Here is a 54,057-nt window from a genome sequence, read left to right as displayed (position 1 = left end):
GCCGTCGGCGCCGCACTGCAGGACCACGGCCTCGGGACCGTAGAGCTCGGCCAGCGGCAGCACCGCGGACTCCAGCAGGAAGGCCAGCTCGTCGTCGTTCAGGCCCGCCGGAACCGGCAGGTTGCGCGCCAGGCCGCCGGCCCTGTCGTCGACCCCGCCGGCGGCCCGCTCCCCGTCTCGTCCCTCTGCCGGTCCCGCTGCCCGCCCCGCCATGGGCCAGCGGCCGTCCTCGTGGATCGAAACGGTCAGCACGCGCCCGTCGTCGGCGAAGGCGTCCTGCACCCCGTCGCCGTGGTGGGCGTCGACGTCGAGATAGAAGACCCGCTCGAGGCCCCGGTCGAGCAGCCCCAGGATCGCCAGGACCGGGTCGTTCAGATAGCAGAAGCCGCTGGCCCGCCCGGCCCGCCCGTGGTGGGTCCCGCCGGCCGGGTGGTAGACCACGCCGGGATCGCGGAGGCGCTCGGCCGCCAGGATCGAGCCGCCCGAGGCCGTGGCCGGCCGGCTGAAGATCTCGGGGAATACGGGGTTGCCGTTGCAGCCGATGTTGAAGCGCCGCCGGACCTCGGGCCCGGCCCGCTGGCTCCGCTCGGCCTCTTGAAGCGCGGCCACGTAGGCCGGCTCGTGAAACCGCGCCAGCTGGGCCGGCGTCGCCATCGGGCTGTCGAGGTAGACCGCGTCGGGCAGCCAGCCGAGCGCCCGGCAGAGGTCGATGCAGGTCGAGACGCGCGGGATCGCCAGGGGGTGGCGCCGGCCGTAGCTCGACGACCGGTAGATCTCGCTGCCGATGAAGCGGGGGCGTTCGTCGGCCAGATTCGCGCTGTCGGTCTCGGGGGTCATGGCGATCGGCGATGGAACGTGGGCCGCTGGCGAGGTGCGTACCCTGCACCGTCACCCTTCGACAAGCGTGCGAAGCACGCGCGCTGCACGCGGGTGAGGGCGAAATGCTTCAAAAACATACCCTCATCCTGAGCGTGTCGAAGGATGAATTTGATCAAGTTCACCGGCCTTCTTTCGCGGACTGGAGATAGCAGACTTCGCCTCGCTTGTCGCTCCGGGAGGGCCTTGCCATAGTCGCCGCTCCCTGGCCGGCTCGGTTGGAGACACCGCTTGGCGGAGACGCGGCACATCCTAGACGACCCAGTCCCGGAGGCTCCCGAGGCGCCGCCCGAGGTACTGGTGCGCGGCGCCTCCCTGTCCTACGGCGCGGCGCTGCTGTTCGACCACCTGGACCTCGCCCTGCCTGCGGGTGAGATCACCTGCCTGCTGGGGCCCTCGGGCGTCGGCAAGACCAGCCTCCTGCGCCTGGTCGCCGGCCTGGCGGAGGGCGCCCGCGGCACGGTGACCGACCGGGAGGGCCGGCCGCTCGGCCGACGGGTCGCCTACATGGCCCAGCAGGACCTGCTGCTGCCCTGGTGCAGCGTGCTGGCCAACGTCCAGCTGGGGGCCCGGCTGCGCGGCGAAGCGGTTTCCGGCGAGGCCGCGGCGCGCGCCCGGACGCTGCTGGGGCAGGTCGGCCTGGCCGAGGCCGAGCACCTGCGGCCGGGCGCGCTCTCCGGCGGCATGCGCCAGCGCACCGCCCTGGTCCGGACCTTGATGGAGCGGCGCCCCGTGGTGCTGATGGACGAGCCCTTCTCGGCGCTGGACGCCATCACCCGCCTCGAGCTGCAGGGGCTGGCGGCCCGGCTGCTGGCCGGGCGTACGGTTCTCTTGATCACCCACGACCCGCTCGAGGCCCTGCGCCTCGCCCACCGGGTCCACGTCATGGCCGGCCGCCCGGCGCGGCTCGACGAGCCCCTGGTGCCGCCGGGCGCGCCGCCGCGCGACCCCGCCGATCCTGCCCTGATCGCCCTGCAGGCCGAGCTGCTGGCGCGCCTCGGCCGCGCCAAGGCGCCGGCGCTATGAAGGCCTGGCGCGTCGCGATCATCGGGCTCGGCCTGATCGCCGTCTGGCAGGCGGTGGTCTGGCTGACCGGCGCGCCCCACTACATCCTGCCCGATCCGCTGCGCGTGCTTTCGGCAGGGATCGAGCACTGGCCGACCCTGCTGAAGGACGCGCGGATCACCCTGATCGAGATCGTGGCCGGCCTGGCGCTCGGCACCTTGCTGGGCTGCGCCAGCGCCATCGCGATCGCCTGGTTCCGTCCGGTCCGGGCCTGGCTAATGCCGGTCCTCGTGATGAGCCAGGCAATCCCGGTCTTCGCGCTGGCGCCGATCCTGGTGCTCTGGCTCGGCTACGGCATGGCGTCAAAGGTCGCCATGGCGACCTTGATCATCTACTTCCCGGTGACCAGCGCCTTTTTCGACGGCCTCAGGCGCACCGAGCCCGGCTGGCTCGACCTGGCCCAGACCATGGGCGCGTCGCGCTTCAGCGTCCTCGTGCACATTCGCATCCCGGCCGCCCTGCCGGCGCTCATGTCGGGGCTGCGTGTCGCCACTGCGGTGGCGCCGATCGGCGCCGTGGTCGGCGAGTGGGTCGGCAGCGCCGGGGGCCTCGGCCGCCTCATGCTGCACACCTCCGGCCGCATGCAGATCGACCTCATGTTCGCCGCGCTCGCGGTGCTCGCCGTGATCGCGATCACGCTCTACCTCTTGGTCGACCGGGCGGCGCGCTGGGCGACCCCCTGGCAGGCCGACGACGCGGGGGCTGACCGTTAGCGGGCTTTTGGGGTCTTTACCGCGATTGCTCAGCCGCTATGATCCAGCCGATGCTCTGTGGGAGGGCTTCAAGCAGAGAACAGCCGGCATCCGAATAAGGAAGAAATACCGGCGCGTTTCGAGGGGGGGGATGCTTGGCTCACGCCGTCAGCCTTATGGTCGCTCTTGCCATCGTATGGCTGCTGCTGTCCGGCCATTACGATCCGCTGATCGTCGGTCTGGGCGCGGTTTCCTGCGTCCTCGTCACCTGGATCGCGCTGCGCATGGACGTGGTCGATCGCGAAGGCCACCCGATCCACCTCACCTGGCGCGCGCCGTTCTACTGGTCCTGGCTGCTCTGGCAGATCGTCAAGTCCAACTTCACGGTCGCGCGCATCATCGTCTCGCCCTCGCTGCCGATCTCGCCCGAGCTGGTGAAGGTCGACACGAGCCAAAGCGACGACCTGGGGCGCGTGATCTACGCCAACTCGATAACGCTGACGCCCGGTACGGTGTCGATCTACGTCTGGAGCAACAGCATCGAGGTGCACGCGCTGACCCGTGAGACCGCCGACGACCTGAGGACCGGCGAGATGGACCGGCGGGTCTGCGGCATGGTGGGCGAATAGTGTTCACCGCGGCGACCCTCGGCGTGCTCGCCGCCATGGCCATGGCGCTGGCCCGGGCGCTGCTCGGCCCGACGATCTATGACCGGATCCTCGCGGTGAACACCTTCGGCACAAAGACGGTCCTCCTGGTCGCGGTCTTCGGCTACCTGACGGACCGGCCGGAGTTCCTCGACATCTCGCTGCTCTACGCCCTGATCAACTTCGTCGGCACGATCGCGGTCCTGAAGTATTTCGAGTACCGCGACCTCGGCCACGAAGGCAGCGAAGAGCGCAATCCGCCGGCGACGGTGGCCGACGCGGAGAGCGAGCCGTGATCGACCTGGCGCTCGACATCCTGGGCTGGGCCCTGCTCGTTTCCGGCGGGCTGATGGCGGCCATCGCGGGCCTCGGCCTGCTGCGCATGCCGGATCTCTTCACCCGCATGCACGCCGCCGGCATCGGCGACACGCTGGCCGCCGGGCTGATCCTGGTCGGCCTGATGACCCAGTCGGGCTGGAGCCTGAACCTGGTGAAGCTGCTGCTGATCATCTTCTTCATCCTGTTCACCAGCTGCACCTCGACCCACGCGCTGGCCAAGGCCGCGCTGCACGGCCAGGTGCGACCGCTGCTCAAGCCGAAGAAGGACGGCGCGCCATCGAAAACCTGATCGACATCCTTCTGCTGTCTTTCCTGGTGGTCGTCGCCTTCGCCATCGTCCGGGTCCACGACCTCTTCGCCGTGGTCATGCTTTCCGGCATCTACAGCCTGCTCTCGGCCGGCCTCTTCGTCGACCTGGACGCGGTCGACGTCGCCTTCACCGAGGCGGCGGTGGGCGCCGGCATCCTGACGATCCTAATGCTCGCCGTGCTCTCCCTCACCTCCGATAAGGAGCGCAAGCCGGCTAAGCGCAGCCGGCTCCCGCTGGCGCTGGTCGTCGTGACCGGCGCCGCGCTGATCTACGGCACGCTCGACCTGCCGGAACTGGGCGATCCCAACGCCCCCGCGCAGCAGCACGTCGCCCCCCGCTATATCAAGGAATCGGGCCGCGAGGTCGGTGTGCCCAACATCGTTACCTCGGTGCTGGCCAGCTACCGGGGCTACGACACCCTGGGCGAGGTCGCCGTGATCTTCACCGCCGGCGTCAGCGTCATGATCCTGCTCGGCATCGGGCGGCGGCGGCGCGAGCAGACGGATGGCGGCGCGAAGAGCGGGACGGAGGACGGCGCGTGAAGCACCATCTCGTCCTGCGCATCATCGCCAAGCTGCTGATCCCCCCGATCCTGCTGTTCGGCCTCTACGTGCAGTTCCACGGCGACTTCGGCCCGGGCGGCGGGTTCCAGGCCGGCGTGATCTTCGCCGCCGGCATCGTGCTCTACGGCATCATCTTCGGCGTCGAGGCGGCCCGGAGAGTGATCCCGCCCCGCGTCGTCGAGTTCCTGGTCGGCGCCGGGCTGCTGCTCTACGCCGTCGTCGGCATCTTCGGGATCACCGGCGGCAGCACTTACCTGGACTACGACGTGCTCGCCGAGGATCCCGTGCACGGACAGCACCTGGGCATCCTGATCATAGAGTTCGGGGTCGGCGTGACCGTCGCCGCGGTCATGATCACGATCTTCTACGGCTTCGCCGGGCGCCGAAGCGGCCCGTCATGATCGAGCCGGGTCTCTACAACTACTGGATCGTCGTGGTCTTGATGATGACCGGGTTCTACGTCGTGGTCTCGCGCGGCAACCTGGTGAAGAAGATCGTCGGCCTCAGCATATTCCAAACCTCGGTCTTCATTTTCTACATCTCCCTCGGCAAGGTGGCCGGCGGCACGGCGCCGATCCTGAACGACCAGTACGAGACCTACTCCAATCCCCTGCCCCACGTGCTGATCCTGACCGCGATCGTGGTCGGCGTCGCGACCGCGGCGCTGGCGCTCGCCCTGATCGTACGGATCCGCGAGGCCTACGGCACGATCGAGGAGGACGAGATCCTCGAACAGGACGCCGAGCCGTGATCCCTGCCGTCATCGCGAGCAACCTGCCGGCGCTGCAGATCGTCATCCCCCTGATCGGCGCGCCGCTCTGCCTGCTGCTGGGCAACCGGCATGTTTGCTGGCTACTGGCCATGGTCATCAGCTGGGCCATCTTCGCCACCGCCGTGGCCCTGCTCGACCAGGTGATGAGCGGCGGCGTGATCAGCTATCACCTCGGCGGCTGGGAGCCGCCCTGGGGCATCGAGTATCGGATCGACGAAGCCAACGCCTTCATGCTGCTGATCATCGCGGCGATCAACCTGGTGATCCTGCCCTTCGCGCGGCGGAGCGTCGAAGCCGAAATCGAGCCCGAGCGAGGCCATCTCTTCTACGCCCTCTATCTGCTCTGCCAGACCGGGCTGATGGGCATCGCGATCACCGGCGACGCCTTCAACGCCTTCGTCTTCCTGGAGATCTCCTCGCTCTCGACCTACGCCCTGATCGCCCTTGGCCGCGACCGCCGGGCGCTGAGGGCCGCCTTCCAGTACCTGATCATGGGCACGATCGGCGCCACCTTCTACCTGATCGGCGTCGGCCTGCTCTACGCCATGACCGGCACGCTCAACATGGCCGATCTGGCCCAGCGCGTGCCCGGCGTCGCCGAGACGCGCACCGTCGAGATGGCCCTGGTCTTCCTGACCATCGGCATCGGGCTGAAGGCGGCGATCTTCCCGCTGCATCTCTGGCTGCCCAACGCCTACTGCTACGCGCCCTCCGTGGTGACCGCCTTCCTGGCGGCGACCGCCACCAAGGTCTCGGTCTACCTGCTGCTCCGTGTGTTCTTCACCATCTTCGGCTTCGACTTCGCGCTCGGCCAGGTGCCTCTGATCCCGCTCTTGAGCCCCTTCGCCCTGGCGGCGATCCTGATCGCCTCCACGGTCGCGATCTTCCAGACCGACGCCAAGCGCCTGCTCGCCTACTCCAGCGTCGCGCAGATCGGCTACATGGTGCTTGGGATCGCCCTGGTCAGCGCGACCGGCATCAGCGCCACCATCGTTCACCTGTTCAACCACGCGCTGATCAAGGGCGCTCTCTTCCTGGCGCTCGGCGCGGTCTTCCTGCGGCTCGGCTCGGTCAAGCTGGAGGACATGGCCGGGCTGGCCACCCGCATGCCCTGGACCATGGCGGCCATCGTGGCCGGCGGCATGAGCCTGATCGGCGTGCCGCTGACCACGGGCTTCGTCAGCAAGTGGGTGCTGGTCCAGGCGACGCTGGAGGACGGTCACTGGTACTTCGCGGTCCTGGTCCTGTTCGCCTCGCTGCTGGCCCTGATCTACGTCTGGCGGATCGCCGAGGCGGCCTACTTCCAGCCGCGACCCGACGGCGCCGCCGAAGTCAGCGAGGCGCCGCTCTCTATGCTGATCCCGACCTGGATCCTTGTTGCCGCCAACGTCTACTTCGGCCTCGACACCGAGCTCACCCTCGGAGTCGCCAGAAGCGCCGCCACGGCCTTGCTTGCAGGTCCGTCATGAGCCTGGAAACGGCGATCGCGCTTTCCATGCTGGTGCCTTTCGCGGCCAGCATCGGTATCGCCGTGGCCGGCAAGCACCCGAACCTGCGCGAGACCGTGACCCTGGTCTCTGCCGGCGCGCTGTTTCTCATCGTCTTGCAGATCATACCGGCGGTCGTGGCGGGCGAGCGCCCGGTGCTGAAACTGTTCGAGATCTTCCCAGGCTTGCCGATTGCTTTCGAGGTCGAACCGCTCGGCATGATCTTCGCCGCCGTGGCCTCATTTCTATGGATCGTAAATTCGATCTACTCGATCGGCTACATGCGCGGCCACAACGAGGAACATCAGACCCGGTTCTACATTTGCTTCGCGATCGCCATAAGCAGCACGATCGGCGTCGCCTTCGCCGGCAACATGCTGACCCTTTTCATCTTCTACGAGGTGCTGACGCTCTCGACCTATCCGCTCGTCACCCACAAGGGCGACAACAAATCGGCCATGGCCGGGCGCACCTACCTCGGCATCCTGCTCAGCACCTCGATCGGCCTCCAGCTGCTGGCCATCATCTGGACCTGGGTGGCGACCGGCACGCTCGACTTTACGTCCGGCGGAATCCTGGCCGGGAAGGTCGAGGGGCCGGCGGTCGGCCTGCTGCTGTTCCTCTACATCTACGGAATCGGCAAGGCGGCGCTGATGCCGGTGCACCGATGGCTACCGGCGGCCATGGTGGCGCCGACCCCGGTGAGCGCTCTCTTGCATGCCGTGGCCGTGGTCAAGGCCGGCGTCTTTTCGGTCATCAAGGTGATCGTCTATATCTTCGGCCTCGACCACCTGAACGCCTCGGAGAACACGAGCTGGCTGCTCTACGCAGCGGCCGCCACCATTCTGATCGCCTCCATCATCGCGTTGCGCCAGGACAACCTGAAGCGCCGTCTCGCCTATTCGACGGTGAGCCAACTCTCCTACATCGTGCTCGGCGCCATACTGGCGACGAGTTGGGGCATCGTCGGCAGCGGCCTGCATCTCGTGATGCACGCCTTCGGCAAGATCACCCTGTTCTTCTGCGCCGGCGCCATCATGGTGGCCAGTCACAAGACCGAGATCAGCCAAATGCGGGGCATCGGCCGCACCATGCCGCTGACCACTTTCGCCTTCCTGATCGGCAGCCTCAGTATTATCGGCCTGCCGCCCTTCGGCGGCATGTGGGGCAAGTGGTATCTGATGCTGGGATCATTCGATGCAGGTCACTTGGCAATGGTCGTGGTGCTGATTCTAAGCACCATTCTGAACATCATGTACCTGCTGCCCATCGCCTTCCACGGCTTCTTCAGCAAGCCTCCCGACGCGGAAGACGGGCAACAGGCCGAAGAGGGCATTCGCGAAGCACCGATTCCATGCCTCATCGCGATTTCGGTGACATCGCTTGGATGCCTCGCGCTCTTCTTCTTCTCGGAGCCGGCATACGAGCTGCTGCTCCAGATCGTAACGCCCTGAGGTGGCCGACATGGACGATAAAGAGAAAAAGTACATCTTCGACAACCCGCGCAACGTCAAGGCCTTGATCTACGCGCTATACGCTGTGTGCGCCCTGCTGGTGGTTCTCGACTTTTTCGTCAAGAGGTACGTCGATCATCCCTGGGAGGCCTTGTTCGGCTTCTACGGCATCTATGGCTTCGTGTGTTGCACCTTCCTGGTCTTGGCGGCCACGGTGATGCGGAAGGTGGTGCAGCGCAAAGAAGACTACTACGATGACTAGCGTCGCGCCCTTTCTCATCCTGTTTGTCGGCGGCGCGCTGGCGGCGGTGACGAGCGGCCGCCTGCGTCAGGCGGTGCTGCTGAGTACCCCAGTGATTGGCGCGATCAATCTCTACAACCTTCCCCTCGGCACATCCGGCGCGATTGAGCTGTTCGACTACACGCTGGTCCTGGTGCGGGTCGACAAGCTCAGTCTGGTTTTCGGCTACGTGTTTCATCTGGCGGCGTTGCTTGCCGCCATCTACGCCCTTCATGTGCGCGACAGGGTCCAGCACGTCGGCGGCACGCTATACGCCGGCAGCTCGATCGGCGCCCTGTTCGCCGGCGACCTCATCACACTGTTCATTTTCTGGGAACTGACCGCCATAACGTCGGTCTTCCTGATCCTGGCGCGGCGCACGGAGCGGGCCCAGGCGACCGCTATCCGCTATCTGGCCATTCAAGTCCTGTCTGGATTGTTCCTGGTCGCCGGCGTCCTGGTCTGGGCCTCCCACACCGGCAGCATCGCCTTCGACTACATCGGCCTCGATGCGCCGGGCGGGTGGCTCATTCTCATCGCTTTCGGGATGAAGAGCGCCTTCCCCTTGCTGCACAACTGGCTGACCGACGCCTATCCGGAGGCCACGCCGACCGGCACGATTTTCCTCAGCGCTTTCACGACCAAGCTGGCGGTCTACACGCTGGCGCGCGGGTACGCCGGGACGGAAATCCTTGTCTACATCGGCGCCACCATGACGATGTTCCCGATCTTCTACGCGGTCATCGAGAACGATCTGCGGCGCGTGCTGTCCTACAGCCTGATCAACCAGGTCGGTTTCATGGTGACCGGCGTCGGGATCGGCACCGAGATGGCGATCAACGGCGCCGCCGCCCATGCCTTCGTGCACATCGTCTATAAGGCACTGCTCTTCATGTCCATGGGCGCGGTCTTGGACCGGGTCGGCACTGTCGACGGCTCGAGGCTGGGAGGGCTGTACAAGTGCATGCCGTTCACGACGGTGTTCTGTATTATCGGAGCGGCCTCGATATCCGCCTTTCCACTTTTCTCCGGCTTTGTGGCCAAGTCCATGGTGCTGACCGCCGCGCTGCAGGAAGGCTATCCAATCGTTTGGCTATTCTTGCTCTTCGCCTCCGCGGGCGTGTTCCATCACTCCGGCATCAAGATTCCCTATTTCGCCTTCTTCGCCCATGATTCCGGGATCCGCGTCAAGGAAGCGCGACCCAACATGCTGGTGGCGATGTTCCTGGCCTCCTTTATCTGCATTTTTGTCGGCGTTTATCCCGACCCGCTCTACAGCATCCTGCCCTATCCCGTGGAGTATCAACCCTACACGGCCGCCCATGTGCTGGTGCAGTGTCAGCTGCTTTTCTTCTCGGCCCTTGCTTTCGTCTTCCTGCAGTTGACCAAACTCTATCCACCGGAGTTGCCCGGCATAAACATCGATTCGGAGTGGATTTACCGCTGGCTCCTGCCCCGAGCCGCGCGCTCCCTGCTCGATCAGGCGCACATCCTCGGCGTCAGGCTGGAGCGCGGCCTGCGCCACGGCCTCGACCTCTGGATCCAGCGGGTCTTCCACCTGCACGGCCCCCATTCCGTGCTTGCGCGCACTTGGCAGACCGGTAGTACGGTGATGATGGTCGCGGCGCTATTTGCCGTCGTCTTGTTGTTCAGCTACCTGTAAAATCGTGTCGTTCGGGAAGCGGCGCCAGCAGGGCGCTCAGGAGAACGAGGGCAGGTGGCGATAATGAGAATGCTCTGGGCGTTCATCACCTTTGGACTTGTTGCGGCCGGTCCGGCCTCGGCGGCCTCGGTCCACGTCACCATGCGGACGGTCGACCAGGTTGGCGTCGGCGCCGTCATCGGCACGATCGAGTTCCACGACTCGCCCAAGGGCCTCAAGATCATCCCCAACCTGCGCGGCCTGACGCCCGGTCAGCACGGCACCCACGTGCACGAGAACCCCGACTGCGGGCCGGCGCGGCGGGACGACGGCACCCTGGTGCCGGGCCTCGCGGCGGGCGGCCACTACGACCCGGAGGGCACGGGCCGCCACGCCGGCCCCCAGGGCGACGGCCATCTCGGCGACCTGCCGGTGCTCTACGTCGGCCAGGACGGCCGGGCGACCCGGGTCAGCTGGGCGCCGCGCCTCACGCTGGCCGACCTGACCGGCCGCTCGATCGTGATCCACGCCGGCGGCGACAACTACGCCGACGAGCCGGAAAAGCTGGGCGGCGGCGGCGCCCGCGTGGCCTGCGGGGTGGTCATACGGTAGCAGGATCGGGGGTGCCGCGAGCGCGCGTTGAGGGGCCGGCCCCGGCCCTTGAACCAGAAACCAATCCCTCTATGATCACGACTCAACGGGACGGCCCAGCAAGGGCCGCCGAAAAACCAGTTATGGTGAACAGGAGGTTTCAGCCAATGCGTCTACTTCGCATCACGGCGGTGTCGACCGTCGCGCTCTCGGGCCTTTCCCTGGCCGCGCTGCCGGCCTCGGCCAAGGTCGAGGGCGACACCATTGTACTCGGCTCGGCCATTTCCTTGACCGGCAAGTACTCGACCAACGGGATTCATGCCCAGAACGGCTACGACCTGGCGGTCCAGCGCATCAACGAGATGGGCGGCGTCAAGGTCGGCGGCAAGTCCTACAAGCTGAAGGTGGTCTACTACGACGACGAGTCGACCCCGGCGCGCGGGGCCCAGCTCGCCGAGCGCCTGATCAAGCAGGACGGCGTCCAGTTCATGCTCGGCCCGTACTCCTCGGGTCTGACCAAGGCGATCGCGCCGGTCACCGAGAAGTACAAGATCCCGATGGTCGAGGCCGAGGGCGCCTCTCGCTCGCTCTTCACCCAGGGCTACAAGTACCTCTTCGCCGTGCTCTCAACCTCGGAGCAGTACCTCGCCAGCTCGATCGACCTGGCGGCCGAGATCGCCAAGAAGAACGGCAAGGATCCGTCCGACGTGCGGATCGCCATGGCCTTCGAGAACGACCCCTTCTCGCTCGACGTGCGCGCCGGGGTGGTCGACGACGCCAAGAAATACGGCATGCAGATCGTGATCGACGACAAGCTGCCGCGCGACCTTTCCGACATGTCGGCGACGCTGACCAAGGTCAAGGCGCTGAAGCCCGACCTTCTGGTGGTCTCCGGCCACTCGAAGGGGGCCGCCACGGCCGCGCGCCAGATCAAGGAGATGAAGATCGACGTGCCGATGATCGCCATGACCCACTGCGAGGCGGCCAAGATCATCGAGCAGTTCGGCTCGGCGACCAACGACTTCCTCTGCCCGACCCAATGGGCCGAGACCCTGACCTACGAGGACGGCTACTTCGGCACGGCCGCCGAGTACGACGCGCTCTTCAAGAAGACCTTCGACGGCTACAAGAACGTGCCCTACCAGGCCGCCCAGGCCTCGGCCGCGGTCCTGGTCTGGAAGGACGCCTTCGAGCGGGCCAACACCTTCGACGTCGGCAAGGTGCGCGACGCCCTCTCGGCGACGAACATGAAGACCTTCTATGGCGGCATCAAGTTCTCGGAGGCGGGCAACAACATCGCCAAGCCGATGGTGCTGCGTCAGATCCAGGACGGTCAGTACAATGTGGTGGCGCCCTCCAAGTGGGCCTCCCACCCGGTCAACCACCCGCGCAAGGCCCAGTAGTCGACAGGGCCGGCGTCAGGGTGTGACATGACCAGGGGCCGCACCGCCTCCGCCGTCCGCGGCGGAAGGGGTGCGGCCTCGGTCTTTTTCATGGTCTCGTAAGGAGCTGCGCGGGCAACCGCGCGCCATTGCAGCAATGCTCGACAACATCAACCTGCTCGGCCTCGCGCCGGCGCTCAACGTGCAGCTTCTGCTCGATGGGCTGTTCATCGGCGCGATCTTCGCGCTCGCCGCCTACGGCCTCGCCCTGGTCTGGGGCGTCATGAACGTCAAGAACCTGGCCCAGGGCGACTTCGTCATCATGGGCGGCTACATCGCCGTTTCCATGGCGAACGCGGGGATCCATCCGATTCTGGCCCTGCCCGTCGCGATCGTGGTGATGTTCGTCTTCGGCTGGATCGTCTACCGCCTGGTGATCGCCCGGGTGATCGGCCGCGACCTCTTCACCTCGCTGCTCGCCACCTTCGGGCTCGCGATCGTGGTCCAGCAGGTGCTCAACCGCGTGTTCGGGCCGGAAGTGAAATCGGCGGAATCCGGCTTCGCGATCCATTCCATGCTGGACGGCCTCGTCACCGTGGCCAACATCAAGCTGATCTCCTTTATACTGGCGGCGCTGCTGGCGACCGCGCTCGTGCTCTTCATGAAGAACAGCCGCATGGGCCAGGCGATCCGCGCCACGGCGCAGGATGCCCGGGCCGCCAAGGTCATGGGCATCAACACGGACCGGGTCTACGCCTTCACCTATTCGCTGAACGCCGCGATCTGCGGCGCGGCCGGCGTGCTGATCTCGATGATCTGGGTGATCCAGCCCTACTTCGGCATCACCCACTCGATCCGCGCCTTCGTCATCGTGGTGGCGGCCGGTCTCGGCAACCTGCCGGGCGTCATCATCGCCGGCCTCGGCCTCGGCGTGGCCGAGCAGTACAGCGGCTTCGTGCTGGGGGCCGAGTTCCAGCAGGCGACCGTGGTCGGCCTCTTGATCGGCGTCCTCATGTGGCGGCAGGTGCAGCAGGGCCGCCAGCGGCAGGTGGTTCAATGAACGCCTTCGCGTCCCGGGAAGCGCTGCTGCAAGGCGCCGTGCTGGTCTTCGGGCTGGTCGCGCCCTTCGTGTTCCCCAACTACACCTTCCAGATCTCGGTCCTCTGGGTGATGGTGCTCTTCGCGCTGACCTGGGACACCATGGGCGGCCAGATGGGCTACAACTCGCTCGGCAACATCTTCTTCTTCGGCGCCGGGATGTACGTCTGCGCCGTGGTCCAGATCGGGCTGTTCTACGACGTCGGCGAGTACACCTCGGCCTTCGGCGCCGTGAAGGTGGACTTCACGCCGGCGCAGTACTTCACGGGGCTCGCCGTCGGCCTGGTCGCGGCGGCCGTCTTCTCGGCGCTCTTCGCCGTCGTGTTCGGCCGCATCGTCTTCGGCCTGCGCGGGCCCTATTTCGCGATCGGCACGCTCGGCGTCGCCATCGCGGCGGGCGAGCTGGTCGGCGCCTGGATCTGGCTCGGCGGCGGCGGCGGCATCTCCATGCCGACCTATCCCGGCGGCCCGGACGAGCGAGCCTGGCTGTTCTACTACCTCTGCCTGTTCAGCGCGCTGGCGACCTTCCTCTTCCTGCGCTGGCTCTACTCGACGCGCTTCGGCCTCGCGATCAACGCGATCCGCGACGACGAGGAGAAGGCCGAGGCCATGGGCATCCACACGAACCGCTACAAGACCGTGGCCTGGTCGATCTCGGCCTTCTTCCTCGGCATCTCGGGCGGCATCTTCGGCAACATGACCGGCTTCATCGAGCCGCTGGAGGTCGCCTTCCCCACGGTCACCTTCGGCATCTTCATGGTGCTCATGGCGCTGCTCGGCGGCAAGGGCACGCTCTGGGGCCCGGTCCTGGGCGCCACCCTGTTCCACGTCATCAAGGAGGTTACCTGGACCCACCTGCTCGGCTGGCAATGGGTCGCGCTCGGCCTCCTGATCATCATCAACGTCGTCTACTTCCAGCAGGGGATTCTGGGCTGGGCCCAGGAAAAGTGGCCGGAGTTCTTCGGCATCAAGGTCGAGGAGGCGGACCTCACCGAGGGCGAGCCGCGGCGGGAGGCGGCGGAATGAGCGCGATGATCGAGGTTAGCGGCGTCTCCAAGGCCTTCGGCGGCGTCCAGGCCAACAAGGACATCTCGATGAGCGTCGAGGAGGGCCGGATCACCGGCCTGATCGGCCCCAACGGCTCGGGCAAGACCACGCTGTTCAACTCGATCGTCGGCTACCACCCGATCGACGGCGGCTCGATCCAATTCGAGGGCCGGGAGATCTCCAAGCTGCGCGTGCCGCAGATCGCCCGCCTGGGCATGCTGCGCACGTTCCAGCAGACACGCATCTATTCCGCGATGAACTGCGTCGACAACATGCTGATCTCCGTGCCGCACCGCAATGCCGGCTGGGGCGACATGTTCGGCAAGTACCCCGCGGAGCTGACCGAAAAGGCCGAGAGGCTCCTGGAGTTCGTCGGGCTTTACCAGAAGCGCCGGCTGATCTCGGGCGACCTCTCCTTCGGCCAGCAGAAGCTGCTCGAGTTCGCCATGGCGCTGATGAACGAGCCCAAGGTGCTGCTCTTAGACGAGCCGACGGCGGGCATCAACCCGACCCTGATCAACGGCCTGATCGACCGCCTGCGCCGGGCCAACGAGGAGTTCGGCATCACCCTCTTCGTCATCGAGCACAACATGCGGGTCATCATGAACCTGGCCGAGAGCATCTACTGTCTCGCCCACGGCGAGATGCTGGCCGAAGGCACGCCGGACGAGATCCAGAAAGACCAGCGGGTCATCGACGCCTACCTGGGAGCGCACTGATGGCCGAGGGCGGCGACACCACTCCTTCCGCGCCCGGGCAATCGCGCGGCTATCACCAGGGCTCGGTCGACACGGTCATCTCGGTCGAGGACGTCAACCGGCAGGCGGCGGCGATCGCCGAGGCCGGCGTGCCCGAGGGCAAGATCGCCGAGCTGGTCAAAGGCGAGCCTTACGTCGAGATCAAGGACCTGCGCGCCGGCTACGGCAAAATGGAGATCCTTCACGACTTCAACCTGCAGGTCGGGCGGGGCCAGTCGCTCTGCCTGATCGGCCCCAACGGCGCCGGCAAGTCGACCATCCTGCACTCGATCTTCGGCTTCACCCGGATCTTCTCGGGGCAGATTTTGGTCGGCGAGAGCGAGCCCCGCCGCGACGTGACCGCGCTCTCCTCGAACCAGAAGCTGAAGGAAGCCGGCATCGCCTACATCCTGCAGGACAAGTCGGTCTTCCCGGGCATGACCGTGGAGGAGAACCTCTGGATGGGCGGCTACCTGAAGGACAAGCCGGCCGAGGCCAGGGAGGCGGCCGAAAGGGTCTTCGAGAAGTACCCGAGGCTTGCGGCGCGGCGGCGCCATGCGGCGCGGGTGCTCTCCGGCGGCGAGCGGCGCCTGCTCGAAATATCACGTGCTCTCGTGATGAATCCGGAGGTCCTGCTGGTCGACGAGCCCTCGATCGGCCTGGAGCCCCGCTTCATCGACATGGTCTTCGAGATCCTCGACGACCTGCAGAACACCGAGGGCAAGACCATCATCATGGTCGAGCAGAACGCAAAGAAAGGCCTGGAGTTCGCCAATATCGGCTACGTCCTGGTCTCGGGCCAGCTGGCCATGGCCGGCAGCGGCGATGAGCTGCTCGCCGATCCCCAGGTCGGCCGGCTCTTCCTCGGCGGATAGGACAAAGGAGCGGAGGCGATGGCGGGAAAGTCCGACCTAGAGCCGGTCGGCCCGGTCGAGGTCGACGACAGCGACGTGGGCGCCGGCGCGGGCGTCGGCACCTGGGTCGCGGGCATTTTCTCGGCGGTGCTGATCCTGCTGGCGGTCTACGGCCTGGGCTGAGCCGGTGCACCGGCCGCCGCGGAGACCGTCAGGCCGGCGTCCCTGAGCGGCGCCGGGGGGCCGCCCCTGGGATCGGCGCCGGCCAAGGAGGCGAAGAGTGTGAGCGCCAGGCCAACCGCGGCGAGCGAGGCTCCGAGACACTTGACCTGGCGATCGTTCATGGCCCTCGTCCTTCGTCTTACGGCACCTTTATCGCACGAAGCGCTCAGCGCCGGGCGGGGCAAGTTTGTGCCCTTCGATTCGACGAAAATTTTCGACAAATGCGGCGCTTGGCCGTTCCGGCCGAAACCGGAGGCTGAAGCGTTTGCCCTGGGCCGAAGACTGTATAAACTACCCACCAATGGGAGGGCAGGCCGGCCTGCGGTCGAGTGCTGCCGCTGCAAGTCGACAACGATCACCAGGGATGAGGCTCATGCAAAAGTCGCTGCATATCGATCCGGGTAAATGTACAGGCTGCCTTCAGTGCGAGATCGCCTGTTCCCTCGATAACGAGGGCTCCTTCAATCCGTCCAAGTCGCGGATCAAGGTCTTCAACTTCGAGGGCGAAGGGCGCTTCGTCCCCTATACCTGCACCCAATGCGCCGAGGCCTGGTGCATGGAGGCCTGCCCGACCGATGCGATCAGCGTCGATGCGGCGACCGGCGCCAAGGTGGTCTCGGATTCGCTCTGCGTCGGCTGCAAGGTCTGCACGATCGCCTGCCCCTTCGGCACGATCAACTACAACCACTCGACCGGCAAGGTCGTGAAGTGCGATCTCTGCGAGGGCGAGCCTGAGTGCGCCAAGGCCTGCCCGACCGACGCGATCACCTATATCGACGCCGACTGGACCGGTCTGGACAAGATGCGCACCTGGGCCGCGAAGACCGACAGCGGCAACCGCGCCGAAGCCTAGAGGGAGGGATACATCATGGCATGGGCCAAGAAGCTTCTGCGGGTGAACCTCACCAAGGGCACCTGCACGTCCGAGCCGCTCAACATGGAGTGGGCGCATAAGTACCTGGGCCAGCGCGGCCTGGCGACCAAGTATCTGGTCGAGGAGGTCGATCCCAAGGTCGATCCGCTGGCTCCCGAGAACAAGATGATCATGACGACAGGCCCGCTGACCGGCACCTGCGCGTCGACCGCGGGGCGCTACTCCGTGGTCACCAAGGGCGCCCTGACCGGCGCGATCGCCTGCTCCAACTCCGGCGGCTTCTTCGGCAACGAGATGAAGAACGCCGGCTGGGACATGATCATCTTCGAGGGCCGGGCCGCCAATCCGGTCTACCTCCTGCTGCAGGACGACGACGCCGAGCTCATCGATGCCAGCGACATGTGGGGCACGACGGTCTGGGACACCGAGGAGCACATCAAAAAGAAGCACGGCGATCCCATGATCCGGGTCGCCTCGATCGGCGTCTCCGGCGAGAAGGGCGTGAAGTTCGCCTGCGTGGTGAACGACATGCACCGGGCCGCCGGCCGTTCCGGCGTCGGCACGGTGATGGGCTCGAAGAACCTCAAGGCGGTCGCGATCCGCGGCACCAAAGGCGTCACCGTCGAGGACCCCAAGACCTTCCTCGACGCCACCAACAAGGGCAAGGCCGTCCTTGCCGAGAATGCGGTCACCGGCCAGGGCCTGCCGACCTACGGCACCCAGGTGCTGATGAACGTGATCAACGAGGTTGGCGCCCTGCCGACCCGCAACCACCGGGACGTCCAGTTCGAGGGCGCCAACAACATCTCGGCCGAGAAGATGGCCGAGAAGCGGGCCAGCGACGGCAAGGCCAACCTGATCCGCAACGCCGCCTGCTTCGGCTGCACCATCGCCTGCGGCCGGGTCTCGCAGATCGAGCGGACCCACTACACCGTAGTCGACCGGCCGCAGTACCAGATGGCCTCGGGCGGGCTCGAGTACGAGGCGGCCTGGGCCCTGGGCGCGGCGACCGGCGTCGAGGATCTCGACGCGCTGACCTTCGCCAACTTCATCTGCAACGAGCAAGGCATGGACCCCATCTCCTTCGGCGCCACGGTCGGCGCAGCGATGGAGCTCTACGAGATGGGCGTGATCAGCAAGGACCAGACCGGCGGCATCGACCTCAAGTTCGGCAACGAGCGCGCGCTCACCGAGATCGCCGAGCTGACCGGCCGCGGTGAGGGCTTCGGCGCCGAGATCGGCCTGGGCTCCAAGCTGCTGTGCGAGAAGTACGGCCACCCCGAGCTCTCCATGTCGGTCAAGGGCCAGGAGTTCCCGGCCTACGACTCCCGGGGCATCCAGGGCATGGGCCTGACCTACGCGACCTCCAACCGCGGCGCCTGCCACCTGCGCAGCTACACCGTGTCGTCGGAGATCCTGGGCATCCCCGAGAAGACCGATCCCTTGGAGACCGACGGCAAGGCCGGCCTGGTGAAGGCCTTCCAGGACGCCACGGCGGCGGTCGATTCCGCGGGCATCTGCGTCTTCACCACCTTCGCCTGGACCCTGGACGACATCGCGCCCCAGATCGATGCGGCCTGCGAGGGCAACTGGACTACCGACAGCCTGCTGGAAGTGGGCGAGCGGATCTGGAACCTGGAGCGCCAATTCAACCTGGCGGCCGGCTTCACCGGCAAGGACGACAACCTGCCGGCGCGCCTGGTCAAGGACGCGGCCAAGACCGGCCCCGCCGAGGGCAAGGTCAACGGCCTGGCCAAGATGCTGCCCGAGTACTACCAGGTCCGCGGCTGGACCACCGAGGGCGTGCCCTCCAACGAGACCTTGGAGCGGCTGAGCCTGTAAGTAGCGAGCGCCAACAAAGCCCCCTCACCCGGACGTGCGCCGTGTGAGGGGGTTTTGTCTTTGCCGAAACCAACCTGAGCCGCTGCGGCCAAAGGCGACCAAGGTGAAAATGCGGCCGCTGGCGACCCGGGCTTTAGCCGTCATCGACACAGCCGACCGAAACCAGGCGCTCTGACGCCCCGTCGCCCCTTTCACCAACCCTGTGACAACAGGCAGCTACGCCGCCGTGAGCAGTTCGCGGCAGAGGCGCTCCACCTCGGCTCGGTCGAAGTCACGGCAGGTGACCGCGAACATGGGGCGGTTCTCCGGCGTGTCGCAGGCCGCCGCCAGGCGCGCCGCGTCGCAGCCGCTCAGGCCGTCGCCGGCCAGGCTGATCTCTAAGCCAACCTCACGAAGGAAGGCGTCATAGGCCTCGGGCAGAGCCGCGGCCAGGGCGGCATCGCGGCGCCCCCGAGGCTCGAGACCGAAGGCTTCGGCCACCAGCGCATGACGCTCCGGCGTTGCCGCCACATTGCCGCCCAAGGCCACGCGCAACGATAGACCGACCGCGCGTCCGTGATGCACGTGACCCACTGTGCCCAAGGCATGACCCAGACCATGCGCCACCGCACATCCAGTGACCGCGATTGCCGCACCGGCAAGGCAGGCCGCGATCTGCACCTGGCCGCGTGCTTCGAGATCGCTACCGTCCGCCACCGCCCGCGGCAGCCAGCGCCGGATCAGGCCGATGGCCCGCATCGCCGGAGCATCGTTCAGGGTATGCGCCTTGCAGTTGGTCATCGACTCGATGGCATGGACCAGAGCGTCGACGCCGGTCGCCGCCGTCAAAGAGGCCGGCAGGCTGGTCGTGATCTCCGGATCGAGCAGCGCCAGCTTCGGAAAGAGCTCAGGTCCCGAGGCCCAGACCTTTGTGCCGTCGGCGAGCGAGAAGACCGAGACCGCGGTCATTTCCGACCCTGTACCCGAGGTGGTGGGGACTGCAATGACCGGCAGGCCATTGCCGGGGAATGGCTTGATTTCCAGGGCATAGTCGGCCGAGCCCTCCACCACGCCGACAAGAGCGGCAGCCAGCTTACCGACGTCCATGGCCGAACCGCCGCCAAGCGCCACGATGGCATTGGCACCGCAATCTCGCGCCATCTCGGCACAGGCATCGACGTGCCTCTCGCGCGGATCGCTGGCAAGATCGCTGAAGAGCGCCGTCGCATGTCCGGCCTCCTCCAAGCCCTCAATCACGCGTCCCGCCAAGCCGGAGCCGACGGCAAAGGGATCGGCGACCAGCAGCAAGCGCTGCTTGGGGCCGAGCCGCTCTGCGGCTAGCCTGCCAAGGTCATTCAGACGACCCTGACCGAAGGCGACGGGAACGGCTGCGGGCAGATCATAGGACTGCATGACACAAAGGACTCAACTCTTGTTGCGTGGTAAAAATGTAATGTTATAACGTTCTTTATTCTGACACAAAGCACAGCGACGTCCGAGAGCTGGGCTTGGCTAAAGGAGAGGAATTGAGGTGAAGGTAGGTTGGTCGGAAACCGGCCCAGCGGTTCTTTGCTCGGCAACCTTCGCTGGCGGCATCTGCCCGATCAAGCTGCGGCGGGAGCGGCTGTGCGGGAGCTGGTCGAATGGCCTCGCGATGCAGCAACGCATGACCAGACGAGGCATACACAAGCCGGGCATCCACAAACCTGGCATCCGCGAGCCGGATGTCGACGATCCGACCGAGTTCTAGCCCATTGCGCCCAGCCCGACCCCTCTTTGAGCCAGGAGACCCAGGCGTCCATGCCAGTGAGACTTCCGATGTCAGCGAGACTTCCCGTCACCGTCCTGTCCGGCTTTCTCGGCGCAGGCAAGACCACTCTCCTCAACAACGTGCTCAACAACCGCGAGGGTAAGCGCGTCGCGGTCATCATCAACGACATGAGCGAAGTGAACATCGACGCCGATCTCATCCGCGACGGTGGCGCCAATCTAAGCCGCACCGAGGAAACACTCGTCGAGATGACCAATGGCTGCATTTGCTGCACCTTGCGCGACGACCTTCTCAAGGAGGTTCGGCGCCTGGCGCAGGACGGCCGTTTCGACTACCTCCTGATCGAATCCACCGGCATTTCCGAGCCCCTGCCCGTGGCGGCAACCTTCAACTTTCGGACGGAAGACGGCGAGAGCCTCGAGGATGTCTCGCGCCTCGATACGATGGTAACCGTCGTCGACGCCGCGAACCTCCTGCGCGACTACGCCTCTACCGATTTTCTCAAGGACCGGGGCGAGTCGCTGGGCGAGGAAGACAACCGCACGCTGGTCAACCTGCTGGTCGATCAGATCGAGTTTGCCGACCTTGTCATCTTGAACAAGATCGATGCCGCGACGCCCGATCAGCTCGATGCCGCGCGCAAGATCATCCGATCGCTCAATCCCGACGCGGAGCTGATAGAGACCAGCATGTCGCGCGTGCCCCTGGGCAAGGTCCTGAACACCGGCCTGTTCGATCATGACAAGGCTCAGGAGCATCCTCTCTGGTTCAAGGAGCTCTATGGCTTCGCCGAACACAAGCCGGAGACGGAAGAGTATGGCGTGCGCAGCTTCGTGTATCGGGCCCGCTGCCCTTTTCATCCCGAGAAGTTCCACGCCTTTATCAACTCCTCTTGGCCGGGAGTCATCCGCGCCAAGGGGCACTTCTGGCTGGCCACCCGCCCAGACTGGGTCGGCGATTTGAGCCAGGCTGGCGCGCTTGTGCGCCACGAGGCCATGGGGTTCTGGTGGGCGAGCATTCCAAAGGAACGTTGGCCCGATCACCCGGAGTGGCGTCAGCACGTCGCCAGATCCTGGGACCCCGTCTACGGAGACCGCCGCCAGGAAATCGTCTTCATCGGCACCGACATGGACGAGGCCGCGATAAGACGCCGGCTCGATGCCTGCCTCGTCGGCGATGCCGACGCCATGACCATGGACGCGGTCGCCTGGAAGAATCTCAAGGATCCCTTCCCGGTCTGGAAGCGTGCCGAACGTTAGTGATCGCACCGCTTGAGCCTCCAGGGTCGAGCGTACGACAAAGCCCCTCTCCTCCCGGACCCGGGGGCGAGGGCTGCGGAGACTCGGCACGGCGTTCAGCCGGAACGCCTACCCAGATTGTGCAGAATCAGTTGGCCGCTTATGAGCGCTCTTCGTTCTCATCGCGGCGCACGAGAGCGGCTTCGAAGCTCTCGTAGCCAGGCAGGAAGAGAAGGATCGGCAGCAAGAGCCAGAACAACCACTGGTCTTCCGACCACCCCAGATCGAGTTGGCGCTCAACGAGGAAAAGAAGCGAGACCATCGTAAGGGCGGCCACCAGTGTTTGAAGGAAACCCAGCTCGCCGGTCCGTGACCCTCCGTGCCTCTTCAGGAGAGGTCCCATCGCTTTCAGCATCCAGGTCATGGCATAGAACATCGAAACGATGGTGACGCAGGAAAGCACCCATTGGGAGATCGAGTCCGTCTCTAAGGCGAACCACGCAGTCAAAGAGGACGCGACGAGACTGGACGCCAAGGCGACAAGCGCCAGAAAGCCACCAAAGACGAAACTGAGGGCCAGGGACCGCAGCGACGACAGGTCGAAGTTCATCATCGGGTTCATCGCACGGGGCCTCAAGCAATCTCATAGTCACGCTAGGGAGGGAAAGTTAACCGGCCCTTGCGGATGAGGCACTATTCCTCATACCGCAATCCAGCGGATTTGGCCGAAATGGGTTAGTTTCCGAGCGCCTTACACCACCGGCGCGCCGTAGCCGTAGCTGTAGGGGACGGCGCCGGAGAAGGCGACCACGTCGCCGTCCTCGATCACGTGGTAGCTCTTGACCGCGTCACCGAAAATACCCGGCGTAATATCGCGGCCGTTCACCAGGACCAGGAAGAGGTCCTCGCAGGGGATGCCGAGGCGGGCTGCCAGTTCGCCCACGGTCGTGCCCGCCGGCACCGAGAGACGCCACGCCGTGCCACCGCTGTTCGCGTAGCGGATCATGGAGTTGAACAGGCGGACTTCGACCTCGATCGAGGCGTCCTGGGAGTTGTGGCCAATGGTGGCATCCATGGGGCTTGCCCTTAGCCTGCCCCGTTCAGGCCCGCCTTGACCTTGGTCAAAGCGGGGCGGCGCCCTGGCCTTCCAGCGAGTCAGAGTAGCCCAGCTCGACGGCAACCTCCTCAACCTCGGCGGGACTGTAGGGTCCCGACTCGTGCCAACGCGGCAGACTGGAGAGGGGATGAGCAGCGAGGCGCGGGATCGGAAAGAGCGGCAAAAAGCCCAGGATTATCATGCGCCAGGCGAAGGGACGCGGCGGCGTGAGCGCGCGGTAGACGCGCTTTTCCTGACTCAACCTCGGCGCGAGCGCCTTCATGAAGCGGTCGATCCCAGGCGTATACTCCGGAACGACCCAGAGGCGGTCGGGGAAGACGGCAACGAAGAAGGGCTCATGTCCGTGATACAGCTGGTCTTCGTGGCGCACCACGAAGAGCTTCTCGATCGTGCAGCAGTCAACCTCTTCCCTGGCCCGCCCGCCGACGATCAGCCTGGCTCGGCCGCCGGATATCTCGAGCCGGTCGCGGGCCTGAACCTGCCCGCCGTTCATGCGACGCCTCCTGCTCGCAAGAGCCGACCCTATCCCCCACCGCGCTGGTAAGCCTTGTAGAACTGCGCCAGGAAGGCCTCCCGCTCGGCCGCCTCATAGCCGCGGAAGGTAATCGCGATCTCGCAGCGCGGCAGCGACAGGAGGCTGCTGAGGCGTCTGGGTTCGAGCTCTTGCAGCGTGATCGAGAGGCCGCGCTCGGCGTCGCCGACCTCGACCTTGGTGCCCTCGACGCGGTAGTCCAAGCCAGGCAGGGCTCGTTCGAGATCCCGGAGGAAGTCCGCCGGGGTCAGCGCCATGTCCTTGACGACCTGCATGAACGGCGGCGCTCAGCCTCCGGCGACCGGCGGCCAGGCGGCGATGGTGTCGCCCTCCTCGATCGCGTAGCTCGCCCGCTGACCCGGCGGCACGAAGACGCCGTTGATCAGCACGAGGTGGCACTTCTCCGGCGGCACCTTGAACTTTGCGAGCGCCGCCATGACCGTCGCCTCGCCGGGCTCGAGCGTGATCTTGACCGCGTTTTTCTTGGCCGACGGCGGCAGGTAGTCGCCAAGCGAGGCGTAGAGCTTGAGGGTCGCGTTGGTCATCCTCGAGGGTCCGATTGGTCGCGCCGAAGGCCGACAAACTAGCGGCAAATCGAGGGCCCAACAAGCGCGGCCGGACAGGTTGAAAGTAACGCGCCCCGCCCCTCGGTATCGCTTCGTGACGGCCGGCGGACTTGCTAAGCTCCGGCCCCATGAAGCGCCCTCTCGTTACCGGGTCCGCGCTTGCCCTCGGCCTTCTCGTCCTGGCGCTGGCGGCCCTGGTGGCCTACCGGACCAACGTCGCCCAGTGGTGGCTCAGCGACCAGCTGACCGAGCGCGGCTTCGCCTTCGCCAGCCTCGAGGTGACGGCGCTGGGGCTCGGCGAGGCGCGGATCAGCGGGATCACCGCGGGCCGCGACCGGGAACTCCAGGTCGAGGACGTGACGCTGACCTACCGCTGGCCGGAACTCTTCACCGGCCGTTTCGCCGGGGTCTCGGTCGACGGACTGACCCTGAGCCTCGACCTGACCGGCCGGGGTCCGCCGCTGGGCAGCCTGGACGAGGTCTTCGGCCCGCTCCTGACCGAGACCGGCGCCGAGGGTCCGCCGGGAGATCTGCCGGATATCGCGGTCCGCAACGCCAAGGTGGTCGCCCGCACACGGATCGGCCCCGTGGTCCTGACCGCCGACGGCCGGCTCGGCCCGGTCGGCGGGGCGGGCACGCCGGGCAGCTTCGACTTCTCCGTCGCCGGAGACCAGGGCCGGATCACCGGGCTGCTGGACTTCACGATCGACGCCGCGAGCCGCGTGGACGGCCGCTTCGTCCTGCGCCCCGGGTCCCTGACCTGGCCCGTCGTCGGACTCGAGCTCGCGGTCGCCGGCGGGTCGATCGATTTCCGTAGCAGTAGGGAAACCCTGGAGCGGTTCGAGGGTGATCTCGACCTCGAAGCGTTCAATCTGGGGGGCAAGGAATTCGGCGCCGGCTCGCTCGCGGTGCAATTGCGGGACGAGGCCTTCAGCCTGACCGGGTCCCACGGCGGCGACCCACGTTACGGCAGCGGCTTCGAACTCAATCTGGTCGTGGAGGATTGGATCCGGGCGCCTCGGTTGGACGCCGCCTTTCGCTTGGGCGCGGATGTCGGTGATCTGCCCTGGCAGCTCCTGCCCCTGCAGGCGGCCGGACTGGTCGAGCCGACCAATGGACGGACCGGGCTGGCTCTCTCCGTCGCGGGAAAGCTGGCGCCCCTGTCCGCCTTGCCCCAGGGCCTCGCCGACCCGAAGAGTCTGCTGCGCCAGCTGGAGCTGGAGGTCGGACTCGATATCCGCTTGTCCGACTGGGTCCTGCCCGATCAAGTCGAGGCCTTCGACGCGAACTTTCCCCTGGTGGCGCGCCTCAGCGGCGGCCGGATCGAAGCCAAATTGGACGGACGCGCAGCGCTACGCGACGCCGTCCCGGTCGAGGCGCTGATCGACAAGGCCCGCCTGCCCCGCCAGCTCCTCGGGCATGAGCTTGTCTTCAGGCTGGGCGGCGTCGACGACGAAGTCTTCGAACTGCGCGCCGACCTGACCCAGCCGAACCCAGCGCTGAACCTGCACGGCAGCTTGTCCATCGTGGCGCCCGGCCGCCTGAGCGCGCTGCTGAGCGGGGACGCGCGGCTCGACCAGGACGCCGGCGCCCTCGGTCTCTCGTTCGACAAACTCGCGGCGCGGATCCGCAGCGCCGACCTGCGCGGGTTGCCGCTGGGCGCCCTCGACGCGGCGGGCCGTCTGACCGGCCGGGTCGGCGCAACCGGCCAGCTGGTCACGCTGGCGCTGGACGCGCTGGAGCTCGAGGTCGAACGGGAAGCCGAAGAGCCCTTGCTCGTCACCGCCAGCTCGGGCACGGCGCGGTTCGACAGCGGATCGCAGACGCTCGCCTTCGAGGCATGGCGCCTCGCGCTGCCGGAGCCAGCCCTCGCGCTGTCGGGACTCTCGGCCACCATCCCCTTGGCGGCGGAGCCGGCCCGGCCGATCGCTTTCACGATCGATACGGTCGAGGACAGCGGCGCGGCGCCGCGCTTCGCCCCCGCCCGCCTGGAAGGCGAAGTTGCGCCGGACGGCGAGGTCTACCGCTTCTCCGCCGAGCTCGCCGGTCCGCCGGCCGCGGCCCCCCTGGTCCTTTCGGGTGTCCACGATCCGGCCAATCAGAGCGGCCGCCTGCGTCTGGCGCCGAAGACTCTGACCTTCGACCCCAATGGACTTCAGCCTGGCGACCTCTCGCCGCGGCTGGCCGTTCTGGAGAAGGCCGCCGGTCGGGCCGAGGTGGAGGGCGAACTCACCTGGGGACCGTCCGGCCCGCAGGGTGCGGTCTCGCTGACGCTCGAAGACCTCTCCTTCGAAGCGGAGGGCACGGCGGTCGCCGGGCTCGGCCTCGGCCTGACCCTGTCGCCCCTGCTCCCGGCGGTCGGCAGCCCGCCCGCTCAGCTTCTGGTCGCCGGGCGGATCGAGCAGGCGGTGCCCGTAACGGACCTCCGGGTCGCGTTTCGCGTTCTGCCCCAGGAGCCGGCCGCGGTCCTAATCGAACAGGCGGACTTCGCGGCGATGGGCGGCCGTTTCAGGGTCTCCGATACCCTCTGGGTGCTCGACCGCCCCGAGCAGGAGGCGGTGATCCAGGTTCTCGGCCTCGATCTCGAGACGCTGCTCGACCGGCTCAAGCTCGAAGGCCTCGAGGGCAACGGCGAGATCGTCGGGCAGATCCCGGTTCGGATCGAGGATGGCGCGGTCATCGTGGCAGACGCCGCGCTGCGGGCCCAACGGCCCGGCCGTCTTCGGTTCAAATCGGAGGCCGCGGCCGAGATGCTGCGGGCGGGCGGCGAGCCGGTCCAGCTCCTCCTGCAGGCCTTGGAGGACTTCCGTTACGACACGCTGACGCTCGCTGGAACCAAGGACGCGTCAAACGAGATCGAGATCGCGCTGAAGCTGCTCGGCAACAACCCGGCGGTGCTCGAGGGTCATCCCTTCGAGTTCAACATCAACCTGACCGGCAACATCGGCCCGATCCTGGAGGCACTGGCCCAAGGCTCGGAAGTTTCCGGAGAGGCGCTGCGCCGTTCGTGGAGACTTCGACGCTAGGACTCGTATAAGATAGCAACATGGACAGGACGACAGTGTGCGCCCGTGCGGCGGCGCCTTCGCTTATCTTGATCGCTCTTTGTCTCGCGGCCTGCCAGCCGACCGTGAAGGTCGAGGCGCCCAAGGAACCGATCACCATCAACCTGAACATCAAGCTCGATGCCGAGGTCAGGCTCAAGCTGGAAGAGCAGGCCAAGGAAGACATCGAGGAGAACCCCAAGATCTTCTGAATCACGAGAAGCGAACCCTCGCCATGGCGCCCTCGATACACTCCAGACGATACTTCCTGACCGCAGTGGCGGCGGCGAGCCTCCTGCCCGCCATGACGGTGCTCGCCGCCGACGATCTCAACGCGCTGCGGCGGGCCGGAGCCGTCGGCGAACGCTACGACGGTTTCCTCGTAGCCCGCGACGGCGGCGCCCGCGCGACGGTCGACTCGATCAACGCTCAGAGACGCAAGATTTACGAGAAGCGGGCGAAGGACGCCGGCGTCGCGCTGGAGCAGATCGGCCGGGTCTATGCCGAGCAGATCATGAAGGACGCGCCGAGGGGCACCTACTTTCTCCAGGAGAGCGGCCAGTGGGTTCAGAAGTAGCGCCGCTGGCTCCCTGTCAGGCCCGGGTCGTTTAGAGCGGATTCACCGGGTTTGATGGATCGCCTCCGGCGATTCAGTCAAACTCGGATCTGCTCTAGGAATCGCCCACTTCGACTACTTGCCCTTCTCGGGAGACGACGGGCAGGTCCCATCCTCCAGGCGGTCCTGCCGCACCGTGGCGTTGCAGGTCCAGTCCAAGGCCTGATTGGTGTAGCTGTCCTCGCCCTGGGAGATATTGTCGGCAACGATCGCCGCGAGGCCGACGCCGACAACGGCGCAGCCGGGCAGCCATAAGACAATCGCAATGACCGCCAGAAATCGCGCCAAGCCTGTCCCCCTCCAGCCTTACCGCCCCAGCATGACAGGCCGAGCGTCCGCCGATTGTGTCAAAATTCGGGCTGCGGGAGGGGCAAACGCGTTCGGTGACCCGCGGCTCAGCTCTTCTTGTCGGATTTTTCGTCGGAACCGTTCACGGTCGAGACCTGATAGTGGATCCGGCCGGCTTCCCGGTCGACCCCGCTCAGGCTGACGTCGTAGCCCCAGAGCCGGCGGATATGCTTCAGCACCTCGTCGCGGCCCTTCTGTTCGAGCGGCACGCCGTCGCGCAGGGTGTGCTGCAGGCGCAGCTTGCGGTCGCCGCGCAGGTCGACGTCGGCGACCTGGATGTCGGGCTCGCAGTAGGCGAGATCGTAGGAACGGGCCAGCGCCGCGCGGACATCGCGGAAACCGCGTTCATCATGGATGTCGGAAACGGTGTAATGGGTGTCCTTGGCATCGTCGACCAGCACGAAGAGCCGCATCTTCCGCATCAGGTGCGGGCTTAGGTACTGCTTGATGAAGGACTCGTCGCGGTAGTTCGCCCAGGCGTCCTTGAGCGTGCCGCGCCAATCGCCGCAGCCGGCGATCTCCGGGAACCAGTCGCGGTCCTCGTCGCTCGGCTCGAGGCAGATGCGCTTGATGTCCTCCATCATGGCGTAGCCCAGGGCATAGGGATTGATGCCGGAGAAGCGGCGGTCGTCGAAGCCCGGCTGAAAGACCACGTTGGAATGGGTGTGGAGGATCTCCAGCATGGCGCCTTCGGGTATGCGGCCCATCTCATAGAGACGGTTGACGATGTAGTGGTGGACGAAGGTGGCGCAACCCTCGTTCATCACCTTGGTCTGGCGCTGGGGATAGAAGTATTGCGCGATGTGGCGCACGATGCGCAGCACTTCGCGCTCCCAAGGCTCCAGCACCGGGCTGTTCTTCTCCAGGAAATAGAGCAGGTTCTCCTCGGGCAGCTTGAGCTTCTTCTTGCGCTCCTCGAGCGCCAGCTCTTCGGCGTTGGCCGCGTCCTGGCCGGGCTTCTGCGGCACGGTGCGCCAGAGGTCGTTGAAGGTTTTCTGTTCGTAGTCGCGCCTTTCCTGCTCGCGCCGCGCCTGCTCTTTTAGGTTCGGCTTGGGCCGGCGGCGATAGCGGAAGACACCCTGGTCCATCAGCGCGTGGGCGGCATCGAGGATCTCCTCGACCGCCGCGGAGCCGTGGTTCTCCTCGCACTTGGTGATATAGCGCTTGGCGAACTCGAGATAGTCGAGAATACCCTCGGCGTCGGTCCACTGCTTGAAGAGATAGTTGTTCTTGAAGAAGTGGTTATGGCCGAAGGCCGCGTGCGCCATCACCAGCGCCTGCACCGCCATGGTGCTGTCTTCCATGTTGTAGCTGATGCAGGGGTTGGAGTTGATGACGATCTCGTAGGCCAGGCCCTGGTAGCCCTTCTGATAAAGCTGCTCTTCGCGCACGAAGCGCTTGCCGAAGGACCAGTGCTGGTACATCAGCGGCATGCCGATTGAGCTGTAGGCGTCGAGCATCTGCTCGGAAGAGATCACCTCGACCTGGTTCGGGTAGACGTCGAGGCCGAGATCCTCGAGCGCCACCTCCTCGATCGCCTCGTAGGTCCGCGCCATGGTCTCGAAGGTCCAGGACGAGCCCTCGAAGAGATAGGCGTTCTTCGGCTTCTTCGTTCTCGCCGCGGCAGCAGCCATTCCTCGTCCTCCCTCTAGGCGGCGTGGCCGCTCAGGCCTCGACCTTGGTGCGGGCGAAGAGCTCGCGGAACACCGGATAGATGTCGCCCGGCCCGGCGATACGCTTCATGGCGAAGTTGTCCCAGGCCTGGCCGACGCTGCGGTAGGCCTGCCACAGGGCCGTTCCCTTGTCGGGATCGCGGAACAGCTCCATCTCCCGCTCGTCGAGGATCTCGACGTAGGCGTAGTACTGGCTGACCGGCATGATCTCGTTTTGCAGCAGGTCTATGCAGCGCTCGGCGTCGCCGGAGAAGTTGTCCCCGTCGGAAGCCTGGGCCGTGTAGATGTTCCATTCACCGGCGAGGTAGCGCTCGCTCTGCACCCGCAGCATCTCGCGCAGAGCCGAACTGACCACGGTGCCGCCAGTCTCGCGACTGTAGAAGAAGGTCTCCTCGTCGACCTCCTGGGCTTCGTGGGTATGGCGCACGAACACCAGGTCGATCCGCTCGTAGCGCCGCTTCAGGAACATGTGCAGCAGGATGAAGAAGCGCTTGGCGAGGTCCTTTTCCCGTTCGCCCATGGAGCCAGAGACGTCCATCAGACAGAACATCACCGCGTTGGTGTTGGGCTCCGGCGTAACGTCGAAGCGGTTGTAGCGGATGTCGAAGGGGTCGACGAAGGGAATCGCCCGGCGCCGCTGGTCGAGCTCCTCGAGCTGCTTGTGCAGCGCCGTGATCCACTGGCGCTCCTCCGGGGTCAGGTCCGACTTCGCCTCGAGATCGAAGATCCGTTTCTCCAGCGCGCGCCGCTGCTCGTCCGAGGGGCGCCCGAGCGCGAGCCGCCGGCCGAAGCTGTTGCGCATGGTCTTCAGCACGTTGATGTTCGTCGGCGACCCCAGGGTAGAGTAGCCGGCGCGGTGCGGCCGCAGGTTGCAGATCTCCTTGAGGTTGGTCTTGACCAGGTCGGGCAGCTCCAGGTCCTCGAAGAAGAGGTCCATGAACTCCTCGCGCGACAGGACGAAACGGAACTCGTCCTCGCCGTCGCCGGAATCGGTCGCCTTCTTGCCGCCTTCGCCCTCGCCGCCCTGGGGCGGCTTGGGGATGCGCTCGCCGGCGTTGAACTCCTTGTTGCCGGGCAGAATGCGCTGGCGGTGACCGCCGATCGGCGAATGGTGCAGGCGCGGCTCGGCGATGCTCTTGGAGGGGATCGAGACGGTCTCGCCGCTGGAGATGTCGGTGACGTGACGCTCCTTGACGGTCTTGTCGACCACCTCCTTGATCTGGGCGCGCGCCCGCTTCATGAAGCGCTGGCGGTTCCCCAGGCTCTTCTGCTTGGGGTTGAGCCGGCGGTCTATGAAGTGGGGAGCGCTCATCTCGGTCTCCGATCAGCCTGCCTTGTTGACCCGCATGTACCACTCGACCAGGCGCCGGACCTGGCGCTCGGTATAGCCACGGCTGACCATGCGGGACAGGAACTCCTTGTGCTGCTTATCGGTCGAGCTGTCCTTCTTGGTGCCGAAGCTGATCACTGGCAGCAGGTCCTCGACCTGGCTGAACATGCGCTTCTCGATCACCTCGCGCAGCTTCTCGTAGCTGGTCCACGAGGGATTCTGGCCCTCGTTGTTGGCCCGGGCGCGCAGCGCGAACTTGACCACCTCGTTGCGGAAGTCCTTGGGATTGGCGATTCCTGCGGGCTTCTCGATCTTGGACAGCTCGGCGTCCAGGATCTCGCGGTTGAAGATCTGCCCGGTATCGGGATCCTTGTAGTCCTGCTCCTCGATCCAGGCATCGGCGTAGGCGATGTAGCGGTCGAAGAGGTTCTGGCCGTACTCGGTGTAGGATTCCAGGTAGGCCTTCTGGATCTCGTGACCGATGAACTCGGCGTAGCGCGGCGCGAGCTCCGACTTGATGAAGTCGAGGTAGGACGATTCGACGTCGTCGGGGAACTGCTCGCGCTTGATCGAGCGCTCCAGCACGTACATCAGGTGCACCGGATCGGCGGCGATCTCATCGGTGTCGAAGTTGAAGGTCTCCGAGAGAACCTTGAAGGCGAACCGCGTGCTGACGCCGGTCATGCCTTCGTCGACGCCGGCCACCTCGTGGTACTCCTGCGCGGAGCGCGCCTTGGGATCGGTGTCCTTCAGGTTCTCGCCGTCATATACCCGCAGCTTGGAGAACAGCGCCGAGTTCTCATGTTCCAGCAGGCGCGTCAGGCAGCTGAAGCGGCTCAGCATGATCAGCGTCTCGGGCGCGCACTTGGCCTCCGAGAGCTCGCTATCGCGCAGCAGCTTGTCGTAGATCTGCGCTTCCTCGGTCACCCGCAGGCAGTAGGGCACCTTGACCACGCAGATCCGGTCGAGGAAGGCCTCGTTGTTCTTGTTGCCCTTGAACTGCTGCCACTCGGCCTCGTTCGAGTGGGCCAGCACGATGCCCTGGAACGGGAAGGCGCCAAAGTATTCGGTGCCCAGATAGTTGCCTTCCTGGGTCGCGGTCAGCAGCGGGTGCAACACCTTGATCGGCGCCTTGAACATCTCGACGAACTCGAGCAGGCCCTGGGTCGTGCGATTGAGCCCGCCGGAGAAGCTGTAGGCGTCCGGGTCGTTCTGGCTGTAGTGCTCGAGCTTGCGAATGTCGATCTTGCCGACCAGCGAGGAGATGTCCTGGTTGTTCTCGTCGCCGGGCTCGGTCTTGGCGATGCCGATCTGCCGCAGCTTCGACGGCATCATCCGCACCACGTTGAACTTTGAGATGTCGCCGCCGAGCTCGTCGAGGCGCTTGATCGCCCACGGCGACAAGAGGCCGGTCAAGCGGCGGCGCGCGATCCCGTACTTGTCATCCAGGAGGTCGCCCATGCGCGCCGGATCGAACAGGCCGAGCGGAGATTCGAAGATCGGGCTGACCTGGTCGCCGGCCTTCAGCACGAAGATCGGCTCCTTCTCCATCAGGTACTTCAGCCGTTCGGCCAGCGAGGACTTGCCGCCGCCGACCGGGCCCAGGAGGTAGAGGATCTGCTTGCGCTCCTCGAGGCCCTGCGCGGCGTACTGGAAGTACCCGACGATCCGCTCGATCGTGTCTTCCATGCCGTAAAAGCCGTCGAAGGCCTTGTAGCGCTTGAAGGTGCGGTTCATGAAGATCCGGCCCAGGCGCTCGTCGGTCGAGGAGTCGATCAGCTCGGGCTCGCCGATTGCCGATACCATGCGTTCGGCCGCGTTGGCGTACCACAGAGGGTTGTCGCGGCATCCGAGAAGATAGTCTTGCAGAGACATCTCCTCCTGCTTGGTCTCGTCGTAGATTTCGGCGTAGAGATCAAAGACATCCATGGTGCGGTCTTCCTCGGATCTTCAGCGAGATATGAATGAACGCTAAGCGAATAGGGTTAACGGGACGTTTAAAAACCAGGAGAAGCCAACACAAATGTACTATTGGAACGCGGAGTGCTTCCGGCTTCGCGCCCACTTCCCGCCCGCCATGCGTGTAGAGGTCTTGTCTTGACCTTCTTGCTCGACAAATTCAGAAATCAAATTGAGAAGAAATTGGAGCAAGAATCAGAATAGAAGAAAAATTGTCTTGCAATAACCGTAGTACACAATCGTAAAAAACAAACTAAATATTCCGGCTTTCAAACGTTTGACGCATAATTTCTTTTGGGGAATCTGAGAGGGCATCCGTGCCGTGCCTTCCCTCAACCCACCGCCCTAGGAGTTTCGTTGCGGGCGGCCGGCGTCGCCGCCTTGCGCGGTCCCGGCTCGATGGCCATGTCTTGACCGGCAGTCGCGGCGGCGCTGTCCTTGAAAGGCACCGTGAAACGCAAGGGAGTGGGGATGAGCGGTCCGGCGCGCGACGCAACAGAGGACATTCTCGCGACCGCCGCAGCGTGGCTCGACCAGGGCCGCCGGGTCGCCTTGGCGACCGTGGTCCAGACCTGGGGATCCTCGCCCCGTCCCGCCGGCAGCCAGCTGTTGATCGATTCCGACGGCGGCATGCTCGGATCGGTTTCCGGCGGCTGCATCGAAGGCGCGGTGCTCCACGAGGCGCGCGGCGTGATCGAGAGCGGCGAGCCCAGGCTCTTGGAGTACGGCGTCAGCGACGAAATGGCCTGGGAGGTCGGGCTGTCCTGCGGCGGCACCATAAAGGTCTACGTCGAGGCGCTCGCGTGAGGCGGCCTCTGCTCGACCGGCTCAACCAGGAACGCGCGGCGCGGCAGCCGGCCGCACTGATCACGCGTCTCTCCGACGGCGCCCAGGCGCTCGTCACAGCGGACCGGGCAACCGACGACGGACTGGCCGTCGATGCCGCCCTGATGGCGGCGGCCGAGGAAGCGTTGGCGACGGACCGAAGCGGCGTGCTGGACGAGGATCCCGATCTCTTCGTCCAGGCCTTTAATCCGCCTCTGCGGCTGATCGTGGTCGGCGCGGTGCACATCGCCCAGAGCCTGGTGCCCATGGCGCGCCTCGCGGGCTACGAGGTCGTTCTGATCGATCCCCGCCGCGCCTGGGCCACGCCGGAGCGCTTCCCCGAGGTCACCATGATCGGTGACTGGCCGGACCGGGCGATGGAGCGCCTGGCGCCCGACCGGCGTACGGCCGTGGTCGCCCTGAGCCACGATCCCAAGATCGACGACCCCGCGCTGACCGTCGCGCTGAAATCCGAAGCCTTCTACATCGGCGCCCTGGGCAGCCGCAGGTCCCACGCCAAGCGCCTCGAGCGCCTGCGCGAGGCCGGCATCGAGGATAAGGACAGTGCGCGCATTCACGGCCCTGTCGGCCTGGACCTCGGCGGGCGCAGCCCGGCGGAGATCTCCGTCGCTATCCTGGCGCAGATCACGCGGGAGCGTCACAGCCACCCGGCGCGACACGTGGCCGCCGTCGTGCTGGCGGCGGGCCGCTCGAGCCGCATGGGCGGGGCCAACAAGCTGCTCGAGGCGCTGGACGGCAAGCCGATCGTCAGGCGGGTGGTCGAGAGCGCTCTGGCCTCGCGCGCCCATCCGGTGATCGTCGTGACCGGCCACCAGGCCGGCGAGATCGAGACCGCCCTTGCCGGCTGCCCGGCGACCCTGGTCAACAACGAAGACTTTGCCGAAGGGCTCAGCGCTTCGCTGCGCCGCGGCCTCGCCGCCCTCCCCGCCGGCGTCCAGGGGGCCGTGGTCTGCCTGGGCGATATGCCGCGGGTCTCCTACCGGGTCATCAACCGCCTGATCGACGCTTTCGACCCCCGTTTCGGGCGCTCGATCGTCGTGCCGACCCACCGGGGGCGCAGGGGCAACCCTGTCCTGCTCGGACGGCAGCACTTTGCGGAGATCTCGGCCCTGACCGGAGACGTCGGCGCCAAGCCGCTGGTATCCCGCCGCTCGGATGAGACGGCGGAGGTCGCCGTGGCCGAGGAAGGTGTCCTGATCGATGTCGATACGCCGGAGGCTCTCGATACCGTCAAAGCGGGCGGTTAGGCCGTTCCGCCGGCCTGCTGGCGCACGAAGTCGATCACCCGGGCCGGGACTTCCGGGAAGTCGTAGAAGTCGGTATGGCCCGCCCCGGGCACGACCACGATATCCTTAGGGCCGGGCGCGGCCTCGAAGAGCCTGCGGCTGAACTTGGGCGGAACCGTCCGGTCCCGCTCTCCCACCAGGACCAGGAGAGGCGTCTCGACCCGCGCGATGCGGCGCAGGGAGTTCCACTTGTCGTGAATCAGCCAGTAGGCCGGCACGTACCAGTAATGGTGCTGGGCGATATCCGCGATCGAGCTGAAGGGCGCCTCGAGCACGAGGCCGGCGTAGTGCCCGTCGGCGGCCAGCTTGACCGCGACGCCGGTGCCGAGCGACTCGCCGTAGAGCACGATGCGCTCCGGACCGACACCCTGGGTCGCCAGATACTGCAGCACCACATCGGCGTCGGCCAGAAACGCCGCTTCCGAAGGCCGCCCCGGATTTCCGTTGTAGCCGCGGTACTCGACCATGAAGATCCCCAACCCGGCATCGTAGAACTGCCGGTACTTGGGCACGCGGTCGCCGATGTGCCCGGCGTTGCCGTGAAACATCAGCACGACCGGACCGTCGGGATCGGCCGGCGGCCGATACCAATGCTCGAGCACCAGGCCGTCGCGGGTCATCGTCGTGACCACTTCGAGATCGGCCCGCTCCGTCAGGGCGATCTCGGCGTGCGCGCCGGGCGGCATGTAGAGCAGCGAGCGCTGGAAGATGTACAGCCCCCCCAAGACCAGGCCGTAAACCCCGATCACGCCGCTAAAAAAACTGAACATTCGAAACCTTCACTTCGCCTCGGTCGTGGAGATAGTGCGCTTCGGCGTCAAGACAAGGTAGCGCCCCGGCTCTGGCGATTGTTCCGTCCGTAGACGATGTTTATCGTGTTTGCCTTCCAGAGCGACCCCTCGCTCTAGGCCGCCGCGAAACCCGAGAAGCGACAAGGCCCGTGATCGATCTCACCCCCCCTGCCTACCCCGAGGTCTCTGTTCGTACCCTGCCAGGCTTCGTCTGGCCCGAAGGAAAGGCCTGCGGCGTGACCATCGGATGGCACGTAGACGGCGAAGCGGGACCGCTCGGCTGGGACAGGGGCGCCGCGGCGCATCTCGCCGCCGTGTCGGAGGCCGCCTACGGCATCACGACGGCGATGCCGCGGATCCTGGACATGCACCGGAGGTTTGGGATCCCGGCGACCTTCTTCGTGCCCGGCCACGTCGCCGAGCGCCACCCGGCCATGATCGAGGCGATCCTCGTCGAGGGGCACGAAGTCGCCCACCACGGCTACATGCACGAGAACGTCTTCGGCCTGTCATCCGAGCACGAACGCGCGGTCTTCGAGCACGCCTCGTCGATCCTGCAGGCCCTGACCGGCCGTGCACCGCGCGGCTGGAGCGCGCCGGGCTGGGGCATGACGGCACAGACCGTCGACATCATGATGGATCTCGGCCTGGACTACGACGCCAGCCTGATGGAACGGGACACGCCCTTCCTTATCGGGACGGCCGCGGGCGAGCTGGTCGAGCTGCCGATCTCCATGGTCCTCGATGACTGGGCGCTTTTCGGCGCGTCGCTCCACCCGGCCGGTGACGCGGCGACGGCGACGGCCGCACAGGCGGGGCAAACCTGGCGGGAGGAGTTCGACGGCCTGCGGCACTATGGCGGCCTGTTCAACACGACCTTTCACCCGAACCTCACTGGGCGGCCCGGGCGCCTGCTCATGTTGGCGGAGCTGTTCAGCCACATGCGGTCGTTCGACGACGTCTGGTGGGGCACCTGCGAACAGGCAGCCGCCCATGTTCGCACCCTCGACGGGTCCCATGGCGCGGCTGCGTGAGCGAGGAGAGACAGCGCACCATGGAACTCGTCGATTTCCTGACCCAGGCACGCCGGGAGACCTATGCCATCCCTCACGGCGAAAGTCTCGGCGACGGCACCGAGCATATGGCCTGGGACCGCGGAGAGTGGTCCTACCGGGACCGCTACGCGGGCACCAACCCCTATGGCGGGCAGGAGCTGGTAAGGCGGGAGGGAAAGGTCGTCTGGATGATGAACTACTACGCCGAGGTCCTTACCGCCCGGCCCTCGATGGACGAGATCTACGCGTTCCAGCGCGAGGTCCTCGGCCAGCCGGACCCGGCGCGCCCGATGCGCGGGCCGGCGCGCTATGCGAGTGGTCCCTTCACATATCGCAACGAGGTGCGGGGCGATCTGGACCGATTTTCCGGCCAGGAGACGATCCGCCACGAGGAGGCCGAGGTCTACCGCATGGTCTTCCACGGCGGACTGGTCGGCTCCTGACGGCCGTTCCCGGGAACAGCAGCTAGAAGCGTCGAACCGCCGGGGCGGTCACGAGGACAGTGGCGATAATCGCGATGACCGCCAGGCCGTTGATGTAGAGCGCCGTCTCGACGCCGAGGGCGGCGGCTAGGAAGCCGATCTCCAAGTGACCGAGGGGCGCCGAGCCGATGGCGAAGACCCAGGTGCCCATGGCGCGCCCGCGCAGGCTGTCGGACACGCAGAGCTGCATCATCGACTGGGTGAGGATGTCCCAGGCGGCGATCATCGCCGAGATCAGCGCCAGGATCAGGAGCATAGCGACGAGTCCCTGGACGGCGCCCAAGGCAACCAGCGAGACGCCCAAGCAAAGGATCGATCCAGCATAGGGGCCGGCCTTCTTGCCGCCCGTCGGCAAGACAAAGATCAGGGCGCTCATCACGAATCCACCGCAGGCCTGGGCGGCATGCATCCACCCGAGCCCCTCCGCGCCCATGTCGAGTCGCACTTCGGCCAATTCGGGCATCAGGGTATAGAGCGAAACCCCGAAGACCTCGATCGAGGCCGTGACCAGGGTCAGCACCAGAAGCACCCGGTTGGTTTTGAGTTCCCGCAGATAGTCCATGAGATCCCGCAGGATCGGTGCCGGCGCGGGACGCCGGCGGGAACCGTGGGCGAAACGCCCGGCGAGGCAGAGAAATGCGGCGATATGGGCCGCGGCCATGAGGCCGAGGGCAGCGGTGAGACCGGCGCGCTCGGCCAGCGTGCCGATCAGGAGGGCGCCCGCGAGCATGCCCAGGCGCACGCCCAAGGTGATGCCGGCCAGGGCCGGCGTGATCAATTGGCCGCCGACCAGGTCGTAGGCGAAGCTCAGGCGCACGGGATTGTGCACCGCGCGCAGGCTGCCCAGGCAGAGGGTGAAGGCGAGCACCCCCGGGAGGTCCGGCTCCTCGGCGCGGAAAAGCAACACGAAGGCGGCGATTACGACCGCGGCGAGCAGCTCCAGAACCTGGATCAGACGGCGCCGGTCAACCCGGTCGGCGAGCCCTCCCGCCGGGATCCCCAGGAGCACCATCGGCAGGTAATAGAGAGCGAAGGCGGTTCCGACCCAGGCCGACGTCCCGGTTACGGTCAGCGTCATCCAGCCGACCAGCACGAAGTCGCCGCCGTAGCTGGTCGCGTTGGCCGTGGCGTTCAGCCAGAAGCGCCGATAGCCCACCGATTGGAACGCCGGGTTCATGCTTCCGGTTCGGGATCCCTGCCCTGAGCCTGAAGTTCGCGCCGAGGCATCAGCCGGGGAGGAACCGCCGGTCGATCACCTCTTCGACAGCGGCCGGGCGGTCGACCATCCCGAAGCGGGCGTAAGCCGCCAGGTTGCGGCGCCAACGGTCCGGCTCGAGGTCGCCGACCCGCGCCAAGCCGACGGCGCCCGCGACCAGGGGCACCATGGCGTCCAGGATCGCCCGGTTCTCCTCGACCGAGGGCTGCTCGTCGGAAACGGCGGCGACCAGTTCCGCGGCCGTGTCGCGATCCTCCATGGCCGCACGCCAGCCCTCGAAGGTCGCCGCCAGGAAGTCGCCCAGAAACGGTCCCCGTTCCTCGATGCAGCGCGTCGTCGCGAACATCACCTGCGCGTAGGGATCCAGGTCGGCGTGGCGCAGCGGCAGGAGACGCGCCGCGAAGCCCTGCCTGGCCAGCAAGACGGGCTCGGTGATGGCATAGCCTTGCACGGCATCGAAGCGGCCCGCGACCAGGTCGTCGAGCGACCAGCCCTCGAGGGTCGGGTTCAGGTCGCCGGCGGCGATACCGTGAAGCGCGAGGATCGTTTCCAAGAGGTGGATCCCATCCCGATGCATCGCGATCCGCCGTCGCGGGAGATCCCGGAGGCTGGCGATACCGCTATCAGCCGCCGTCATAAGGACCATGGGCGTGTCCTGGAGCATGGCCCCGATCGCGCGCACCTCCCTCCCCGCCAGGCTTGCGCGCACGATCAGGTTGTCCTCCATGCAGCCTGCGGCGAGTTCGTTCTCCAGCACCAAATCGAGGACCGTGCGGCCCGGATTCTCGTGGGGCGCGACCAGCCTGACCTCAAGCCCCCGTCGGGCGTAGAGGCCGCGGTCCCGGGCCCACACCAGCCCGGCGAACTGGCAGTTCACCTCCCAGTCCAGAAAGAACGTCAGCGGAGTCACCCGGGATCTGCCCGAGGAGCCACGAGATGGAAGTAGAGGGCGAGGAACTCGAAATTGTCGTCGGGTCGGTCGAAGAAGTCGTCATGGTCGGCGCGAAAGGCCGCAAGGCTGACTTCGCCAGAGGCCGCGGGATCCTCGCGCCAGAGCCGCTCCGGGATGGCGCCCCAGCGCACCAGCTCGATTCCGGTCAGGCGCAGGCGGCAGCGTGGACGCCGGTCGCGGTCATAGACGCGGTAGACCGCGCCGACATGCAGCGGCGTATTGAAGGCATCGATCCCCTCGCTCCACTCGATGCGGCGCACGCTCGCCGTCTTGCTGCCGTCGACGATCTGATCGATCAGTTCGGACTGCAGCCATTGCATACGGTGTTCCATGAAACGGTGCTCCGGCTTGGCCCAGACTGTGCCGCCGGGGTTCGCGTTCTGTCAATCGGGCCGGCGCACCCAATTTCGCTTGTTTCCAGCGTAGATGTCGCTTATTTTACACTTATATGATGGATAATATGATATTTCACACCTGAAAGGCGAATTTTCAATGAGCAAGATCCACGTTCTGCACGAGAACAGCCCCTGGGTCGAACCTCTGCGGGCCGCTTTCGCCGAGCGCGACCTTCCCTACGAGGAGTGGTTCCTTCATGAAGGGTCCGTGCCTTTCGATCAGGCGCCGCCCGAGGGCGTATTCTACAACCGGATGAGCGCCTCTTCGCACACGCGCGGACACCGCTACGCTCCCGAGCTGGCCCATCTGGTGCTCAACTGGCTCGCCCGCCACGGCCGGCGCGTGGTGAACGACCACCGTGCGCTCTATTTGGAGGTCAGCAAGGTCGCCCAGTACGCTGCGCTCGAAAGCGCCGGGATCGCCACGCCGCGGACCGTAGCTGCGGTGGGCCGGGAAGCGGTCCTGTCGTCGGCCCGGGAGTTCGGGCCCGGCCCCTTCATCCTCAAGCCCAACCGCGGCGGCAAGGGCCTCGGCGTCCAGCTGTTCCAGAACGCCGACGCGATTTCGGCCTATCTCGACGACCTTCCGCCCGAGGAGGCACCGATCGACGGCAGCTGGCTGATCCAGGACTATATCCGCTCGCCCGAGCCCTTCATTACCCGCTGCGAGTTCGTCGGCGGCCGCTTCCTCTACGCCGTCCGGGTCGACACCAGCGAAGGCTTCGAGCTCTGCCCGGCGGATGCCTGCAACATCGAGAACGCCTTCTGCCCGGCCGGGGCGCCGCAGACCTCGAAGTTCACGGTCGAGCCGGCGTTCAACGACCCCATTCTCGAGCTTTACCAGGACTTCCTGGCGCGGAACGGGGTCGCCGTCGCCGGGATCGAGTTCATCCGAGACGCCGAAGGCCGCATCTTCACCTACGACGTCAACACCAACACGAACTACAACGCCGAAGCCGAGCGCGCCGCCGGCGTTGAGAAGACCGGCATGGGCGCTCTCGCCGACTATCTCGGCCGGGAACTCGAAGCCGAACGGGATCGCGCGACCATCGCGGCCTAAATCGGAAGCGGGGGTGCCGGCCCGACCGGCAATCAACTCTTGCAGCGGTCCCGTCAATTGCGCTCTGTTTGATTCACCTCAAGGGCTTATCGGGGCGGAGACAGGATGATGTCACGGCCGGGTGGGCCGGCCCGCGGCCGCGGGCAGGTCTTGCCGGCCAATGTCGGTCAACAGAGGGGCACGGGATGAACGTAAAGATCGCAGATCTGATGGCAAAGCGCGTGATCACGGCGCAGCCCCATCACAGCGTCGACCACATCCGCGGGATCATGGAGCGGAATCGGATCCACGCGATCCCGATCGTGGGGCCCGAGGGCGAGGCCGACGGGATCGTCACCACGGCCGATCTCGCGCGCGACCTGAAGAACGAGAGTCCCGCGAAGACGATCATGTCCGACCGCGTCTTCTGCGTGCCTGCCTACAACGACGTTAGCGCCGCTGCGCGGATCATGCGCAAGCACAAGATCCACCATGTGGTCGTGACCCATGAGAAGAAGGTCGTGGGGATCATCAGTTCCTTCGATCTTCTCAAGCTGGTCGAAGGGCACCGCTTCACCATGAAGAACGCACCTAAGACCAAGAAGAAGAAGAAAGCTGAGGCCTAGCCCGGCGTCTGCCTTTGCCTGAGCCACCGCAACCGCTCCCGGAGGGAGAGCAGCAGGCCTTCGACCGCCTGCAAGCTCAGCTGGCGCCCATGTTCCGCTCGGTCTTCACCGACCCCGGCATCCCGCGCAGCGTTGTCGTGCTGCCCAGCCTCAGTCTCGATGCCGACGTCATCGCCAAGATCACGGGCGTGCAGCACTATGAGGAGCGCATGCTCTGCCTCTTGTTGTTGCTCCGCCTGCCCAAGACCAATCTGATCTATCTGTCGAGCGACCCGATTCCCGAATCGGTGGTCGACTACTATCTCCACCTGCTGCCCGGCGTGCCGGTGCGCCACGCGCGCCGACGGCTGACCCTCTTGTCCTGCCACGACACCTCGCCCAGGCCGCTGAGCGAGAAGATCCTCGAGCGGCCGCGGCTGATCGAGCGCATCCTGGCGGCGGTCCCCGACCGTTCCACCGCCCACCTGACCTGCTTCAACGTCTCGGAAGCGGAACGGGATCTGGCCATGAGGCTCGGCATCCCGATATACGGCTGTGACCCGGCGCTCCTTCACCTGGGGTCCAAGAGCGGGGCGCGGCGTCTCTTTCGCGAGGCCGGCCTGACCATCCCCGAAGGCTTCGAGGACCTCGCCGACGCCAAGGATGTGGCGGAAGCGCTGAGCGCTCTGAAGGCCCGGCAACCGGACCTGCGCCAGGCCGTCGTGAAACTGAACGAAGGATTTTCCGGCGAAGGCAACGCGACCTTCTCATACAGCGGCGCGCCGAGCGGGACACGGCTGGGCCCCTGGGTCGCAGACCGCCTGAAGGGCATGAGCTTCGAGGCGGCCGGCATGTCTTGGGAGCTCTACCGGTCCAAGATCGACGAGATGGGCGCCATCGTCGAAGCCTTCATCGAGGGCGAAGGCGAGGACAAGCGCTCGCCCTCCAGTCAGTACCGGGTCGATCCGGCGGGGACGCTGGAGGTCATCTCAACCCACGACCAGGTGCTCGGCGGCACGAACGGCCAGATCTTCCTCGGCTGCCGCTTCCCGGCGGACCAGGCCTATCGCCTCCAGATCCAGGAGGAAGGCTTCAAGGCCGCCGAGCTGCTGCGCGACCAGGGAGTGATCGGCCGCTTCGGCGTCGACTTCATCTCGGTGCGCGACAAGGACCGCTGGACCCACTACGCCATCGAAGTGAATCTGAGGAAGGGTGGAACGACCCATCCCTACCTTATGCTGCAGTTCCTGACCGACGGCCGCTACGACCGGGCGAGCGGCCTCTACCACTCGCCGAGCGGCCAGGCCTGCTACTATTGCGCGTCGGACAACATCGAGAACGACCGCTATCGCGGCCTGACCCCGGACGACCTGATCGACATCGCCGTCATGAACGGCCTGCACTTCCACGGAAGCACGCAGCAGGGCGTCGTGTTCCACATGATCGGCGCCCTTTCGCAGTTCGGCAAGCTGGGCATGGTCTGCCTGGCCGCCTCGCCAGAGCAGGCCCAGCGGCTCTACGACGACACGCTGGCCACCCTCGACCGGGAGACATCGGGCGCTTAACGGCTTCGCGGTCCCGGTTCGATCCGGACCGACCACCAGGACGGCGCGGCCTTATGGAAGCTGTGCTGCTTGCCCGGCACGATCGCGGAGGGCTCGTCGAGCGAAGCGATGGTCAGGGAGATCTTGTCGTAGCCGTCGTCGAGCGCGCAGAGCGTGCCGCCGCAGTCCGGGCAGAAGCCCCGCCGGGTCTTCTCCGAGGAACGGAAGTAGCGCGGCTCGCCGCCGGGCCCGTCCCAGGAAACTCCATCCGCGGGCATTTCGAACCAGGCCACCGTGGGCGCACCCGACCATCTCTGGCACATGACACAGGAGCAGAGATGGGGAAAGCTCGGCTTGCCCTCGGCCGTGTAGCGCAGCGCGCCGCAGAGGCATCCGCCCTTCAGCACCGCCATGTCAGCCCCCCTTGGTTGCCAAGCCTTCCCCGCGCGCCTAAGCTCCGACCCAGGGGCTGAAAGCGGCCGCCCCGTGAGGCTCGATCGCCCAAGCGCCGCTCCGTTGTCTAACACGGAGCATTTGCGATGGGCGATTTTTTCATGGACGTGGACGATCTGGTGGCGCAGGTGGGCACGATGGCGGCACCCGTGATCTTCGATGTGCGCCGCCGTGAAGCCTTCGAGGCGGACGGGGAGCGGCTCCCGGCGGCCCGGTGGCGCAACCACCAGGAAGCCGAAACCTGGTCGGCGGCTCTGCCGCCAGGTGGCGACGTCCTGGTCTACTGCGTGCACGGCCATCAGGTGAGCCAGTCGGCGGCCGCCCTGCTGCGCGCCGAAGGCCTGCACGCCCGGGTGCTGCGCGGCGGCATCGAAGCCTGGCGCAACGCCGGGGGACCGGTCATCCGGAACGGCGGCGACACCGCGTCCGAGCGCTGCGAAGGCAGCCGCTGGACGCTGTCACTGGAGCCCGGGGCCCAGGAGCTCGCCTGCTTCTGGCTGGTCAGGCGCTTTCTCGATCCCAACGCCCGGGCCCTGAGCCTCGAGGCCGCGCAGGGCCAAGCGGGGGCCGACGAGCTGGACGCGCGCTGCCTGGTCACGGATCGACCGGAGCCCGCCTTTCCGGCCCTGCTCGACGAGCTCGGTCTCGCCGATCCTTCCCTTCGGGCGCTCTCCGACCTGCTCGGCGACGCCGGATCGACGCCTTTCGGGTCGCACCTGTTCGACGGTCTCGCGGCCGGGCCGGGCGTTCGTCATTCCTCGCCGGATGCGAGCCTGGCGCTGTTCGATGCGCTCTACCGATCCCTCCGGCGCCACCAAGGAGACGCCGGGGCATGAGCCGGATCCAGGATCACGACGTTCCCTTCACCGAGGCCCTCAAGGTTTGGGCCAGACTGGGCATCTTGTCGTTCGGGGGGCCGGCCGGGCAGATCGCCCTGATGCATCGCCTCTTGGTCGACGAGCGCAAGTGGCTGCCGGAAGACCGATTCCTTCATGCGCTCAACTTCTGCATGCTGCTGCCCGGCCCCGAGGCCATGCAGCTCGCGACCTACGCCGGATGGCTCTTGCATGGCTGGCGCGGCGGTTTGGCCGCAGGCCTGCTGTTCGTACTGCCGGGCGCCTTGGTGGTGCTCGCGCTCTCCGCCGGCTACGCCGCCTTCGGCGGCGTTCCTTTGGTCGAGGCGATCTTCTTTGGCGTCAAGGCGGCCGTTCTGGCGATCGTGATCGAGGCCCTGCTGCGAATCGCCAAGCGGGCGCTGAAGATACCTCTCGACTGGGCGATCGCCGGCGGGGCCTTCGCGGCGATCTTCTTCTTCAACCTGCCCTTTCCCCTGATCGTGCTCGGGGCCGCGGTGATCGGCTTCCTCTTCCTGGCGAAGGCGCAGCCCGGCGACCGTGCCGCGACGAGCCGCCCGACATGGCCCCGCACCGCCGGGACCATCGGGCTATGGCTGGCGGTCTGGTTCGCGCCCCTGATCGCCATCGCGGCAGCCCTGGGGCCGGACCATCTCCTGGCCCAGGTCGCGCTGTTCTTCTCCAAGCTGGCCGTCGTCACCTTCGGCGGCGCCTACGCGGTCCTCGCCTACATGACCCAGCAGGCGGTCGAAGCCTTCGGATGGCTGAGCACCGGGCAGATGCTCGACGGACTGGGGCTGGCGGAAACAACGCCGGGACCCTTGATCCTGGTCACACAGTTCGTCGCTTTCCTCGCCGGCTTCCAGGCCGACGGCGGCGGTTTCCTGCTCGGTCTGCTGGCGGCCCTGGTCGCGCTCTGGTCGACCTTCGCGCCCTGCTTCCTCTGGATCTTCGTCGGCGCGCCCTATATCGAGCGCCTGCGCGGCGCGCCGCGCCTGGCCGGGGCTCTGGCAGCCATCACCGCGGCCGTGGTCGGCGTGATCCTCAACCTCTCGCTCTGGTTCGGACTGCACGTCGTCTTCGACAAGCTCGAAGACCGGCATTTCGGACCTCTCCGGCTGCTGAAACCGGATCTCGCAACGATCGACTGGGCAGCCGCCGCGCTCGTGTTGCTGGCCGCGGTCACCGTGTTCAGGTTCAGGCTCTCGATCCTCTGGACGCTGGCGATCTGCGCCCTGGCCGGCGTGGGCGTGAAGCTGGTTCTCGGCGCCTGACGCGCCTAATTCACGTAGCTCGGGTCCTGGCGGTCGAGCAGACGCTTCAGGGCCTCGAAATGGGCCTTGCCGTAGTCGTCGCTCAGAGCGCGCTTGAAATCCGACTTGAAATGGGCCGCCAGGTTGTCGCTGATCCGCTTCAGCGGCCGGCCGGTCGACATGGCTAAGACCTGCACCATGCAGGCGCGCTCGAGGAAGTAAAGGTCGTCGAATGCGTTGGCGATGGTCTCGCCGACCACGACGACGCCGTGATTGGCCAGGAACAGGATGCGTTTGTCGCCGAGCGCCTCGGCCATGCGGTCGCCTTCCGCCGTATCGAGCGCCAGGCCGTTGTACGCGCCGTCGTAGGCGACGTCCCCGTAGAACCGCAGGTTGTTCTGGCTGATCGGCTCCAAGGTGCCGTCCTCGAGCGAGGTGAGCGCCGTGGCGTAGGGCATGTGGGTATGGAAGACGCAGCGCGCCCGGGGGTTGCGGACGTGGATCCGCGAATGGATGCAGAAAGCGGTAAGGTCGACCGGGCCGTCGCCCTCGAGCACCTGTCCCTCGCCGTCCAGGACCAGCAGGTCCCCGGCCCTGATCTCCGACCAGTGGAGGCCGTAGGGATTGAGCAGGAAGCGGTCGTCCTCGCCCGGCACGGCGAAACTGAAATGGTTGTCGATGCCCTCGTGCAGGTCGAAGTGCGCCGCAAGCCGCAGGGCCGCCGCCAGATCGATCCTGGCCTGCCGGACAGTATCCTTCATCGGGTCACTCCATCTCACGCGTGCCGGCCGAGGCCGATCTAGGATTCCGCAAGGGAAGAAAGAGCGACCCGGTCGGTCAGGGCGATTTGCCCCCTCGACACCGCCACCCATCCTCTGCGCTCGAGCTCCTTGAGCTGGCGACCGACGACCTCTCGTGCCGTCCCGAGTTCCGCGGCCAGTTCCTGATGGGTCGCAACCACCCTGCCCTCGGCAGTAGCCAGGGTGACGAGCCGTTGCGCCAGACGCTTGTCCATGCGCTCGAAGGCAACCTCTTCGACGATATGCATGAGGTCCGAGATCCGGTGCGAGTAATCGGAAAATACGAGCCTTCTGAAGCCCGGCGAGCGCGCAATCGCGTCCTCGAAAGCCGTTCGGGGTATCGCCACTGCCTCCACGCTGGTCTCGGTCATCCCCTCCGCGGCGTAGGCCTCGTCGGCCAGCAGGCAGGCCGTGGTCATGATGCAGGTCTCGCCGCCGCTCACCCGGTAGAGCACGATCTCCCGGCCCGAAGCCGAGACCTGATGGACCCGGATCGTGCCGTCCAAGACCAGCAGGAAGTTGTCCGCCGCCTTGCCGGGCGCGAACACTGTAGTCCCGGCAGGGAGCGAGATGTTGACCGCCCGCTCAGTCAGCAGCCGCTGGTCCTCGGCCGGCAAGGCCGCCAAATCGGCGAATTGGCTGATCCATCCGCTAGACATGACTTACATTTAGGCCGCTCGCCACAAACCTTGCAGTAACCGTGACTAAGTCACAGACGCAGGGCATCCGCAAGGCCACACTTCCCAGAGCGCGCGCCGCCGCCGCTCGTGCGCGAAGCGGGGCTGCGGCGCGGAACGTCCCCGACATCGTGTTTTTTTTATGACTGTCGATTGGGGCCGACCGCTCTACAGGAGGAGAGGAAATGACGCCGAACGTGAAAACCTTCTTCGATCAGGCAACCTTTACCGCCACGCATCTGGTCTGGGATCCGCAAACCAGGCACGCAGCGGTGGTCGATTCGGTCAAGGACTACGATCCGAAGTCCGGCCGAACCTCCACGGCGTCGGCGGACGAGCTGATCGCTTTCGCCGAGCAGGAAGGACTCACCCTGGAGTGGATCCTCGAGACCCATGTCCATGCCGATCACCTGACCGCCGCGCCCTACCTCAAGGAGAAGCTCGGTGGCCGCACCGGAATCGGCGCGCGCATCGATGTAGTGCAGTCGGTCTTCAAGCAGGTTTTCAATGCGGAGGAAGCCTTCGCGACCGACGGCCGGCAGTTCGATCGCCTGTTCGACGACGGGGAAACCCTTCACATCGGCGAGCTGGAAGCCAAGGTGATCCATACGCCAGGCCACACGCCGGCTTGCGCGACCTACGTGGTCGGGAACGTCGCCTTTGTCGGCGACACGCTCTTCATGCCGGACTTCGGGACGGCGCGCTGCGACTTCCCAGGCGGCGACGCCCGAGAGCTCTATCGGTCGATCAAGAAGATCCTTTCGCTGCCGCCCGAGACCAGGCTCTTCCTGTGCCACGACTATGGGCCCAACGGCCGCGACTATCAGTGGGAGACCACGGTGGCCGCCGAGCGCGCCGAGAACATCCACGTCAATGACAGCGTGCAAGAGGACGCCTTCGTCGCCATGCGGAGCGAGCGCGACAAGCAGCTCGACATGCCCGTCCTGATCCTTCCCTCGGTGCAGGTCAACATGCGCGCGGGCGACCCGCCCCCGCCCGAATCGAACGGCACGCGCTATCTGAAAATCCCGCTCGACGCGCTCTGAGAAGCGCGCAACGCAACGGAGGAGAGATCCCATGAAAGCTCACAGGCTGGACGGCGAGATCAGCGTCGCTCCGCAGATCCTCGCCGCCGACGTGGCCGCGATCGCCGAGGCCGGTTTCAAAACCATCGTGTGCAACCGGCCCGACGGCGAAGGAAACGATCAACCGCTGTTCCACGAGATCGAGGAGGCCGCGAAAAAGGCGGGCATCGGCGCCCACTATCTGCCGGTCGAAAGCGGAAAGGTTACGGATGACGACGCCGCGGACTTCGGGAAGCTGATCGACGGCGCGCCCAAGCCGGTCTTCGCCTATTGCCGGACGGGGACCCGCTCGGTGACCCTCTGGTCCCTGAGCCGGGCGCACAAGCTGCCCTTGCCGGAGATTTTGGCCAAGGCCACGAGCGCCGGCTACGACATGTCCGGCGTCGTGCGGCGTGTCGCCAACAAGGGCAAAACGCCGACGGAGGTGGTCGACGGCAAGTTCGACGTGGTCGTCGTCGGAGCCGGCTCGGCGGGCATCGCCGTGGCGTCCTCGCTCCTAACCCGGTCTCCCGAACTGGAGGTCGCGGTGATCGATCCGGCCGATATCCACTACTACCAGCCGGGCTGGACCCTGGTCGGCGGCGGCGTTTTCGGGGCCGACGAGACCGTGCGGACACTCTCCTCGGTCCTGCCCGAGAAAGTGCACTGGATCAAGGCGGCGGTCGCCGCTTTCGAGCCCGAGCGCAACGCCGTCGTGCTCGAGGGCTGCAGGGTGATCGAGTACGACCGGCTGGTCGTCTGCCCTGGCTTGAAGCTGGACTGGCACAAGGTCGACGGCCTGGTCGACACCTTGGGCCAGAACGGCGTCACCTCCAACTATCGCTTCGACCTGGCGCCCTATACCTGGAAGTTGGTCCAGGAGATGCAGGGCGGGGAAGCCCTCTTCACCCAGCCGCCCATGCCAATCAAATGCGCGGGGGCGCCGCAGAAGGCGATGTACCTCTCGGCCGATCATTGGCGGCGCCGCGGCGTGCTCGATCGGATCGACGTGGCCTTCTACAACGCCGGCGGCGTGCTTTTCGGGGTCAAGGACTACGTTCCCGCGCTGATGGAGTACGTGAAGCAGTACGAGGCCGACCTGAACTTCAACCACAACCTCACGGCGATCGACGGTCCCGCGAAGAAGGCCTACTTCCAGCGCACGGACGCGGACGGCGCAACCGAGACCGTCGAGCGCTCCTTCGACATGATCCACGTGTGTCCGCCGCAATGCGCACCCGATTTCATTCGGGTGAGCCCCTTGGCGGATCAGGCCGGTTGGGTCGACGTCGACCAGAACACGCTGCGCCACAAGGTCTATGAGAACGTATGGAGCCTCGGCGACGTCATGAATGCGCCGAACGCGAAGACGGCGGCCGCCGCGCGCAAGCAAGCGCCCGTCGTGGCGCAGAACCTACTGGCGGATATCGGCCGCGGCCCCGGCGTTTCGCACTACGACGGCTACGGCTCCTGCCCGCTCACGGTCGAACGGGGCAAGATCGTGCTCGCGGAATTCGGCTACGGCGGGCGTCTGCTGCCGAGCTTCCCTAGTTGGCTGATCGACGGTCGCAAGCCGAGCCGTCTCGCCTGGCTGCTCAAGGAGAAGGTCCTGCCGCCGATCTACTGGAGAGCCATGCTGCGGGGCCGCGAATGGCTGGCCAAGCCGGATGTCGCCCGTCCCGAGATCGTCAACTGACGAAGCGGAAGGCCCGTCGGGTTCATGCTCCAACGTGCTCTGCCCTGCATCGCCTGGCTGAGGCGCTACGACCTCGAGGCGCTGCAGGGCGACGGCCTCGCAGCTGTCATCGTCACCATCATGCTGATCCCGCAGAGTCTGGCCTACGCCCTGCTCGCCGGTCTGCCGCCCGAAGTCGGGCTCTACGCCAGCATGCTGCCCCTGCTCGGCTACGCCCTCTTCGGCTCGTCGAACGCGCTCGCGGTGGGCCCGGTGGCCGTGGTTTCCCTCATGACGGCGGCGGCGGTCGGCGAGCTGGCCGCGGTCGGGACGGCGGAGTACGCCGGGGCCGCGATCGCGCTGGCGCTGCTGTCCGGCCTATTCCTGATCCTGCTCGGCGTCATGCGCCTCGGGTTCCTCGCCAGCCTGCTCAGCCATCCCGTGATCTCGGGGTTCATCACGGCGTCGGGGCTGCTGATCGCCGCCAGCCAGTTCAAGCACATCCTGGGCATCGATGCCGGCGGCCACACCCTGCCCGAGATCGTCGCCTCTCTCTACCGCGGGATCGAAGGAACGAACGGTCCGACCCTGGCGATCGGCGTCGCCGCGACCGCCTTTCTGTTCTGGGTCCGCGGCCACCTGAAATCCCGCCTGAAGCGGCTCGGTTGCGGCGAGCGCGTGGCCGACGCGCTGGCCAAGGCTGGTCCCGTGGCGGCGGTCCTGGCCACGATCCTGCTGGTCGAGCTGCTCTCCCTGGCTGACCGGGGGGTCAGCGTGGTCGGCGCGATCCCGCAGGGCCTGCCGCCCGTCGCCCTGCCCCCGCTCGATCCCGAACTCTGGCGTCAGCTGATCCCCTCGGCGATCCTGATATCGGTCGTCGGCTTCGTCGAGTCCGTCTCGGTCGCCCAGACGCTGGCGGCGAAACGGCGCGAGCGGATCGAGCCCAACCGCGAGCTCGTCGGGCTGGGCGCGGCCAACATCGCCGCGGCGGTCGGAGGCGGCTACCCGGTCACCGGCGGCTTCGCCCGCTCCGTGGTCAACTTCGACGCGGGAGCCCGGACGCCGCTCGCCGGCGTCCTCACCGCGGCCGGCATCGCCCTGACGGCGCTTCTGCTCACGCCGCTGTTTCATCAGCTGCCGAAGGCGACGCTGGCGGCCACCATCGTCGTCGCCGTCCTCTCCCTCGTCGACCTCGGCGCGCTGCGCCGCACTTGGCGCTACTCCAAGGCCGATTTCGCGGCCATGGCGGTGACCATCGTCTTCGTGCTCGGCGCCGGTGTCGAGGCCGGCATCATCTGCGGAGTCGCGCTGTCCCTGGTCTTGTTCCTGGTCCGCTCGGCGCGACCCCACTTCGCCGTTGTTGGACAGGTGCCCGGCACGCATCACTACCGCAACATCCTGCGCCACGAAGTGATCACCAGCCCGACGGTCTTGAGCGTGAGGGTCGATGAGAGCCTCTACTTCGCCAATGCCCGCTGGCTGGAGGACACAATCTACGACCGCGCGATCGCCGATCCGAACCTGCGTCACGTCGTTCTGATCTGCTCTGCCGTGAACGTGATCGACGCCAGTGCGCTGGAGAGCCTCGAGTCGCTTAGCGAGCGGCTCAATTCCGCCGGTGTCGCGCTCCATCTGTCGGAGGTCAAGGGCCCGGTCATGGATCGGCTGGTCGTATCGGAACTGTTCCAGCATCTGACCGGCCAAGTCTTCCTCAGCCAACACGACGCCATGGATGCGCTCGACCCGGAGATCACGCGCGCCGCCGAAACAGCCCTAAGACCCGAACTCTCGGCCCAGGCGACACGCACTTGACGCCGCGACGCGGCCCGGGGCGCTCGCTTAGGGCGCTGCCGCCCGGAGGAGCGAGACGCCGATTACTCGATGATCCGCCAAGAGCCGTCGGGCTGCCGGCAAGCCGTGCCATAGGTCTCCTCGAAACGGCCGTCGATCGTCACCATGCTCTGGTACTCGCGGCAGTACTCCAGGCTCGTTGTCGAACCCTCGCTGTTGGCGGCACCGCGATCGGGATCGTTCCAGATGATCGTCTCTCCGCCTGGCGACCGCCAGGTCCTGTCCTCCGCGCTTCGGTCGTCGCCATAGGGGTCGCTGCCAAAGCTTCCCCCTCCGCGACTCAGATTCGAGTCGTCCAGCCGGGCCAGTTCGACCGCCTGATTCATATCCTGGATGAACTCCTTCAGGATCTTGTCGACCGCGTTCTTGGTCGATTGCTGAACGGCGTTCTTCATCAGGAAGGAGCCGCCCCAGAAGATCTTGCCGCCCTGACTGCGCCCCTTGGCGGCGTAGGTCTTGGACATGATCTCGCGCCCGTCATCCCTAACGTCGATCCTGAGATTCACGCGGGCCTCGAAGCCGGCGAACTGGTAGTTGGTCAGATCGAAGGCGACCAGCAGTCCATCCTGGTCGTAGGGTGTCGCGGTTTTTTGGACCGAGTCGAAGGCGTCGCGCACGTCCGCGCTCCTCATGGTCGTGTCCATGATGCTGCCGAAGTCGATCACCCACCTGTTCATGAAGAAGCCCGCCCGCGCCGACCGGATGCCGTAGGTGTGGCCCTCGGTCTGGGGGCTCAGGTAGTAGCGCACCGGCTCGTTAACCTGGGGGAGCGTGACGCGCCCTTGATTGTTGACGAGGTACTGGGGGTAGTCCTCGTGCACGGAAACCGTGCACGCGGAGGTCAAAGCGAACGTCGTCAGCGCCGCGAGACAGAACGCTATCCTCATTGCCCGTCTCCCCTAGCCCCACCGGTCCATGCCCTACCTTGGCGACCGGCCGCCGCCTGTTAACCTTAAACGGCGTCAATCTAACTTCTAAGACTACCACAAATATCCCGTTTAGAAGAAACCGGGGTCACGGAGGCCTTCATGTCTTGGCCAAGCTGCGGCATCCGCCGAGGGGCGGCAGTTCCAGCCGCCCGGGGACGTTCCGCCCGTCTGCCACGACCCGGTCCACGATCAATCGCCGGCCGTCCATGCGGTAGCGCGCTCTGATGGTCCGCGCCTTTCCATAGCGGTCGCCGAGCAGGCGCTGCAGACCGCCCAGCAGGCGCGCGTCGACACTGCGCGGAAAGATCCGCACCGGCTGCGCCACGGCGACGCCGCGATGATGGGCTCGGATCCGGTCGATGGCCCTGCGCTCCTGTCCGCTGACGCGTCCGGCCGGCTCCCTGATGAAGCCGCTGAAGCGGTCGAGGTTTAGGGCCCACGGCGTGTTCGGCCTGCCCTCCGAGATGAAGAGCCGCCCCTGGCCGTCCATCAAGGCGACCTGCATGCCGAAGCAGCGGTCCAGGGTCGAGTAGAGGGTCTCGCGCTGGTTCGCCCGGTCCGGCCAGGCCAGCTCGATGCTCGGGCCGGAGCCGTACTCCAGGAGGCGGAGCAGCGTGCGGCCCTCGGCCACGTCCTCGCGGCTCGCGGTGATCGTCTGCTTGGCGGCGGTTTCTTTCCGGGGCGCAGGCTCGCGCTTGACCGCTTTGGGCGGCCGCCGGACCTCCGCGATCGGGCGCCGGGGCATCGGCTTGGCCACCGGCCTCGGCTCGGCGCGCGCGGCCAACCGCGGGCTCGGCGCGGGCGCCTTCCGGGGTTCGGCCAGGGGCACGGGCTTGCGCGTCTCGCGCGGCCGAGCGACCGGCTTCTTCGCCACAGGCGGCGGTTTTGCCTCGGCGGCCCTTGGCGCGGGCTTCGGTGCCGGGGGTGGCTTCGGCGCGGCCTTGGCCTCGACGGGGGGAGCGGGCTTCTGGGGTTCGATCGCCGGGGCCTCGGCCGCTGGCCGCGCCGCCTGTGGCGGCGGCGGTGGCGGCAGCACGACGGCGCGTGCAGAGGCGGGCGGCCGCTCCTCCGGAGGGGGCGTATCGGGCACCGCCTCCGCGGCGGGGAGCTGCTCGGGAAGACTGCGCGGCGGCTCTTCCGGCTGCGCCACCAAGCCGAAGACGACCAGAAGGATCAGGCCGAGCGACAGGGCGATCGAAGCACCGGTAGCGATACCGCGCGAAAACATAGCCTTAGCGGGCGAGCTTCCGCACGTAGAGCAGCTCCATCTCCTCCGCGAGGGAATAGAGGCTGCGGAGCCGCTCGTCCGGGCTCATCGGCGGTCCGGCCTGCGCTGTCGGATC

General features: G+C 66.4%; 59 protein-coding genes and 1 pseudogene (1 of these 60 only partly in view). 39 read left to right on the top strand and 21 right to left on the bottom strand.

Going from position 1 to position 54,057, the window contains the following annotated elements:
* A protein-coding gene (locus QNJ67_02460; protein ID MDJ0607812.1) for an acetoin utilization protein AcuC crosses the window boundary here: on the bottom strand, nt 1-837 show its 5' portion. The gene continues 354 nt to the left of window position 1, outside the view; the window shows 837 of its 1,191 coding nt (coding positions 1-837); its start codon is at nt 835-837; its stop codon lies beyond the left edge, outside the window.
* A gap of 270 nt (nt 838-1,107) precedes the next feature.
* Between QNJ67_02460 and QNJ67_02455 the strand changes: the two genes are divergently transcribed.
* From QNJ67_02455 to QNJ67_02365, 19 genes are all read left to right on the top strand, one after another.
* Nucleotides 1,108-1,902, top strand: a complete 795-nt coding sequence (locus QNJ67_02455) for an ABC transporter ATP-binding protein (protein ID MDJ0607811.1) — start codon at nt 1,108-1,110, stop codon at nt 1,900-1,902.
* Entirely contained in the window at nt 1,899-2,654 is a 756-nt protein-coding gene (locus tag QNJ67_02450) for an ABC transporter permease (GenBank protein MDJ0607810.1), read from the top strand. Before QNJ67_02455 ends, QNJ67_02450 begins: the two co-directional genes overlap by 4 nt.
* A 134-nt stretch (nt 2,655-2,788) precedes the next feature.
* The gene (locus QNJ67_02445) at nt 2,789-3,262 is read left to right on the top strand and encodes a Na+/H+ antiporter subunit E (protein MDJ0607809.1); all 474 of its coding nucleotides are present in this window, start codon (nt 2,789-2,791) and stop codon (nt 3,260-3,262) included.
* Nucleotides 3,262-3,576, top strand: a complete 315-nt coding sequence (locus QNJ67_02440; GenBank protein ID MDJ0607808.1) for an MrpF/PhaF family protein — start codon at nt 3,262-3,264, stop codon at nt 3,574-3,576. Before QNJ67_02445 ends, QNJ67_02440 begins: the two co-directional genes overlap by 1 nt.
* Nucleotides 3,573-3,908, top strand: coding sequence for a monovalent cation/H(+) antiporter subunit G (gene mnhG / locus QNJ67_02435; GenBank protein MDJ0607807.1), 336 nt, complete (start codon nt 3,573-3,575; stop codon nt 3,906-3,908). Before QNJ67_02440 ends, mnhG begins: the two co-directional genes overlap by 4 nt.
* Before the next feature lie 26 nt (nt 3,909-3,934).
* Nucleotides 3,935-4,471, top strand: coding sequence for a DUF4040 domain-containing protein (locus tag QNJ67_02430; protein ID MDJ0607806.1), 537 nt, complete (start codon nt 3,935-3,937; stop codon nt 4,469-4,471).
* Nucleotides 4,468-4,893, top strand: coding sequence for a Na(+)/H(+) antiporter subunit B (locus QNJ67_02425; protein MDJ0607805.1), 426 nt, complete (start codon nt 4,468-4,470; stop codon nt 4,891-4,893). The genes QNJ67_02430 and QNJ67_02425 overlap by 4 nt, the downstream gene beginning before the upstream one ends.
* Nucleotides 4,890-5,243, top strand: a complete 354-nt coding sequence (locus QNJ67_02420; GenBank protein ID MDJ0607804.1) for a cation:proton antiporter subunit C — start codon at nt 4,890-4,892, stop codon at nt 5,241-5,243. The genes QNJ67_02425 and QNJ67_02420 overlap by 4 nt, the downstream gene beginning before the upstream one ends.
* The gene (locus tag QNJ67_02415; protein ID MDJ0607803.1) at nt 5,240-6,733 is read left to right on the top strand and encodes a monovalent cation/H+ antiporter subunit D family protein; all 1,494 of its coding nucleotides are present in this window, start codon (nt 5,240-5,242) and stop codon (nt 6,731-6,733) included. Before QNJ67_02420 ends, QNJ67_02415 begins: the two co-directional genes overlap by 4 nt.
* Complete coding sequence (locus QNJ67_02410) at nt 6,730-8,205, top strand: monovalent cation/H+ antiporter subunit D family protein (protein MDJ0607802.1); 1,476 nt, start codon at nt 6,730-6,732, stop codon at nt 8,203-8,205. Before QNJ67_02415 ends, QNJ67_02410 begins: the two co-directional genes overlap by 4 nt.
* A 10-nt stretch (nt 8,206-8,215) precedes the next feature.
* Complete coding sequence (locus QNJ67_02405) at nt 8,216-8,467, top strand: hypothetical protein (GenBank protein MDJ0607801.1); 252 nt, start codon at nt 8,216-8,218, stop codon at nt 8,465-8,467.
* Nucleotides 8,460-10,148 (top strand): Na(+)/H(+) antiporter subunit D, encoded by a 1,689-nt coding sequence (locus tag QNJ67_02400; protein ID MDJ0607800.1) that lies wholly within the window; start codon nt 8,460-8,462, stop codon nt 10,146-10,148. The genes QNJ67_02405 and QNJ67_02400 overlap by 8 nt, the downstream gene beginning before the upstream one ends.
* A 63-nt stretch (nt 10,149-10,211) precedes the next feature.
* Complete coding sequence (gene sodC / locus QNJ67_02395; GenBank protein ID MDJ0607799.1) at nt 10,212-10,739, top strand: superoxide dismutase [Cu-Zn] SodC; 528 nt, start codon at nt 10,212-10,214, stop codon at nt 10,737-10,739.
* Between the two features lie 146 nt (nt 10,740-10,885).
* On the top strand, nt 10,886-12,121 hold the full coding sequence (locus QNJ67_02390; GenBank protein MDJ0607798.1) for an amino acid ABC transporter substrate-binding protein: 1,236 nt from the start codon (nt 10,886-10,888) through the stop codon (nt 12,119-12,121).
* A gap of 136 nt (nt 12,122-12,257) precedes the next feature.
* The gene (locus QNJ67_02385; GenBank protein MDJ0607797.1) at nt 12,258-13,160 is read left to right on the top strand and encodes a branched-chain amino acid ABC transporter permease; all 903 of its coding nucleotides are present in this window, start codon (nt 12,258-12,260) and stop codon (nt 13,158-13,160) included.
* Nucleotides 13,157-14,224, top strand: coding sequence for a branched-chain amino acid ABC transporter permease (locus QNJ67_02380; GenBank protein MDJ0607796.1), 1,068 nt, complete (start codon nt 13,157-13,159; stop codon nt 14,222-14,224). Before QNJ67_02385 ends, QNJ67_02380 begins: the two co-directional genes overlap by 4 nt.
* Complete coding sequence (locus QNJ67_02375; GenBank protein MDJ0607795.1) at nt 14,221-14,964, top strand: ABC transporter ATP-binding protein; 744 nt, start codon at nt 14,221-14,223, stop codon at nt 14,962-14,964. Before QNJ67_02380 ends, QNJ67_02375 begins: the two co-directional genes overlap by 4 nt.
* Complete coding sequence (locus tag QNJ67_02370; protein ID MDJ0607794.1) at nt 14,964-15,857, top strand: ABC transporter ATP-binding protein; 894 nt, start codon at nt 14,964-14,966, stop codon at nt 15,855-15,857. The genes QNJ67_02375 and QNJ67_02370 overlap by 1 nt, the downstream gene beginning before the upstream one ends.
* An 18-nt stretch (nt 15,858-15,875) precedes the next feature.
* Entirely contained in the window at nt 15,876-16,019 is a 144-nt protein-coding gene (locus QNJ67_02365; protein ID MDJ0607793.1) for a hypothetical protein, read from the top strand.
* Here the strand turns inward: QNJ67_02365 and QNJ67_02360 are convergent.
* Nucleotides 16,004-16,180 carry a hypothetical protein gene (locus QNJ67_02360; GenBank protein ID MDJ0607792.1) on the bottom strand — a complete coding sequence of 59 codons (177 nt, stop codon included), beginning with the start codon at nt 16,178-16,180 and terminating at the stop codon, nt 16,004-16,006. The two genes, QNJ67_02365 and QNJ67_02360, sit on opposite strands and share 16 nt — an antisense overlap.
* Before the next feature lie 251 nt (nt 16,181-16,431).
* On the opposite strand from QNJ67_02360, the gene QNJ67_02355 reads away from it, so the two are divergent.
* Nucleotides 16,432-16,911 carry a 4Fe-4S dicluster domain-containing protein gene (locus tag QNJ67_02355; protein ID MDJ0607791.1) on the top strand — a complete coding sequence of 160 codons (480 nt, stop codon included), beginning with the start codon at nt 16,432-16,434 and terminating at the stop codon, nt 16,909-16,911.
* 15 nt (nt 16,912-16,926) lie between these two features.
* Nucleotides 16,927-18,774 (top strand): aldehyde ferredoxin oxidoreductase family protein, encoded by a 1,848-nt coding sequence (locus tag QNJ67_02350; protein ID MDJ0607790.1) that lies wholly within the window; start codon nt 16,927-16,929, stop codon nt 18,772-18,774.
* A gap of 216 nt (nt 18,775-18,990) precedes the next feature.
* On the opposite strand, the gene QNJ67_02345 is transcribed toward QNJ67_02350, so the two are convergent.
* Nucleotides 18,991-20,166, bottom strand: coding sequence for an iron-containing alcohol dehydrogenase (locus QNJ67_02345; GenBank protein MDJ0607789.1), 1,176 nt, complete (start codon nt 20,164-20,166; stop codon nt 18,991-18,993).
* Nucleotides 20,167-20,284: 118 nt separating this feature from the next.
* Between QNJ67_02345 and QNJ67_02340 the strand changes: the two genes are divergently transcribed.
* Both QNJ67_02340 and zigA read left to right on the top strand, forming a co-directional pair.
* On the top strand, nt 20,285-20,503 hold the full coding sequence (locus tag QNJ67_02340; protein ID MDJ0607788.1) for a hypothetical protein: 219 nt from the start codon (nt 20,285-20,287) through the stop codon (nt 20,501-20,503).
* A gap of 68 nt (nt 20,504-20,571) precedes the next feature.
* Nucleotides 20,572-21,783: a zinc metallochaperone GTPase ZigA gene (gene zigA, locus QNJ67_02335; protein ID MDJ0607787.1), complete on the top strand. Its 1,212-nt coding sequence runs from the start codon at nt 20,572-20,574 to the stop codon at nt 21,781-21,783.
* 139 nt (nt 21,784-21,922) lie between these two features.
* Here the strand turns inward: zigA and QNJ67_02330 are convergent, their stop codons facing one another.
* From QNJ67_02330 to QNJ67_02310, 5 genes are all read right to left on the bottom strand, one after another.
* On the bottom strand, nt 21,923-22,375 hold the full coding sequence (locus QNJ67_02330; GenBank protein ID MDJ0607786.1) for a hypothetical protein: 453 nt from the start codon (nt 22,373-22,375) through the stop codon (nt 21,923-21,925).
* Nucleotides 22,376-22,513: 138 nt separating this feature from the next.
* A complete protein-coding gene (locus QNJ67_02325) occupies nt 22,514-22,837 on the bottom strand; it encodes a hypothetical protein (GenBank protein ID MDJ0607785.1) in 324 nt (107 codons plus the stop codon).
* 46 nt (nt 22,838-22,883) lie between these two features.
* Complete coding sequence (locus QNJ67_02320) at nt 22,884-23,372, bottom strand: hypothetical protein (GenBank protein MDJ0607784.1); 489 nt, start codon at nt 23,370-23,372, stop codon at nt 22,884-22,886.
* 29 nt (nt 23,373-23,401) lie between these two features.
* Nucleotides 23,402-23,686, bottom strand: coding sequence for a hypothetical protein (locus tag QNJ67_02315; GenBank protein MDJ0607783.1), 285 nt, complete (start codon nt 23,684-23,686; stop codon nt 23,402-23,404).
* Between the two features lie 12 nt (nt 23,687-23,698).
* Nucleotides 23,699-23,956: a MoaD/ThiS family protein gene (locus QNJ67_02310; protein MDJ0607782.1), complete on the bottom strand. Its 258-nt coding sequence runs from the start codon at nt 23,954-23,956 to the stop codon at nt 23,699-23,701.
* Between the two features lie 149 nt (nt 23,957-24,105).
* Between QNJ67_02310 and QNJ67_02305 the strand changes: the two genes are divergently transcribed.
* Genes QNJ67_02305 through QNJ67_02295 form a run of 3 tightly spaced genes read left to right on the top strand, consistent with a single transcriptional unit; the run spans nt 24,106 to nt 27,598 of the window.
* Entirely contained in the window at nt 24,106-27,003 is a 2,898-nt protein-coding gene (locus tag QNJ67_02305; protein ID MDJ0607781.1) for a YdbH domain-containing protein, read from the top strand.
* 20 nt (nt 27,004-27,023) lie between these two features.
* Entirely contained in the window at nt 27,024-27,233 is a 210-nt protein-coding gene (locus QNJ67_02300; GenBank protein MDJ0607780.1) for a YnbE family lipoprotein, read from the top strand.
* A 23-nt stretch (nt 27,234-27,256) separates the two neighbouring features.
* Nucleotides 27,257-27,598 carry a YdbL family protein gene (locus QNJ67_02295; protein MDJ0607779.1) on the top strand — a complete coding sequence of 114 codons (342 nt, stop codon included), beginning with the start codon at nt 27,257-27,259 and terminating at the stop codon, nt 27,596-27,598.
* A gap of 114 nt (nt 27,599-27,712) precedes the next feature.
* Here QNJ67_02295 and QNJ67_02290 read toward each other — a convergent pair whose 3' ends face one another.
* The 4 genes from QNJ67_02290 to QNJ67_02275 form a co-directional block, all read right to left on the bottom strand.
* On the bottom strand, nt 27,713-27,925 hold the full coding sequence (locus QNJ67_02290; GenBank protein ID MDJ0607778.1) for a hypothetical protein: 213 nt from the start codon (nt 27,923-27,925) through the stop codon (nt 27,713-27,715).
* 107 nt (nt 27,926-28,032) lie between these two features.
* Nucleotides 28,033-29,619 (bottom strand): SpoVR family protein, encoded by a 1,587-nt coding sequence (locus QNJ67_02285; GenBank protein ID MDJ0607777.1) that lies wholly within the window; start codon nt 29,617-29,619, stop codon nt 28,033-28,035.
* Nucleotides 29,620-29,650: 31 nt separating this feature from the next.
* Nucleotides 29,651-30,970, bottom strand: coding sequence for a YeaH/YhbH family protein (locus tag QNJ67_02280; GenBank protein ID MDJ0607776.1), 1,320 nt, complete (start codon nt 30,968-30,970; stop codon nt 29,651-29,653).
* Between the two features lie 12 nt (nt 30,971-30,982).
* Entirely contained in the window at nt 30,983-32,917 is a 1,935-nt protein-coding gene (locus QNJ67_02275; protein MDJ0607775.1) for a PrkA family serine protein kinase, read from the bottom strand.
* A 501-nt stretch (nt 32,918-33,418) separates the two neighbouring features.
* Here QNJ67_02275 and QNJ67_02270 point away from each other — a divergent pair.
* The 3 genes and pseudogenes from QNJ67_02270 (at nt 33,419) to QNJ67_02260 (ending at nt 35,040) form a co-directional block, all read left to right on the top strand.
* On the top strand, nt 33,419-33,754 hold the full coding sequence (locus QNJ67_02270; protein MDJ0607774.1) for an XdhC family protein: 336 nt from the start codon (nt 33,419-33,421) through the stop codon (nt 33,752-33,754).
* Nucleotides 33,751-34,419 (top strand): annotated as a pseudogene (locus QNJ67_02265) (XdhC family protein). Before QNJ67_02270 ends, QNJ67_02265 begins: the two are co-directional and overlap by 4 nt.
* Before the next feature lie 33 nt (nt 34,420-34,452).
* Nucleotides 34,453-35,040, top strand: a complete 588-nt coding sequence (locus QNJ67_02260) for a nucleotidyltransferase family protein (GenBank protein MDJ0607773.1) — start codon at nt 34,453-34,455, stop codon at nt 35,038-35,040.
* Here QNJ67_02260 and QNJ67_02255 read toward each other — a convergent pair.
* A complete protein-coding gene (locus QNJ67_02255; GenBank protein ID MDJ0607772.1) occupies nt 35,037-35,849 on the bottom strand; it encodes an alpha/beta hydrolase in 813 nt (270 codons plus the stop codon). The genes QNJ67_02260 and QNJ67_02255 overlap by 4 nt on opposite strands.
* A gap of 170 nt (nt 35,850-36,019) precedes the next feature.
* Between QNJ67_02255 and QNJ67_02250 the strand changes: the two genes are divergently transcribed.
* Both QNJ67_02250 and QNJ67_02245 read left to right on the top strand, forming a co-directional pair.
* Nucleotides 36,020-36,904, top strand: a complete 885-nt coding sequence (locus QNJ67_02250; protein ID MDJ0607771.1) for a polysaccharide deacetylase — start codon at nt 36,020-36,022, stop codon at nt 36,902-36,904.
* A 20-nt stretch (nt 36,905-36,924) separates the two neighbouring features.
* Complete coding sequence (locus tag QNJ67_02245; protein MDJ0607770.1) at nt 36,925-37,368, top strand: DUF5680 domain-containing protein; 444 nt, start codon at nt 36,925-36,927, stop codon at nt 37,366-37,368.
* A gap of 22 nt (nt 37,369-37,390) precedes the next feature.
* On the opposite strand, the gene QNJ67_02240 is transcribed toward QNJ67_02245, so the two are convergent.
* Genes QNJ67_02240 through QNJ67_02230 form a run of 3 tightly spaced genes read right to left on the bottom strand, consistent with a single transcriptional unit; the run spans nt 37,391 to nt 39,907 of the window.
* Nucleotides 37,391-38,584 (bottom strand): MFS transporter, encoded by a 1,194-nt coding sequence (locus QNJ67_02240; protein ID MDJ0607769.1) that lies wholly within the window; start codon nt 38,582-38,584, stop codon nt 37,391-37,393.
* Nucleotides 38,585-38,633: 49 nt separating this feature from the next.
* A complete protein-coding gene (locus QNJ67_02235) occupies nt 38,634-39,533 on the bottom strand; it encodes an ABC transporter substrate-binding protein (protein MDJ0607768.1) in 900 nt (299 codons plus the stop codon).
* Nucleotides 39,530-39,907 (bottom strand): hypothetical protein, encoded by a 378-nt coding sequence (locus QNJ67_02230; GenBank protein MDJ0607767.1) that lies wholly within the window; start codon nt 39,905-39,907, stop codon nt 39,530-39,532. The genes QNJ67_02235 and QNJ67_02230 overlap by 4 nt, the downstream gene beginning before the upstream one ends.
* 160 nt (nt 39,908-40,067) lie before the next feature.
* Here QNJ67_02230 and QNJ67_02225 point away from each other — a divergent pair, with 160 nt between their 5' ends.
* The 3 genes from QNJ67_02225 (at nt 40,068) to QNJ67_02215 (ending at nt 43,179) form a co-directional block, all read left to right on the top strand.
* On the top strand, nt 40,068-41,030 hold the full coding sequence (locus QNJ67_02225; GenBank protein MDJ0607766.1) for an alpha-L-glutamate ligase: 963 nt from the start codon (nt 40,068-40,070) through the stop codon (nt 41,028-41,030).
* Nucleotides 41,031-41,215: 185 nt separating this feature from the next.
* A complete protein-coding gene (locus QNJ67_02220) occupies nt 41,216-41,635 on the top strand; it encodes a CBS domain-containing protein (protein ID MDJ0607765.1) in 420 nt (139 codons plus the stop codon).
* 14 nt (nt 41,636-41,649) lie between these two features.
* Nucleotides 41,650-43,179, top strand: a complete 1,530-nt coding sequence (locus QNJ67_02215; GenBank protein ID MDJ0607764.1) for a peptide ligase PGM1-related protein — start codon at nt 41,650-41,652, stop codon at nt 43,177-43,179.
* Here QNJ67_02215 and QNJ67_02210 read toward each other — a convergent pair.
* Nucleotides 43,176-43,571, bottom strand: coding sequence for a GFA family protein (locus QNJ67_02210; GenBank protein MDJ0607763.1), 396 nt, complete (start codon nt 43,569-43,571; stop codon nt 43,176-43,178). The genes QNJ67_02215 and QNJ67_02210 overlap by 4 nt on opposite strands.
* A 126-nt stretch (nt 43,572-43,697) precedes the next feature.
* Between QNJ67_02210 and QNJ67_02205 the strand changes: the two genes are divergently transcribed.
* Nucleotides 43,698-44,447 (top strand): rhodanese-like domain-containing protein, encoded by a 750-nt coding sequence (locus QNJ67_02205; protein ID MDJ0607762.1) that lies wholly within the window; start codon nt 43,698-43,700, stop codon nt 44,445-44,447.
* Entirely contained in the window at nt 44,444-45,739 is a 1,296-nt protein-coding gene (gene chrA, locus QNJ67_02200; GenBank protein ID MDJ0607761.1) for a chromate efflux transporter, read from the top strand. Before QNJ67_02205 ends, chrA begins: the two co-directional genes overlap by 4 nt.
* A 5-nt stretch (nt 45,740-45,744) precedes the next feature.
* Here the strand turns inward: chrA and QNJ67_02195 are convergent, their stop codons facing one another.
* Both QNJ67_02195 and QNJ67_02190 read right to left on the bottom strand, forming a co-directional pair.
* Nucleotides 45,745-46,479 carry an aldolase gene (locus QNJ67_02195; GenBank protein ID MDJ0607760.1) on the bottom strand — a complete coding sequence of 245 codons (735 nt, stop codon included), beginning with the start codon at nt 46,477-46,479 and terminating at the stop codon, nt 45,745-45,747.
* 38 nt (nt 46,480-46,517) lie between these two features.
* Entirely contained in the window at nt 46,518-47,177 is a 660-nt protein-coding gene (locus QNJ67_02190) for a Crp/Fnr family transcriptional regulator (protein ID MDJ0607759.1), read from the bottom strand.
* Nucleotides 47,178-47,380: 203 nt separating this feature from the next.
* On the opposite strand from QNJ67_02190, the gene QNJ67_02185 reads away from it, so the two are divergent.
* The 3 genes from QNJ67_02185 to sulP are packed head-to-tail and all read left to right on the top strand — an operon-like array spanning nt 47,381 to nt 51,746.
* A complete protein-coding gene (locus tag QNJ67_02185) occupies nt 47,381-48,241 on the top strand; it encodes an MBL fold metallo-hydrolase (GenBank protein MDJ0607758.1) in 861 nt (286 codons plus the stop codon).
* Between the two features lie 31 nt (nt 48,242-48,272).
* Nucleotides 48,273-49,955, top strand: coding sequence for a TIGR01244 family sulfur transferase (locus QNJ67_02180; GenBank protein MDJ0607757.1), 1,683 nt, complete (start codon nt 48,273-48,275; stop codon nt 49,953-49,955).
* A 24-nt stretch (nt 49,956-49,979) separates the two neighbouring features.
* Complete coding sequence (gene sulP, locus QNJ67_02175; protein ID MDJ0607756.1) at nt 49,980-51,746, top strand: sulfate permease; 1,767 nt, start codon at nt 49,980-49,982, stop codon at nt 51,744-51,746.
* Nucleotides 51,747-51,808: 62 nt separating this feature from the next.
* Here the strand turns inward: sulP and QNJ67_02170 are convergent, their stop codons facing one another.
* Nucleotides 51,809-52,672 (bottom strand): hypothetical protein, encoded by an 864-nt coding sequence (locus tag QNJ67_02170; GenBank protein MDJ0607755.1) that lies wholly within the window; start codon nt 52,670-52,672, stop codon nt 51,809-51,811.
* A 139-nt stretch (nt 52,673-52,811) separates the two neighbouring features.
* Entirely contained in the window at nt 52,812-53,942 is a 1,131-nt protein-coding gene (locus QNJ67_02165) for a hypothetical protein (GenBank protein MDJ0607754.1), read from the bottom strand.
* Nucleotides 53,943-54,057 lie beyond the last annotated feature (115 nt).

The sequence above is a fragment of the Kiloniellales bacterium genome (assembly GCA_030064845.1).
Classification (GTDB): Bacteria; Pseudomonadota; Alphaproteobacteria; order Kiloniellales; family JAKSDN01; genus JASJEC01.
Note: the sequence above shows the minus strand (reverse complement) of the source record. Positions and strands in the feature narration are given on the sequence as shown.

Bases quoted from the DNA above. Each gene is read 5' to 3' on its own strand.
- QNJ67_02450 (MDJ0607810.1), top strand. From the start codon at position 1,899: ATGAAGGCCTGGCGCGTCGCGATCATCGGGCTCGGCCTGATCGCCGTC.
- QNJ67_02420 (MDJ0607804.1), top strand. From the start codon at position 4,890: ATGATCGAGCCGGGTCTCTACAACTACTGGATCGTCGTGGTCTTGATG.
- QNJ67_02410 (MDJ0607802.1), top strand. From the start codon at position 6,730: ATGAGCCTGGAAACGGCGATCGCGCTTTCCATGCTGGTGCCTTTCGCG.
- QNJ67_02405 (MDJ0607801.1), top strand. From the start codon at position 8,216: ATGGACGATAAAGAGAAAAAGTACATCTTCGACAACCCGCGCAACGTC.
- QNJ67_02400 (MDJ0607800.1), top strand. From the start codon at position 8,460: ATGACTAGCGTCGCGCCCTTTCTCATCCTGTTTGTCGGCGGCGCGCTG.
- sodC (MDJ0607799.1), top strand. From the start codon at position 10,212: ATGAGAATGCTCTGGGCGTTCATCACCTTTGGACTTGTTGCGGCCGGT.
- QNJ67_02390 (MDJ0607798.1), top strand. From the start codon at position 10,886: ATGCGTCTACTTCGCATCACGGCGGTGTCGACCGTCGCGCTCTCGGGC.
- QNJ67_02385 (MDJ0607797.1), top strand. From the start codon at position 12,258: ATGCTCGACAACATCAACCTGCTCGGCCTCGCGCCGGCGCTCAACGTG.
- QNJ67_02380 (MDJ0607796.1), top strand. From the start codon at position 13,157: ATGAACGCCTTCGCGTCCCGGGAAGCGCTGCTGCAAGGCGCCGTGCTG.
- QNJ67_02375 (MDJ0607795.1), top strand. From the start codon at position 14,221: ATGAGCGCGATGATCGAGGTTAGCGGCGTCTCCAAGGCCTTCGGCGGC.
- QNJ67_02370 (MDJ0607794.1), top strand. From the start codon at position 14,964: ATGGCCGAGGGCGGCGACACCACTCCTTCCGCGCCCGGGCAATCGCGC.
- QNJ67_02365 (MDJ0607793.1), top strand. From the start codon at position 15,876: ATGGCGGGAAAGTCCGACCTAGAGCCGGTCGGCCCGGTCGAGGTCGAC.
- QNJ67_02360 (MDJ0607792.1), bottom strand. From the start codon at position 16,180: ATGAACGATCGCCAGGTCAAGTGTCTCGGAGCCTCGCTCGCCGCGGTT.
- QNJ67_02355 (MDJ0607791.1), top strand. From the start codon at position 16,432: ATGCAAAAGTCGCTGCATATCGATCCGGGTAAATGTACAGGCTGCCTT.
- QNJ67_02350 (MDJ0607790.1), top strand. From the start codon at position 16,927: ATGGCATGGGCCAAGAAGCTTCTGCGGGTGAACCTCACCAAGGGCACC.
- QNJ67_02345 (MDJ0607789.1), bottom strand. From the start codon at position 20,166: ATGCAGTCCTATGATCTGCCCGCAGCCGTTCCCGTCGCCTTCGGTCAG.
- zigA (MDJ0607787.1), top strand. From the start codon at position 20,572: ATGTCAGCGAGACTTCCCGTCACCGTCCTGTCCGGCTTTCTCGGCGCA.
- QNJ67_02330 (MDJ0607786.1), bottom strand. From the start codon at position 22,375: ATGATGAACTTCGACCTGTCGTCGCTGCGGTCCCTGGCCCTCAGTTTC.
- QNJ67_02325 (MDJ0607785.1), bottom strand. From the start codon at position 22,837: ATGGATGCCACCATTGGCCACAACTCCCAGGACGCCTCGATCGAGGTC.
- QNJ67_02320 (MDJ0607784.1), bottom strand. From the start codon at position 23,372: ATGAACGGCGGGCAGGTTCAGGCCCGCGACCGGCTCGAGATATCCGGC.
- QNJ67_02315 (MDJ0607783.1), bottom strand. From the start codon at position 23,686: ATGCAGGTCGTCAAGGACATGGCGCTGACCCCGGCGGACTTCCTCCGG.
- QNJ67_02310 (MDJ0607782.1), bottom strand. From the start codon at position 23,956: ATGACCAACGCGACCCTCAAGCTCTACGCCTCGCTTGGCGACTACCTG.
- QNJ67_02305 (MDJ0607781.1), top strand. From the start codon at position 24,106: ATGAAGCGCCCTCTCGTTACCGGGTCCGCGCTTGCCCTCGGCCTTCTC.
- QNJ67_02300 (MDJ0607780.1), top strand. From the start codon at position 27,024: ATGGACAGGACGACAGTGTGCGCCCGTGCGGCGGCGCCTTCGCTTATC.
- QNJ67_02295 (MDJ0607779.1), top strand. From the start codon at position 27,257: ATGGCGCCCTCGATACACTCCAGACGATACTTCCTGACCGCAGTGGCG.
- QNJ67_02285 (MDJ0607777.1), bottom strand. From the start codon at position 29,619: ATGGCTGCTGCCGCGGCGAGAACGAAGAAGCCGAAGAACGCCTATCTC.
- QNJ67_02280 (MDJ0607776.1), bottom strand. From the start codon at position 30,970: ATGAGCGCTCCCCACTTCATAGACCGCCGGCTCAACCCCAAGCAGAAG.
- QNJ67_02275 (MDJ0607775.1), bottom strand. From the start codon at position 32,917: ATGGATGTCTTTGATCTCTACGCCGAAATCTACGACGAGACCAAGCAG.
- QNJ67_02270 (MDJ0607774.1), top strand. From the start codon at position 33,419: ATGAGCGGTCCGGCGCGCGACGCAACAGAGGACATTCTCGCGACCGCC.
- QNJ67_02255 (MDJ0607772.1), bottom strand. From the start codon at position 35,849: ATGTTCAGTTTTTTTAGCGGCGTGATCGGGGTTTACGGCCTGGTCTTG.
- QNJ67_02245 (MDJ0607770.1), top strand. From the start codon at position 36,925: ATGGAACTCGTCGATTTCCTGACCCAGGCACGCCGGGAGACCTATGCC.
- QNJ67_02240 (MDJ0607769.1), bottom strand. From the start codon at position 38,584: ATGAACCCGGCGTTCCAATCGGTGGGCTATCGGCGCTTCTGGCTGAAC.
- QNJ67_02230 (MDJ0607767.1), bottom strand. From the start codon at position 39,907: ATGGAACACCGTATGCAATGGCTGCAGTCCGAACTGATCGATCAGATC.
- QNJ67_02225 (MDJ0607766.1), top strand. From the start codon at position 40,068: ATGAGCAAGATCCACGTTCTGCACGAGAACAGCCCCTGGGTCGAACCT.
- QNJ67_02220 (MDJ0607765.1), top strand. From the start codon at position 41,216: ATGAACGTAAAGATCGCAGATCTGATGGCAAAGCGCGTGATCACGGCG.
- QNJ67_02210 (MDJ0607763.1), bottom strand. From the start codon at position 43,571: ATGGCGGTGCTGAAGGGCGGATGCCTCTGCGGCGCGCTGCGCTACACG.
- QNJ67_02205 (MDJ0607762.1), top strand. From the start codon at position 43,698: ATGGGCGATTTTTTCATGGACGTGGACGATCTGGTGGCGCAGGTGGGC.
- chrA (MDJ0607761.1), top strand. From the start codon at position 44,444: ATGAGCCGGATCCAGGATCACGACGTTCCCTTCACCGAGGCCCTCAAG.
- QNJ67_02195 (MDJ0607760.1), bottom strand. From the start codon at position 46,479: ATGAAGGATACTGTCCGGCAGGCCAGGATCGATCTGGCGGCGGCCCTG.
- QNJ67_02190 (MDJ0607759.1), bottom strand. From the start codon at position 47,177: ATGTCTAGCGGATGGATCAGCCAATTCGCCGATTTGGCGGCCTTGCCG.
- QNJ67_02185 (MDJ0607758.1), top strand. From the start codon at position 47,381: ATGACGCCGAACGTGAAAACCTTCTTCGATCAGGCAACCTTTACCGCC.
- QNJ67_02180 (MDJ0607757.1), top strand. From the start codon at position 48,273: ATGAAAGCTCACAGGCTGGACGGCGAGATCAGCGTCGCTCCGCAGATC.
- sulP (MDJ0607756.1), top strand. From the start codon at position 49,980: ATGCTCCAACGTGCTCTGCCCTGCATCGCCTGGCTGAGGCGCTACGAC.
- QNJ67_02170 (MDJ0607755.1), bottom strand. From the start codon at position 52,672: ATGAGGATAGCGTTCTGTCTCGCGGCGCTGACGACGTTCGCTTTGACC.
- QNJ67_02165 (MDJ0607754.1), bottom strand. From the start codon at position 53,942: ATGTTTTCGCGCGGTATCGCTACCGGTGCTTCGATCGCCCTGTCGCTC.